General features: G+C 61.9%; 52 protein-coding genes (1 of these 52 running past the window's edge). 30 read left to right on the top strand and 22 right to left on the bottom strand.

Annotation, left to right across the window (positions count from 1 at the left end):
• Both U4Y90_RS31405 and U4Y90_RS31400 read left to right on the top strand, forming a co-directional pair.
• On the top strand, nt 1-32 hold the end of the coding sequence (locus U4Y90_RS31405; protein WP_321800557.1) for an electron transfer flavoprotein subunit beta/FixA family protein. The gene continues 718 nt to the left of window position 1, outside the view; the window shows 32 of its 750 coding nt (coding positions 719-750); the start codon falls outside the window, past its left edge; it ends in the stop codon at nt 30-32.
• A gap of 20 nt (nt 33-52) precedes the next feature.
• Entirely contained in the window at nt 53-1,003 is a 951-nt protein-coding gene (locus U4Y90_RS31400; protein WP_415749434.1) for an electron transfer flavoprotein subunit alpha/FixB family protein, read from the top strand.
• A 317-nt stretch (nt 1,004-1,320) separates the two neighbouring features.
• Here the strand turns inward: U4Y90_RS31400 and U4Y90_RS31395 are convergent, their stop codons facing one another.
• Nucleotides 1,321-1,797 (bottom strand): Lrp/AsnC family transcriptional regulator, encoded by a 477-nt coding sequence (locus tag U4Y90_RS31395; protein ID WP_321800553.1) that lies wholly within the window; start codon nt 1,795-1,797, stop codon nt 1,321-1,323.
• A 140-nt stretch (nt 1,798-1,937) separates the two neighbouring features.
• Here U4Y90_RS31395 and U4Y90_RS31390 point away from each other — a divergent pair, with 140 nt between their 5' ends.
• From U4Y90_RS31390 to U4Y90_RS31365, 6 genes are all read left to right on the top strand, one after another.
• Nucleotides 1,938-5,471, top strand: a complete 3,534-nt coding sequence (locus U4Y90_RS31390; RefSeq protein ID WP_321800551.1) for an indolepyruvate ferredoxin oxidoreductase family protein — start codon at nt 1,938-1,940, stop codon at nt 5,469-5,471.
• A gap of 14 nt (nt 5,472-5,485) precedes the next feature.
• A complete protein-coding gene (locus U4Y90_RS31385) occupies nt 5,486-6,250 on the top strand; it encodes a 3-hydroxyacyl-CoA dehydrogenase (protein ID WP_321800549.1) in 765 nt (254 codons plus the stop codon).
• A 25-nt stretch (nt 6,251-6,275) separates the two neighbouring features.
• Nucleotides 6,276-7,463 carry an acetyl-CoA C-acyltransferase gene (locus U4Y90_RS31380; protein WP_321800547.1) on the top strand — a complete coding sequence of 396 codons (1,188 nt, stop codon included), beginning with the start codon at nt 6,276-6,278 and terminating at the stop codon, nt 7,461-7,463.
• 13 nt (nt 7,464-7,476) lie between these two features.
• A complete protein-coding gene (locus U4Y90_RS31375; protein WP_321800545.1) occupies nt 7,477-8,610 on the top strand; it encodes an acyl-CoA dehydrogenase family protein in 1,134 nt (377 codons plus the stop codon).
• A gap of 99 nt (nt 8,611-8,709) precedes the next feature.
• A complete protein-coding gene (locus tag U4Y90_RS31370) occupies nt 8,710-9,486 on the top strand; it encodes an enoyl-CoA hydratase (RefSeq protein WP_321800543.1) in 777 nt (258 codons plus the stop codon).
• Nucleotides 9,487-10,198: 712 nt separating this feature from the next.
• On the top strand, nt 10,199-10,513 hold the full coding sequence (locus U4Y90_RS31365; RefSeq protein ID WP_321800542.1) for a hypothetical protein: 315 nt from the start codon (nt 10,199-10,201) through the stop codon (nt 10,511-10,513).
• Nucleotides 10,514-11,200: 687 nt separating this feature from the next.
• On the opposite strand, the gene U4Y90_RS31355 is transcribed toward U4Y90_RS31365, so the two are convergent.
• The 4 genes from U4Y90_RS31355 to U4Y90_RS31340 all read right to left on the bottom strand — a co-directional run bounded on the left by U4Y90_RS31355 (nt 11,201) and on the right by U4Y90_RS31340 (nt 15,720).
• Nucleotides 11,201-12,121 (bottom strand): alpha/beta hydrolase, encoded by a 921-nt coding sequence (locus tag U4Y90_RS31355; RefSeq protein WP_321800573.1) that lies wholly within the window; start codon nt 12,119-12,121, stop codon nt 11,201-11,203.
• A gap of 43 nt (nt 12,122-12,164) precedes the next feature.
• On the bottom strand, nt 12,165-13,625 hold the full coding sequence (locus U4Y90_RS31350; RefSeq protein ID WP_321800541.1) for an aldehyde dehydrogenase: 1,461 nt from the start codon (nt 13,623-13,625) through the stop codon (nt 12,165-12,167).
• Between the two features lie 14 nt (nt 13,626-13,639).
• Nucleotides 13,640-14,686 carry a zinc-binding dehydrogenase gene (locus tag U4Y90_RS31345; RefSeq protein WP_321800572.1) on the bottom strand — a complete coding sequence of 349 codons (1,047 nt, stop codon included), beginning with the start codon at nt 14,684-14,686 and terminating at the stop codon, nt 13,640-13,642.
• A 68-nt stretch (nt 14,687-14,754) separates the two neighbouring features.
• Nucleotides 14,755-15,720, bottom strand: a complete 966-nt coding sequence (locus U4Y90_RS31340; protein WP_321800540.1) for an SDR family NAD(P)-dependent oxidoreductase — start codon at nt 15,718-15,720, stop codon at nt 14,755-14,757.
• Between the two features lie 81 nt (nt 15,721-15,801).
• Between U4Y90_RS31340 and U4Y90_RS31335 the strand changes: the two genes are divergently transcribed.
• The 3 genes from U4Y90_RS31335 (at nt 15,802) to U4Y90_RS31325 (ending at nt 19,801) form a co-directional block, all read left to right on the top strand.
• Nucleotides 15,802-17,055 carry a CoA transferase gene (locus tag U4Y90_RS31335; RefSeq protein ID WP_321800538.1) on the top strand — a complete coding sequence of 418 codons (1,254 nt, stop codon included), beginning with the start codon at nt 15,802-15,804 and terminating at the stop codon, nt 17,053-17,055.
• Nucleotides 17,056-17,127: 72 nt separating this feature from the next.
• Nucleotides 17,128-18,054: a LysR family transcriptional regulator gene (locus tag U4Y90_RS31330; protein ID WP_061178340.1), complete on the top strand. Its 927-nt coding sequence runs from the start codon at nt 17,128-17,130 to the stop codon at nt 18,052-18,054.
• 469 nt (nt 18,055-18,523) lie between these two features.
• The gene (locus U4Y90_RS31325; RefSeq protein WP_244206816.1) at nt 18,524-19,801 is read left to right on the top strand and encodes an MFS transporter; all 1,278 of its coding nucleotides are present in this window, start codon (nt 18,524-18,526) and stop codon (nt 19,799-19,801) included.
• 218 nt (nt 19,802-20,019) lie between these two features.
• Here U4Y90_RS31325 and U4Y90_RS31320 read toward each other — a convergent pair whose 3' ends face one another.
• The gene (locus U4Y90_RS31320; protein ID WP_321800536.1) at nt 20,020-20,901 is read right to left on the bottom strand and encodes an alpha/beta hydrolase; all 882 of its coding nucleotides are present in this window, start codon (nt 20,899-20,901) and stop codon (nt 20,020-20,022) included.
• Between the two features lie 297 nt (nt 20,902-21,198).
• Here U4Y90_RS31320 and U4Y90_RS31315 point away from each other — a divergent pair, with 297 nt between their 5' ends.
• On the top strand, nt 21,199-22,155 hold the full coding sequence (locus U4Y90_RS31315; RefSeq protein WP_321800534.1) for a LysR family transcriptional regulator: 957 nt from the start codon (nt 21,199-21,201) through the stop codon (nt 22,153-22,155).
• A gap of 38 nt (nt 22,156-22,193) precedes the next feature.
• Here the strand turns inward: U4Y90_RS31315 and U4Y90_RS31310 are convergent, their stop codons facing one another.
• The gene (locus tag U4Y90_RS31310; protein ID WP_321800532.1) at nt 22,194-23,348 is read right to left on the bottom strand and encodes a porin; all 1,155 of its coding nucleotides are present in this window, start codon (nt 23,346-23,348) and stop codon (nt 22,194-22,196) included.
• A 630-nt stretch (nt 23,349-23,978) separates the two neighbouring features.
• Between U4Y90_RS31310 and U4Y90_RS31305 the strand changes: the two genes are divergently transcribed.
• On the top strand, nt 23,979-24,347 hold the full coding sequence (locus U4Y90_RS31305; RefSeq protein ID WP_061178343.1) for a BON domain-containing protein: 369 nt from the start codon (nt 23,979-23,981) through the stop codon (nt 24,345-24,347).
• A 38-nt stretch (nt 24,348-24,385) separates the two neighbouring features.
• On the opposite strand, the gene U4Y90_RS31300 is transcribed toward U4Y90_RS31305, so the two are convergent.
• From U4Y90_RS31300 to U4Y90_RS31280, 5 genes are all read right to left on the bottom strand, one after another.
• A complete protein-coding gene (locus U4Y90_RS31300; RefSeq protein ID WP_321800531.1) occupies nt 24,386-25,195 on the bottom strand; it encodes an enoyl-CoA hydratase/isomerase family protein in 810 nt (269 codons plus the stop codon).
• A gap of 187 nt (nt 25,196-25,382) precedes the next feature.
• Nucleotides 25,383-25,634, bottom strand: a complete 252-nt coding sequence (locus U4Y90_RS31295; RefSeq protein ID WP_321800530.1) for a hypothetical protein — start codon at nt 25,632-25,634, stop codon at nt 25,383-25,385.
• 226 nt (nt 25,635-25,860) lie between these two features.
• The gene (locus tag U4Y90_RS31290; RefSeq protein WP_321800528.1) at nt 25,861-26,787 is read right to left on the bottom strand and encodes an alpha/beta hydrolase; all 927 of its coding nucleotides are present in this window, start codon (nt 26,785-26,787) and stop codon (nt 25,861-25,863) included.
• 174 nt (nt 26,788-26,961) lie between these two features.
• Nucleotides 26,962-27,894: an electron transfer flavoprotein subunit alpha/FixB family protein gene (locus tag U4Y90_RS31285; RefSeq protein ID WP_321800526.1), complete on the bottom strand. Its 933-nt coding sequence runs from the start codon at nt 27,892-27,894 to the stop codon at nt 26,962-26,964.
• Nucleotides 27,895-27,910: 16 nt separating this feature from the next.
• Nucleotides 27,911-28,660: an electron transfer flavoprotein subunit beta/FixA family protein gene (locus tag U4Y90_RS31280; RefSeq protein WP_321800524.1), complete on the bottom strand. Its 750-nt coding sequence runs from the start codon at nt 28,658-28,660 to the stop codon at nt 27,911-27,913.
• A gap of 254 nt (nt 28,661-28,914) precedes the next feature.
• Between U4Y90_RS31280 and U4Y90_RS31275 the strand changes: the two genes are divergently transcribed.
• From U4Y90_RS31275 to U4Y90_RS31240, 8 genes are all read left to right on the top strand, one after another.
• Nucleotides 28,915-30,069, top strand: a complete 1,155-nt coding sequence (locus tag U4Y90_RS31275; protein ID WP_321800522.1) for a CaiB/BaiF CoA-transferase family protein — start codon at nt 28,915-28,917, stop codon at nt 30,067-30,069.
• Between the two features lie 153 nt (nt 30,070-30,222).
• Nucleotides 30,223-31,365, top strand: coding sequence for an acyl-CoA dehydrogenase family protein (locus tag U4Y90_RS31270; protein ID WP_321800520.1), 1,143 nt, complete (start codon nt 30,223-30,225; stop codon nt 31,363-31,365).
• 82 nt (nt 31,366-31,447) lie between these two features.
• Complete coding sequence (locus tag U4Y90_RS31265; protein ID WP_321800518.1) at nt 31,448-31,945, top strand: MaoC/PaaZ C-terminal domain-containing protein; 498 nt, start codon at nt 31,448-31,450, stop codon at nt 31,943-31,945.
• Between the two features lie 11 nt (nt 31,946-31,956).
• On the top strand, nt 31,957-33,168 hold the full coding sequence (locus U4Y90_RS31260; RefSeq protein WP_321800516.1) for a thiolase family protein: 1,212 nt from the start codon (nt 31,957-31,959) through the stop codon (nt 33,166-33,168).
• A 19-nt stretch (nt 33,169-33,187) separates the two neighbouring features.
• Complete coding sequence (locus tag U4Y90_RS31255; RefSeq protein ID WP_321800515.1) at nt 33,188-33,616, top strand: Zn-ribbon domain-containing OB-fold protein; 429 nt, start codon at nt 33,188-33,190, stop codon at nt 33,614-33,616.
• A gap of 78 nt (nt 33,617-33,694) precedes the next feature.
• Nucleotides 33,695-34,936 (top strand): CoA transferase, encoded by a 1,242-nt coding sequence (locus tag U4Y90_RS31250; RefSeq protein ID WP_321800513.1) that lies wholly within the window; start codon nt 33,695-33,697, stop codon nt 34,934-34,936.
• 1 nt (nt 34,937) lies between these two features.
• The gene (locus U4Y90_RS31245) at nt 34,938-36,086 is read left to right on the top strand and encodes a CoA transferase (RefSeq protein WP_321800511.1); all 1,149 of its coding nucleotides are present in this window, start codon (nt 34,938-34,940) and stop codon (nt 36,084-36,086) included.
• Between the two features lie 107 nt (nt 36,087-36,193).
• Complete coding sequence (locus U4Y90_RS31240; RefSeq protein ID WP_321800509.1) at nt 36,194-37,123, top strand: LysR family transcriptional regulator; 930 nt, start codon at nt 36,194-36,196, stop codon at nt 37,121-37,123.
• 44 nt (nt 37,124-37,167) lie between these two features.
• Here U4Y90_RS31240 and U4Y90_RS31235 read toward each other — a convergent pair whose 3' ends face one another.
• From U4Y90_RS31235 to U4Y90_RS31215, 5 genes are all read right to left on the bottom strand, one after another.
• On the bottom strand, nt 37,168-38,349 hold the full coding sequence (locus U4Y90_RS31235; protein ID WP_321800507.1) for a CoA transferase: 1,182 nt from the start codon (nt 38,347-38,349) through the stop codon (nt 37,168-37,170).
• A 91-nt stretch (nt 38,350-38,440) separates the two neighbouring features.
• Complete coding sequence (locus tag U4Y90_RS31230; protein WP_321800505.1) at nt 38,441-40,405, bottom strand: AMP-binding protein; 1,965 nt, start codon at nt 40,403-40,405, stop codon at nt 38,441-38,443.
• A gap of 16 nt (nt 40,406-40,421) precedes the next feature.
• A complete protein-coding gene (locus tag U4Y90_RS31225; RefSeq protein WP_321800503.1) occupies nt 40,422-41,627 on the bottom strand; it encodes an acetyl-CoA C-acetyltransferase in 1,206 nt (401 codons plus the stop codon).
• 93 nt (nt 41,628-41,720) lie between these two features.
• Nucleotides 41,721-42,470 carry a 3-oxoacyl-ACP reductase FabG gene (locus tag U4Y90_RS31220; protein ID WP_321800501.1) on the bottom strand — a complete coding sequence of 250 codons (750 nt, stop codon included), beginning with the start codon at nt 42,468-42,470 and terminating at the stop codon, nt 41,721-41,723.
• Nucleotides 42,471-42,494: 24 nt separating this feature from the next.
• Entirely contained in the window at nt 42,495-43,370 is an 876-nt protein-coding gene (locus U4Y90_RS31215) for a MaoC family dehydratase (protein WP_321800500.1), read from the bottom strand.
• A 241-nt stretch (nt 43,371-43,611) separates the two neighbouring features.
• On the opposite strand from U4Y90_RS31215, the gene U4Y90_RS31210 reads away from it, so the two are divergent.
• From U4Y90_RS31210 to U4Y90_RS31195, 4 genes are all read left to right on the top strand, one after another.
• Nucleotides 43,612-44,763: an acyl-CoA dehydrogenase family protein gene (locus U4Y90_RS31210; RefSeq protein WP_321800571.1), complete on the top strand. Its 1,152-nt coding sequence runs from the start codon at nt 43,612-43,614 to the stop codon at nt 44,761-44,763.
• Nucleotides 44,764-44,782: 19 nt separating this feature from the next.
• On the top strand, nt 44,783-44,986 hold the full coding sequence (locus U4Y90_RS31205; RefSeq protein WP_061178362.1) for a hypothetical protein: 204 nt from the start codon (nt 44,783-44,785) through the stop codon (nt 44,984-44,986).
• A 184-nt stretch (nt 44,987-45,170) separates the two neighbouring features.
• Nucleotides 45,171-46,040, top strand: a complete 870-nt coding sequence (locus U4Y90_RS31200; protein ID WP_321800495.1) for an IclR family transcriptional regulator — start codon at nt 45,171-45,173, stop codon at nt 46,038-46,040.
• A 7-nt stretch (nt 46,041-46,047) separates the two neighbouring features.
• The gene (locus U4Y90_RS31195) at nt 46,048-46,836 is read left to right on the top strand and encodes an IclR family transcriptional regulator (RefSeq protein ID WP_321800493.1); all 789 of its coding nucleotides are present in this window, start codon (nt 46,048-46,050) and stop codon (nt 46,834-46,836) included.
• Between the two features lie 42 nt (nt 46,837-46,878).
• On the opposite strand, the gene U4Y90_RS31190 is transcribed toward U4Y90_RS31195, so the two are convergent.
• Nucleotides 46,879-48,069: an acetyl-CoA hydrolase/transferase family protein gene (locus tag U4Y90_RS31190; RefSeq protein ID WP_321800570.1), complete on the bottom strand. Its 1,191-nt coding sequence runs from the start codon at nt 48,067-48,069 to the stop codon at nt 46,879-46,881.
• Nucleotides 48,070-48,247: 178 nt separating this feature from the next.
• Nucleotides 48,248-48,823: a DUF2889 domain-containing protein gene (locus tag U4Y90_RS31185; RefSeq protein WP_321800491.1), complete on the bottom strand. Its 576-nt coding sequence runs from the start codon at nt 48,821-48,823 to the stop codon at nt 48,248-48,250.
• A 447-nt stretch (nt 48,824-49,270) separates the two neighbouring features.
• On the opposite strand from U4Y90_RS31185, the gene U4Y90_RS31180 reads away from it, so the two are divergent.
• Entirely contained in the window at nt 49,271-49,678 is a 408-nt protein-coding gene (locus U4Y90_RS31180; protein ID WP_321800489.1) for a YybH family protein, read from the top strand.
• Between the two features lie 38 nt (nt 49,679-49,716).
• Here the strand turns inward: U4Y90_RS31180 and U4Y90_RS31175 are convergent, their stop codons facing one another.
• Nucleotides 49,717-50,712, bottom strand: a complete 996-nt coding sequence (locus U4Y90_RS31175) for a LysR family transcriptional regulator (RefSeq protein ID WP_321800487.1) — start codon at nt 50,710-50,712, stop codon at nt 49,717-49,719.
• A 137-nt stretch (nt 50,713-50,849) separates the two neighbouring features.
• Here U4Y90_RS31175 and U4Y90_RS31170 point away from each other — a divergent pair, with 137 nt between their 5' ends.
• The 4 genes from U4Y90_RS31170 to U4Y90_RS31155 all read left to right on the top strand — a co-directional run bounded on the left by U4Y90_RS31170 (nt 50,850) and on the right by U4Y90_RS31155 (nt 54,668).
• Nucleotides 50,850-51,767 carry an alpha/beta hydrolase gene (locus tag U4Y90_RS31170; protein WP_321800485.1) on the top strand — a complete coding sequence of 306 codons (918 nt, stop codon included), beginning with the start codon at nt 50,850-50,852 and terminating at the stop codon, nt 51,765-51,767.
• A gap of 70 nt (nt 51,768-51,837) precedes the next feature.
• On the top strand, nt 51,838-52,776 hold the full coding sequence (locus U4Y90_RS31165) for an alpha/beta hydrolase (RefSeq protein WP_321800483.1): 939 nt from the start codon (nt 51,838-51,840) through the stop codon (nt 52,774-52,776).
• A 78-nt stretch (nt 52,777-52,854) separates the two neighbouring features.
• The gene (locus U4Y90_RS31160; protein WP_321800481.1) at nt 52,855-53,493 is read left to right on the top strand and encodes an SDR family oxidoreductase; all 639 of its coding nucleotides are present in this window, start codon (nt 52,855-52,857) and stop codon (nt 53,491-53,493) included.
• 17 nt (nt 53,494-53,510) lie between these two features.
• Nucleotides 53,511-54,668 (top strand): NADH-dependent flavin oxidoreductase, encoded by a 1,158-nt coding sequence (locus U4Y90_RS31155; RefSeq protein WP_321800479.1) that lies wholly within the window; start codon nt 53,511-53,513, stop codon nt 54,666-54,668.
• A gap of 37 nt (nt 54,669-54,705) precedes the next feature.
• Here the strand turns inward: U4Y90_RS31155 and U4Y90_RS31150 are convergent, their stop codons facing one another.
• Both U4Y90_RS31150 and U4Y90_RS31145 read right to left on the bottom strand, forming a co-directional pair.
• Nucleotides 54,706-56,403 carry a GMC family oxidoreductase gene (locus tag U4Y90_RS31150; RefSeq protein WP_321800478.1) on the bottom strand — a complete coding sequence of 566 codons (1,698 nt, stop codon included), beginning with the start codon at nt 56,401-56,403 and terminating at the stop codon, nt 54,706-54,708.
• 70 nt (nt 56,404-56,473) lie between these two features.
• Nucleotides 56,474-57,308: aldehyde dehydrogenase family protein (locus U4Y90_RS31145; RefSeq protein WP_321800476.1), on the bottom strand; the 835-nt coding region annotated here is incomplete at its 5' end.

Here is a 57,308-nt window from a genome sequence, read left to right as displayed (position 1 = left end):
AGAAGCTGACGAACGAAGCAAAAGTGCTGTGACGAGCGTAACGGAGACGGTGATGAACCTAGTAATCGCAGAACACGACAACGCAAGCATTAAGGCGGCTACGCTTAATACCATTGCCGCCGCAGAGAGAATTGGTGGTGATATTCACATTCTTATCGCGGGGGCCAACGCTCGGGCAGCGGCCGAGCAGGCAGCTTCGATTCCTCTGGTGTCTAAGGTGTTGCTGGCGGACGCACCTCATCTCGAAGGCCAGCTTGCAGAGAATGTCGAGGCAACAATCTTGGCCATCGCGAACGGCTACTCGCACATCTTCGCCCCAGCTACCGCGTCCGGAAAGAACGTGTCCCCTCGCGTGGCGGCGAAATTAGATGTCGGGCAGATTAGCGACATCATCGGTATAGTAAGTGCGGATACCTTCGAACGACCGATTTACGCGGGCAACGCCGTCGCAACCGTTCAGTCGTCTGACACCGTGAAGGTCATCACGGTTCGCGCCACGGCGTTTCCTGCAGTGCAGGCCGAAGGTGGCAGCGCGCCCATCGAGGTCCTTGCTGCCGTCCCGGATACTGGGCTTTCGCAACTTGTCAGCCGAGCCGTAACTAAGCTGGAACGACCTGAGTTGACCAGTGCGGAAATTATCGTGTCGGGCGGCCGCGGACTTGGGAGCGGAGAGAAATACACAGAGATACTTGAACCGCTCGCGAACACGCTCGGTGCAGCACTCGGGGCATCGCGCGCAGCCGTTGATGCGGGGTTCGTTCCGAATGACTATCAGGTGGGGCAGACGGGGAAGATTGTTGCCCCTGAACTCTATATCGCCGTCGGAATCTCCGGTGCCATTCAACATCTTGCAGGGATGAAAGACTCGAAGGTCATTGTCGCAATTAACAAAGACCCGGAAGCGCCGATTTTTGGGGTCGCAGACTATGGTCTTGTTGGCGACCTCTTCGCGCTGGTGCCGGAATTGCAGGCACGATTGGATAAGGGTGATGTGAGTATTTAGAAGCAAGCGCCGTGATGCTCGGTCAAGATTCTGTTCGCAGCGAAGCCGCGCGACAGGCCAACGCGGATGACGCATCACTATGGCGATGGTTTTGTGCGCTTTACGATGAAGGTCGCATCAGATGGTGCAGGTCGAGCCAGGGATGGCTTGTGAGCGTGGACCACAAGCACGTTGCGACCCATCTCGATTTTGATGCTGCCATTCGAGCAGCATGCGTGCGAGTGTCGTCTGGCACTCGGAAGACATCGAAGTCATTACACCAGGACGGCGCTTGAACCAGTCGACCAAGCTAACGAGTCCGAGCCTGGTCGACTTTTCTATGACTCATCCCGAGTTCGCACAGGGAGCGTCGTTTTGTAGTGAACTCGACGCAGCGCAATTGACGTGTTGATGTCCCGCACGCCAGCGATTTTTGCGAGCTTCTCCATGACAAATCGTTCGAGGCCGGCTATGTCGGGAGCAACGACTCGCAGCATGTAGTCAAACGCGCCGGTCATAAGGTAGCACTCCATCACCTCCTCAAAATTCGCTATCTCCTGCTCAAAGCTCTTGAGCAAGGGAGCGCTCTTCTTGTCTACAGCAACCGAAACGTATGCGCTGACAGGAAACCCCGCCTTGTCTTGGTCTAGCAACGTCACATGCCTGCTGATAATGCCGCTTTCTTCGAGTATTCGAATGCGCCGATAGAACGGAGACAGCGACATGCCGAGTGACTCAGCGAGGTCCGCTGCTTTGATGTGAGCATCGTCCTGGAGGGCTTGGAGGATTCGAACATCAACACGGTCGAGCTTCATTGACCAGCATCCTTTAAGCAGCAGATACGCGTGGGAAAGATTGCTAATTTTCGGGGTATTTGAAGGTCAGGTTAGCACACTTCGCCTCACCCAAATACCTAGAATCAAGTGGTACGCAGAACATATTCGGAGACACCCCAATGAACATGCGAGAGCCCGATGTTGAGCGCGCCATCGATGGCGATTACCGGTTAGAGGACCGCTACCTTCGTGAGAAAGGTCCTGTATTTTTGACTGGCACGCAGGCCCTCGTGCGAATCCTCTTCGAGCAGGCACGGTGCGACAAACGCTCGGGCGTCAACTCTGCCGGTCTCGTCTCAGGCTATCGCGGCTCGCCTCTCGGCGGGCTCGACCAGGAGCTCTGGCGCCAGCGCAAGCTCTTGAAAGAAGCGGACATCCGTTTCGAACCCGGCCTCAACGAAGACCTTGGCGCAACGATGCTCTGGGGCGCACAGCAAATCGATGCGTTTCCTGGAAAGCGAGTGGATGGCGTTTTCTCGATGTGGTACGGGAAGGGTCCGGGTGTTGACCGTACGGGCGACGTCTTCAGAAATGCGAACATTCTTGGCACGTCACCGCGTGGTGGGGTGCTGGCAATCGCTGGCGACGACCACGCCGCACAGTCTTCGATGTTTCCGCATCAGACGGACCATATTTTCGAAGGTGCGATGATGCCAATCATCTTCCCTTCGTCAGTCGAAGAGTACGTGAGCTTCGGCCTGGCGGGCTATGCGATGTCCCGTTTCTCTGGTCTCTGGGTGGCCTATAAGGCGATTACTGAAACCGTCGAAAGTGGACGCTCAATGGTAGTTGGCCCGAGCGACGTAGCGAGCTCTGGCTTTTTCACGCCTTCGGACATCGAGATTCCAGACGGTCGTGGATTCAACTACGACGCGAAACTGCGCTGGCCATCCGAACGCAGCGAGCTCGAACGACGCGTCATCGAAGAGCGACTCCCCGCCGCGCTCGCGTTCGCGCGCGCCAATCCATTTGACCGAACCGTTGTTCGACCCACCAATGCTCGGGTCGGAATTATCACGGTGGGCAAAGCGCATGGCGATGTTATCTCGGCTCTGAACAAGCTCGGGCTCGACGCAGATGAGCTTGAGCGCCTGGGCATCGGCGTCTACAAAATCGGCATGACTTGGCCGCTCGAGAGCGCTGGAATCCAGAAGTTCGCGCGTGGCATGTCGGCGGTCATGGTTGTCGAAGAAAAGCGCTCGTTTGTTGAACGTCAAATCAAGGAGGCACTTTTTAATCTGAAAGCGTCCGACCGGCCCGATGTGTACGGCAAGACGCTTGGCGACGGCAGTGTTCTCGTGCCGCCGACGATGGAGGTCTCTCCCGGTCAAATAGCCGAGAGCATCAAGAAGTTCCTGTCGTTCACTAATGTAACGATTGAAGCCGCGCCTGCTTCGGTTGCCGCTCGCCCCACGAGGAAGTCGATTCCTATCCTCACCAGTGGCGAAGCGGACATCCTGACCCGCAAGCCTTTCTTCTGCGCGGGATGTCCTCACAACTCGTCGACGAAGCTCCCGGATGGCTCATTCGCCGCCGCGGGTATCGGCTGCCATATCATGGCTTTGGGAACCGTCGATTCGACGGCCACGTTCTGCCAGATGGGCGGCGAAGGCATTCAGTGGGTCGGCATGTCGACCTTCACCGAGATGCCACATATGTTCGTGAATCTTGGCGACGGAACGTATCAACATTCTGGCAGCCTCGCCATCCGGCAAGCCGTGGCGGCCAAAGCGAACGTCACCTACAAGATTCTCTTCAATGACGCGGTCGCGATGACGGGCGGTCAACCGACCGAGGGCGGACTGACGGTGCGTCGTGTCGTCGAACAGGTTCAAGGCGAAGGTGTTTCCAGCGTCACTATCGTTACCGACGACACGAGCAAGTACGACTCGAACTCCGTGCCGGGTACGGCAAAGGTGGTGCACCGCGACCAACTGGATGCGCTGCAGCGGACTTTGCGCGAGCAGAAAGGTGTTTCCGTTATCGTCTATGAGCAAACGTGCGCAGCGGAGAAACGCCGGCGCCGTAAGCGTGGGAGCATGCCGACACCGCCGGCACGTGTGGTCATCAATTCTTCCGTTTGCGAGGGCTGCGGCGATTGCTCCGTGCAATCGAACTGCATCGCAATTGAACCGCTGGACACCGATGTTGGCCGCAAGCGCGCGGTCAATCAGTCGACTTGCAATAAGGATACGACCTGCGTTAAGGGCTTCTGCCCCAGCTTTGTGACGGTCAAAGGACTTCAGCCTCGCAAGCCGGACCAGAAGAAGATTGAGGCCGTGGAGAAGGTGCTTCAGGCGAAGCTTTTGCAGCCGTCGCCTGTGCTCGCTGAAATCAAGCGCCATGCGCGCATTGTCGTCACGGGCATCGGGGGTACGGGTGTGGTGACCATCGGCGCGATTCTTGCCATGGCCGCTCACCTGGAAGGTCGCGGAGCGTCCACGCTCGACTTCACTGGGTTGGCGCAGAAGAACGGCGCTGTGCTCAGTCACGTCCAGATTGCGAGCAGTCGTGCGGAGATTGCTACCTCACGTATCGAGACGCAAAGCGCGAACGTCCTCCTTGCGTGCGACGCCGTCGTCGCGGCCTCGAAAGATGCGCTGTCGCGGCTTGTGTACAACTCGACCCATGCAGTTGTGAACACTCACATCACACCGACCGCCGACTTCGTGAAGAACGGCGACTTGGCGTTGAGCGAGGCGGCCTATCGCAAGGCAATCGAGGCATCGGTGGGTGACGCGTCGTCTTCCTTCTGGAACTGCAACACCGCGGCTGAGACCATCTTCGGCGATTCCATCGCCTCAAACATGATGATGGTTGGGTTCGCGTTCCAGCGCGGTTTGATTCCTCTGTCGGAAGCCGCTATCGTGCGCGCCATCGAATTGAACGGCGCCGCGGTGGCGATGAATAAGCGCGCGTTCCTCTGGGGCCGCCTGATTGCGCAAGACGCAAAGAACGTGGACTGCCTGACCGGAAGCCTTTCGTCGACGGAACAACTCTTCGAAGTCGAGAAGTTCGCGCACGCTCGCATGGACGATTTGACTGCGTATCAGAACATTGCGTACGCACGCCGGTACAAGGCACTCGTCGACCGGGTGAAGGAACAGGAAAGCCGCGTGAGCGGCTCGGCGGGACCGCTGACAGAAGCCGTAGCCCGAAGCTACTTCAAGGTGCTTGCATACAAGGACGAATACGAAGTCGCCCGCCTGCACACTGACGGCAGCTTCCAAAAGCAACTCGCGGAGAACTTCGAAGGGACGGGCAAGTTCACGTTCCACATGGCCCCGCCCGTCATCTCGAGCTACGACAAGGAATCCGGTCGTCGCAAAAAGGTTGCCCTGCGTGGATGGTGGCTCAAGCCGATGCTGAGCGTGATGAAGCACGGCAAGGTGCTGAGAGGCAGTGTTCTGGACCCGTTCGCTCGCCAGAGTGACCGCCAGATGGAACGCGCGCTTATTCGCGAGTTTGAAGATGACGTGCAGTTGGTTCTTGCGAACCTCTCGGAAGCCAATCAGAAGACCGCAGTCGAGTTGGTGACGCTCGCGATGTCGATTCGTGGGTTTGGCGTTATCAAGGAGAACAACTACCGCGCAGTCCAGCAGAAGCGTCGTAGTTTCAGAACTCAGTTGTCGAACGGCCTCTGCCGAGCGTGAGATAGGAGACTTTAATGCTCATTGAAAACAGCGTAATCATCGTGACCGGTGGTGGCTCTGGCCTTGGCGCCGCTACTGCTCGAAAATTGGTCGAGCGCGGCGCTTACGTCGTCCTCGCCGACGTCAACGAGAAGGCGGGAGAAGACACGGCTAAATCGCTCGGCGAGCGCGCCCGATTCGTTCGTACCGACGTGACTAGCGAAGGGAGCGTGGCTGAAGCAGTCGGTCTGGCAAGCCAGATTGGCCCGCTCCGCGGGCTGATTAGCTGCGCGGGCGTGGCGCCTGCTGAAAAGGTGATTGGTCGTGAAGGCCCTCACCGTCTGGCCTCCTTTTCTCAGACGGTCAGCATCAACCTCATCGGCGCATTCAACGCGATGCGGCTTTGCGCGGAAGCGATGTCGAAAAACGAGCCGGATGCGACGGGTGAGCGGGGAGTCATCATCAACACTGCGTCGGTCGCAGCGTTCGATGGGCAGGTCGGTCAAGCTGCCTATGCTGCATCGAAAGGTGCCGTTGTGGCCATGACCCTTCCTATCGCCCGTGAGCTGTCGCGCTTCGGTATCCGAGTGATGACCGTTGCCCCCGGAATTATGGAAACGCCAATGCTTCTCGGCATGCCGCCTGAGGTCCAAGAGTCGCTCGGCAAGATGGTTCCCTTCCCGTCGCGCTTGGGCAAGCCCGAAGAATTCGCGCTGCTGGCGGAACACATTCTGACGAATACCTACCTGAACGGCGAAGTTATCCGGCTCGACGGAGCCATTCGAATGGCCGCCCGATAAACATAGCCAAGGGAGAGAGACCCTCATGAGTAACGACCCCATTGTCATCGTATCTGCCGCCCGCACTCCGATGGGCGGCTTCCAGGGTGAGCTGGCCTCGGTGACAGCGCCGCAAGTTGGCGGCCACGCTGTGAAAGCCGCCATTGAGCGCAGTGGCATTGCCGCAGACGCCATCGACGAAATCGTACTGGGCTGCGTTCTGCCGGCTGGTTTGGGTCAGGCGCCTGCCCGCCAGGCGGCCATCGAAGCAGGCCTGCCTCTGTCGGTCCATACGTCGACAGTCAGCAAAGTGTGCGGTTCCGGCATGAAAGCGGTGATGAACGCATACGACACCCTTCGCGCCGGTAGCGCAGATGTCGTGGTCGCTGGCGGGATGGAGTCAATGAGCAACGCGCCTTTCCTTCTGCCGAAGGCGAGAGCTGGACTTCGGATGGGACACGGTCAGATTATTGACCATATGTTCTTCGACGGTCTCGAAGATGCGTACTTCGACCGTGGTCGCCTGATGGGCACGTTTGCTGAGGATTGTGCGGAACGTTTTAATCTCACCCGCGGCGACCAAGATGCCTTCGCCATTGGTTCGACCACAAAGGCTCAAGCAGCCATCCAGTCGGGTGCTTTCGATTGGGAGGTGGCGCCAATCTCGGTCGCGGTCAAGGGCGGCGACGTTCAGATTTCGAAGGACGAGCAACCTTCGAAAGCGCGATCTGACAAAGTGCCGACGCTCAAGCCCGCCTTCCGAAAAGACGGCACGGTGACCGCGGCGAACAGTAGCTCCATTTCCGACGGTGCAGCGGCGCTCGTCATGATGCGGCAGTCCACGGCAGAGCGTCTGGGCGCGAAGCCGATTGCAGTGGTTTCCGGACACGCGACTTTTGCCGATGAGCCGCGCTGGTTCACCACTGCGCCGATTGGCGCGATTCGACGCCTGCTTGCCAAGACAAACTGGGCGGCCGATGATGTTGACTTGTGGGAAATCAACGAAGCATTCGCAGTCGTAGTGATGGCCTGCACGAAGGAGCTCGCGCTGGACCCGACGAAGGTCAACATCCATGGGGGAGCGTGTGCACTGGGGCACCCGATTGGAGCGTCTGGAGCGCGAATCCTCGTTACGTTGCTCGGTGCCCTGCGCAAAACCGGTGGCAAGCGCGGCATCGCCAGCCTGTGTATCGGCGGCGGCGAAGCCACCGCGGTCGCAATCGAAATGGTCTGACGCGGAGCCGAACATGATTCTCACGCAAGAACACGAGATGGTTCGTGACTCCATCCGGACCTTCGCATCAGAACGGCTTGCTCCGCATGCTGCGGAGTGGGACAAAAGCCATATCTTTCCCGCCGACGCATTGCGAGAACTCGGCGAACTGGGTGCTCTCGGAATGGTGGTAGAGGAAAAATGGGGCGGCGCCGGGATGGACTACATGAGCCTGGTGCTCGCAATCGAAGAAATTGCTGCGGGCGATGGCGCAACGTCCACCATCGTAAGCGTCCAGAATTCCCTCGTTTGTGGAATCACGTCGAAGTACGGATCTGATTCTCAGAAGGAAGAGTGGCTGAAGCCTTTGGCGAAAGGGCAAAAGCTTGGCTGCTTCTGTTTGACCGAGCCGCACACGGGCTCGGACGCATCGGCTCTCAAAGCAACCGCTCGACGAGACGGTGACGAATGGATTCTGAACGGAGTGAAGCAGTTCATCACCACCGGCAAATATGCAGATGTGGCGCTTGTCTTTGCCGTGACTGATAAGGCTGCGGGCAAGAAAGGCATTTCCTGCTTCCTTGTACCGACGAGAACGCCGGGTTACATCGTCGCCCGACTCGAAGACAAGAGGGGCCAACACGCGTCCGACACCGCTCAAATTATCTTCGAGAACTGCCGCATTCCCGCCTCAGCCATGATGGGGAAGGAAGGCGACGGTTACAAGATTGCGCTCTCAAACCTCGAGGCCGGCCGCATCGGGATTGCTGCGCAATCGGTTGGAATGGCGCGAGCTGCGTTCGAAGCCGCAGTGCGGTACGCGAAGGAACGCGAGACTTTCGGAAAACTGCTGGTGGAGCATCAGGCGGTCAACTTCCGTCTGGCCGACATGGCCACACAACTGGACGCAGCCCGTCTGATGGTGTGGCGCGCGGCAACGCTCAAGGATGCCGGCAAACCGTGCCTGACCGAGGCCTCCATGGCAAAGATGTTCGCGTCCGAAATGGCCGAGAAAGTGTGCTCGGATGCCATCCAAGTTCACGGTGGCTGTGGCTATATTTCCGATTTTCCGGTCGAGCGAATCTACCGTGATGTACGTGTCTGCCAGATTTACGAAGGTGCGAACGACATTCAACGTTTGGTCATCGGACGGGCCATTTCTCAATAGTGGGTGCCCCCTGATGGACGGCCCGTGAAGACAAGGCAGCAACCTCACGGACGCCCTCGCTACGCGAAAGTCTCCGACTGATCCAACTGACGAAAACCCATGATTGATGTTTCAGAACAGCACGGCGGAACGGTGGTATTGCTCACCCTTAACCGGCCGCCAGCGAACGCATTCACCCCAGAGGGTCTTGAGACGCTTCGCGAAACCTTCCGCCAAATTGACGAAAACAAGCGGATTCGGGCAGTCGTAATCACCGGACACGGACGGAAGTTCTTCAGCGCCGGTGCTGACTTGAACACGTTCGCATCGGGCGACCGAGAGGTGGCGCGGCATGCTGCTGCCAAATTCGGAGCCGCTTTTGAAGCCATTCAAAACTCGAGAGTTGTGGTCATCGCCGCCATCAACGGATACGCGATGGGTGGCGGTCTCGAATGCGCATTGTCTGCCGACATTCGTGTCATTGAGAAGCAAGCCCGGGTGGCATTGCCCGAAGCAGCGGTCGGCCTTTTGCCGTCAGGTTGCGGAACGCAAACGCTTCCATGGCTCATCGGCGAGGGTTGGGCCAAGCGGATGATTCTTACAGCCGAACAGGTGGATGCCGATACCGCCCGGCGGATTGGACTGGTCGAGGAAGTGGTCGAGAAAGGTGCCGCGGTAGGGGCCGCGCTTCAGATGGCGTTACGCGTAACTAAGTTGAGCCCCCAAGCGGTAGCTGTCAGCAAGTCGTTGATTCATCTTGCACGACAAGGTGTTCCCCGCCACGCAGCCCTGGCGCTCGAACGCGAGCGGTTCGTTGAACTTTTTCAACATCAAAATCAGTGCGAAGGCGTCAATGCGTTTCTTGAAAAGCGCGAACCCCAGTGGTCAGCAGACTGATTTCCCCAGCCTACGATATCGAAGCCTCCCACCATCGGAGCTGCCGAAGTGGATGCGAAGAAGCTGCCGTGGGGTCAATCCGGTGCCTGGCAGAATTCGAAAGTAGATCGTGAATTACACTTTGGCGGATAATTCGAGCTAGTGGACGGCAACGGGTATCCTGCGCATTTGCTTCTTAAAATGCAGCCAGATATTGCCGGCCGCTCTGTTTCACAGGCGTGACCGCCAGTCCGTCCAGTACGGACAAGCAAGCTGCGGTGCGCCTTGCCATACGTTACAAATTCTGAGTGCGCCGGGAGACCGGCGAGGCGTAGGTGGTGCAAGTCCATTGCGATGAAGGAATAGCGAACCACATCGGCCCCGAGCCGTGCAGAGGTCATCGCATGAATGCCCCAACTGCTCCGTTATCTGCCCTTGGACTGCTGACAACGCGAACGTCGCCAATGGGTCGGCTTCTGCCGGAGCAGCCAGACTAGACGACGCGCCTGATCGACGGCCTCCCAAAATTGTGTCGGACAGAACGGGGCCCACCTGTTCCGCCGGTCGACATGCGCCGCTCCGCTCGCTGAGTGGCCCGGATTTTCGGTCCAGAGTATGCTGGCAAGATATTTTTCAAACCGGTTCTGATATGGTACTGATTCGCAGCGAGCGCAAGCTCCGCCACCCAGTGCATTGGCAACACGACGTCGTACGATGGGCCCACCAAGACGATTTGATCATCGCTCTCGTGCCGTCGCGGAATGACTTCGATGTTGCGTTCGAACTTGTCCGCGTAAAGCTGGAAGAGTTCCGGCGTCAGGAACTCGCAACCAGCGGCAGATTGGTTTTGGATACTGCCGGTGCTTGGATATGGCCGGACAGCCGAGTCATTGATTTCGATAGATACACGCGCCAATACAACCTCGCTCGGCTACGCATCGCCTTAGCCCTGGCTGACGGCGAGAGTCTAGAAGCCGCTGGTAATCGTCAGTTCGCCGAGCATAGCGAGGTGCTCGCCTGGGCTCAACGAGCATTGCTTGACAGATAGCACGCGCAGAAGCGGGCGAAGGGTCCTGCATTGCGAGCGAAAACCACGGTCAAAGTGAGAGGTCGCTCAGTCCTCGACCGTTGCCGTGACAACGATGAATTATTACGTCTCTAACGAATCGAGATCGAGGCGGCGTTCTTCGTCGTTGCTCCAAAGCAGAGGAGGTTGGGACCCTGAAGCGGACGGCACGACGCGTTCGCCTCAGTCAAGTAGCCGGCGAAAAGACAGGCATTAAAATTATGGGAGTTATCTAAATAGAGGGCTGATCGAGCCAGACTGATGGCCGCACATTGCACGATAGGGTGGCTAGGGAGGTGAAGGGCTCGACCGTGTTCCCCTGATCGGCGGCGCTGACAGATAACGACCGAATGACCGGACCACGTTCCGAATGGTGCAATGTTGGCATGAGAACGCAATCCCTTCGCTTCGTGTTGGCTCATATCGTGGCCAACAGGCTCCGATTGCAAAGGTCGCCGCAGCAGGTTGCTGGGTGGCTCAAACACGTCCGGCTGGGCAACGACAATCACCACGTGTCGCATGAGACCATCTATCACAGTCGTTTCATTCTGGCGGGGGGGCGTTGCGCAAAGGAGCTGACCTCCGAGAAGCGTATTTATTCGCTCCACTAAAGCATCGCCATGCTGTCCGGGCTACCTGGCGTACGCTGAACCCGGACAGCAAGGACCCTCACACGTACTCTTTATAAAACGGGATCAGTTTGGCAAGAGCCTGGGCGACCGGCTCCGGTTTGTCGTACAGATCGTAATGCGACCAACCTTCGACGACGACAAGCTCCTTTTTCTTCGACGCTGCACGGCCAATAATTTCGCAGCCGTCTCGATACGCCCCAAAGGCACCCACCTTGTCCCCGACCACGACCATCAGCGGCTGTGTAAGCAGTACTTCCGCCAGGTGGAACGCGTCCCAGCCGACCGCTGCGGCCTGGTGCGAGAACAACGAACGATTTAGACCGTTCGGTTTCTGTCCGCGAGGCGTGCGATAGTACTCGGTCGCGCCCGTTACGTCAGTCTCCGTGATTCCGCGTTTCTTCGCCTCCTCGGGGGACGGCGGGAGAAGATCATCGACGCGCAATGAAGTACCGCGTGCTTCGGCCGTGCGCTGCTTCGCCATTGCTTCCAGCGCACCGATGGGATCGTAGCCGCTGAATCCCTCACGCATAAGTCTGCCATAGTTGGCGCCTGTAACGGTTCCCACTGCCTTGATGCGACGCTCGGTCATCGCCGCGTTGATCGCGTAGCCGCCACCGCCGCAGATGCCGAGCACGCCGATGCGATCTTCGTCGACATAGGGTAGCGTCACCAGATAGTCCGCGACATGGCGGAAATCCTCCACGCGCAGCGTCGGATCTTCAATGAAGCGGGGCACGCCTCCACTTGCACCCTGGAAGCTGGCGTCGAAAGCGACGACGACGAAACCTTCCTTGGCCAACGCCTCACCGTAGACGTTGCCGGACGTCTGCTCCTTGCAGCTACCGATCGGGTGAGCACTGATGATTGCAGGATACTTCCCGGCTTCGTTGAAGCCCGGAGGAAAATGAACGTCGGCCGCAATATCCCAGTACGGTGTTTTGATGCTAACGGTCTTCATATGACTTACCTCGATGGACATAGCTACGTTCACCTTGCAGGCGTCAGGCCAACACGATCGTCTTGGATTCCATGAAAGCCATCAAGCCCTCGATGCCGCCCTCTCGCCCGATTCCAGACTGTTTGAAGCCCCCGAAGCCGATTGAAAAATCGGTGCGGGGACCGTTATGTCCGACCGTGCCGGATCGGAGTTGCCTGGCCGCTCGCATCGCTCGCTCTCGATCGTTGGTGAAGACGGCCGCGTTAAGACCAAATGGCGTGTCATTGGCGACACGGATTGCGTCTGCTTCGTCGTTGACCGGAATAACGCTGAGCACCGGGCCGAAGATTTCTTCCTGAGCTATCGCCGACCGATTGTCGACGTTGCCGAACACGGTCGGTTCGAAGAAGAATCCACGTTTGATATGCGGCGGTCTTCTGCCTCCCGTCGCAAGCAAGGCGCCTTCTGCTACGCCCTTGGCGACAAATCGCTCGACCGTATCGCGCTGGCGAGCGCTTGCGAGCGGGCCCGACGTCGTTTCTACCTCGAACGGGTCGCCCAGCACGATTTTTCCCGCGACGTCGGACAGCGCCTGGACCATCAAGTCGTGTTTGTCGCGCGGCACGATCACACGGGTAAGGCTGTGACAGATCTGCCCGGTGTTATAGCCGAAATACGACTCTCCCAGCGTCCGGGCAGCGGTCTCGATATCGTAATCGTCGAGGACGATTGCGGGCGATTTGCCGCCAAGCTCGAGCGTGACACGCGCCACGCGATCGCCGGCAATGGACGCGATCCTCCGCCCGGCGGCAGTCGAGCCGGTGAACGTGATCTTGTCGACGCCGTGATGACGAACGAGTTCTTCGGAAACGTCGCGATCCGCCGTTACGACGTTGATCACGCCGGGGGGAAGGCCGATTTCCTCGCAAATCTCCGCGAACATATAGGCAGAGCATGGTGCTTCCAGAGGTGACTTGATGACAACCGTGCAACCCGCGAGCAGGGCGGGTGCTGTCTTGTAGGCCATCAGTCCGGCAGGGCCGTTCCAGGGGATGATTTCAGCGACGACGCCGACGGGTTCGAATACGCGGTATGCCTGGTTTCCCGTGACCGCGCGATGTTCCTCCTCGAACGCGAACGTCGATGCCATTGCCGCATACTGACGGAACGCGCCGCTGATGAACAAGCCGATACGCGGCTGAGCGACTTTGTACACGATGCCTGTTTCGGTCGACCATACGCGCGCGAAATCATCGTTGCGCTCTTCAAGACGCTGCGCGAACCGTTCGAGATACGCCGCGCGTTCCTGCGGACTCAGGCGCGGCCATGGTCCCGTGTCGAAGGCCTCACGAGCCGCGGCCACGGCGCGCTGCATATCCGCTGACGAAGCCTTGGCCACCGTTGCAACCACTTCCTCCGTCGAGCAGTCGAGCACTTCGAACGTTTCTTCGGTCGACGGTGCAACCCATTCACCGCCGATGAAAAGGCGCCGCGGATGCTTCAGTTGAATTGTTCTTGCTGACATTGATACCTCTTTCGTCAGAATAGGAAGACGCCTTTGCCACCCGTCTGATTGTTGAAGTTTGCGTAGGCTTCACTCGCTTGCTCGAGCTTCCACTCGTGGGTGAAAAGCCGATCCACTTCCACGCCGTGATGCGCGATAAAGCGAGCACACTCCCGCATGGCAATTTCGGAAAAGGTGAAGGATCCCACCAGCATCCTTTGCTTGCCGATGAGATCTTTCATGACGTCGAGGGTGACATTTCCGCCCACGGCGACGAGAGCAATACGCCCCCAAACCTGCGTGCTGCGCACCGCCTGACTCCTCGCTGATTCGACGCCCGCGCACTCCACGGCGCACGAGACACCCTTACCACCAGTGAGCTTGAGAATTTCATCGACCGGGTCCACCCTGCTTGCATCGATCGCGTGCGCGACGCCGAACCCCTTCGAGCGTTCGACGCGTTGCGGGTTGATGTCGATACCGAACACCTCGACGCCCATTGCGGCCGCGAGCTGCGCCGTCGAGAGTCCTACAGGACCCAGGCCGTAGACTGCGAGCGAATCGCGTGCGCTGATATTCAGGCGCAAGAGGGCACCATATGCCGTACCGGTGCCGCAGGCTACGGCGGCGCCGCCTTTGAACGAGACGTCCGCAGTCAAATGCACCAGCGACGAGACGGGCACCTTCATGAAATCCGCGTGCCCACCGTGGCTCGATACGCCATAAATACGTGCACCGTGCTCGCAGAGCTGAGTCCAGCCGGTTCTGCAGTGATCGCAGCAGCTACAGCCTGCGTAGTGAAAAACCATCACACGATCGCCGACCTTGAATGACCTCCGGTCGACGTCCGGTCCGACAGCCGCTATGACACCGCAGGGTTCATGTCCGCCGATAACCCTGTCGGACTCGGCGCGATCCGCAAGTCCGAGCATGGCGAGCGAATGCTTCATCCCATCCCGGTAGTAATGCAAGTCTGTGCCGCACATTCCTGAAGCCTTCATTTCGATGATGGCCTCTCCCGTGCCGGGAACGGGATCGTCGAAGTCACCGACTTCGACCCTGCAATCGCCTTGAAAAATCATGCCGCGCACTGAAGTCTCCAGTTCGTCACATCCGTCTTCGCGGATGGTTTCACGCTCTTGCGAGCGGATCAATGAATGGTGAGGCCGCCGGTCGGACTGAGCGTTGCGCCCGTGAGATAAGCCGATTCGTCGGAAGCGAGAAACGCCACCACGCGACCGATATCTGTCGGCGCCGCGACGCCGAGCGGACAACCGGCGACGATCTTTTCGTATTGTTTGCGGTGATGTTCCGATACCTTGCTTGCCTCACCGAACACGGCCTCCCAGGAGGGACTGTCGCGCACGACCGTGACGCAAACGCAGTTGACGCGTATCCGGTCGCGAGCGAGTTCTCTGGCAATCACCTTGCTTGCGCGGATCAGTCCCCCCGCGAATGTCGACACGGCGGTTTGCCCCGGTGTCGGCACGCGGCCGCCTTCGGAGGTCAGGAAGATGACGCTGCCTCCTCCGCGAGGGCGCATGAAGGGCAGTGCCGCCTGAACCGGTAACAGCTTCGCGCTCGTATTCTCAGCGACGACGGCTGCCACGCGCGCCAGATCGATTTCGGCGAATGGACCGCGCACTTGCGGCGAGCGGGCCTCGTCGTCGTTGCCGCCCGCATTCGCAACGACGATGTCGATGCCGCCATATCTGCGCGCGGTCTCTTCAGCGAGTGCTGTCATATCGGCTTTTGATCGCACGTCGCCTGCGATGAAATCGGCGGTGGCGCCGCTTTGCCGCAATTCCGCGAGGACAGCGTCGGCTTTTGCAACGCTGCGCCCGCTGATCACCACGGTGGCTCCGGCCGCCGCGAGCTGCAACGCGACGCCCTTGCCGATGCCGCCGGTGCCGCCGGTGACGACGGCCACCTTCCCTTCCAGATTGCTCATTGCTGTGCGCCTTCGATGGTTTAACAAGTCGGCTCGCGCGAGCCCGAAATCAATCCTAGTCGCGCGGCTCATCCAAAGCGATTGCCGTTTTTCGAACCTGTGCTTGATGTTCCGTGAATCGGTCCGTCGACGAATGCATTCGTATCTTTGCAACGCCGCTTTCACGAACCGTCAATCGTCACTACAGATCGCCGGGGATAGCATTCGAGACAGGTCGAAGAGCACAGACAAAGCAAGGAGACAGATATGGAAGCAGCCGTTCAATCCGAGCGCGCCACGCAAGCGACAGCAGCCGACCGTCCGCTGTCGGGCATTCGCGTTCTGACCGTCGAAAACTTCATCGCCGCGCCGTTCGCGTCGATGTGGCTCGCCGATGCCGGTGCCGAAGTCGTCAAGATCGAAACGCCCGACGGCGGAGACTTTGCACGCAGCACCAGCCCGACGAAGCCCGGCGTCGACGGCAGGCCGAGCGGCTTGTCGTTCCTGCGCGCTAACCGCAACAAGAAGAGCGTAACCCTCGATCTCAAGCATCCCGAAGGCAAGCAGGTGTTCAAGTCGCTTGCGGCCGAGGCTGACGTGGTGCTGGAAAACCTGCGGCCGAACGTGATGGACCGCCTCGGCCTCGGTTATGCGGAACTCAGCCGCATCAATCCACGGCTCATCTACGCCGCCATCTCCGGTTTCGGGCACGCCGATAATCAACCGAGCCCATACGGCGACTTGCCGGCATTCGATATCGTCGGCCAGGCGATGAGCGGCCTCATGTATCGCCCTGAACGCAGCGGAGATCGCCCCGTCTATCTCGGCTTTTCGCTCGCGGATATTCAATGTGGCAATCTCGCGCTGCATGGAATCATGCTGGCGCTGCTTCATCGGGCACGCAGCGGCCGTGGCAAGAAGATCGATATCTCGATGGTCGACGCATCGCTCGTCCTCAACGAAATCTCGGTCACCATGTATTCGGCGACGAAACAGGTCGCGCCGCCGGGCGTACACGCGGTCACCGCACCCTTCGGCACGTATCGGGTGGCGGACGGCTATATCGTCATAGCGGTGATCGGTGAGCACATCTGGAAACGCTTCTGCGAGGTCATCGGCCGGCCCGAACTCGTCGGCGAGGCCTGCTTCGAAAGTGGCACATCCCGGCGGCAGAACATGAACGCGCTGAATGCGCATATCGACGCATGGCTCGACGGCAAGTGCCGCGACGAAGCCCTGGGCCTGCTTCGCGCGGGCGGCGTGCCATGCTCGACGGTGAACGACGTCCCCGATCTTTTCGCCTGCCCGCACGTCGCCGCGCGCAACATGCTGATGCAACTCGACGATCCCGTGTGGGGCACCATTCACGTCACGGGCAACCCGATCAAGATGTCCGACGTGCCCGAGCCGGAAAGCAACTTGCCGCCGCTGCTCGGCGAGCACAGCGAGGGCGTCTTACGCGACTGGCTAGGCATGAACGAAGCGCAGATCGGAGCGCTGCGCGAACGGCATGCGATCTGAACGTGTCCGGCTCCATGCCGATTGACGACCGATTAGGGCGGGCATAGGCTCTGAACTATTCAGGGAGCCGCCATGACCGGACTGAGCGTCCACACACTGACCCGACGCGTCGATTTGTTCACGTTGCGCCTGTTTCTCTCGGTCGTCGAGGAGCAGCAGATGCGGCGCGCCGCTCAGCGCGAGAACATTACCCCGCCCGCCGCAACGCGGCGCATCCAGGAGCTCGAGGAAGTCGCGGGCATCGCGCTGTTCGAGCGCATGCCGGGCGGCATGACGCCCAGCCCGGCGGGTGAAGTACTCGCGCGTCACGTGCGTCTCATGTTCGCCAATTTCGATGTCATGCGACGGGAGATCGCCGAATTCACCGAAGGTGTTCGCGGGCAGGTCGGCATCAGTTCGACGAGCACGATCATCGTTCATTTTCTGGCGAGAGAGATAGCCGATTTCCGGCGCGACTTTCCGCTCGTGGATATCGATCTGCACGAGGATGCCAACGTCAATGTCGTCGGCGCCGTGCTGTCGGGCAAGGCCGATCTCGCGATGTTCTATGCGACGAACGACGTTCACCACGAGGGTCTCGATATCGTCGAATACCGCACGGACCGGCTCGCCGCGATCGTGCCACGCAAACATCCGCTCGGCGAGCGCGCCAGCGTAACCACGGGCGATCTGCTCGACGAAGACCTGATCGGCATCTCGCCGACTACGTCGATGATGACCCAGTTGCGCCAGGCGGCGGCCGCGCTTGGCCGAGACCTGCGCCTGAAGTACACGGTGACGACCATCGAAGCGGCGCGCAGTCTCGTCAGGGCCGGGCTCGGCGTAACGATCCAGCCGGAGAGCATGCTGCCGAAGGAAGAACTCGCCGCGCTGACGATAGTGGCGCTGGACGAACCGTGGGCGAAGCGGCAACTGTGCATCGGTTCGAAGCGCGGCGTGTCGCTGACGCCCGCGGCGAGGGCGCTCATCGCGCAACTCACGGCTTCGGCCGGGGAGTGAGCGCACAGCCTCGGACTGTAGCCCGCACCGCACTTCGAACTCGCGATTTCTTCGGCCGGATCATGTCCGTGCATCCCTTCGACAACGGCCTTGGGCTCGTGGCGCAATCATTCGCCGATCGTACGGGCCGCGCGGCGCGTGCGAGCCGCATCACTGTGTGAACGCCGACTGTCATCGCCCCTCCTGATTGCGTGCGCAATCGTATAGAACAACCACCTTAGGCGCGCAATCCCGGTCGAGCAATTGCAATGATTCGAATTGGCGATTCGAATCATTCGAATCGACAGGCCGTGGCGGAATTCGGGAATATCGAAGAGGCGATTCGAAAACCATCACTAGGTTGGCCGATTTCGCCTGCCTATATTGAAGCGGCTCATTCGAAGCGTCCGCCATCAGGCATCCAAATAAACAGACAGGAGACGATGTGAACCCTTCTTCACCCCCGACACGAAGCAGCCTATTCGTGGTCATGCTGTGTTTTTTGACGATCGCGGTCGACGGCTACGATCTCATTGTCTACGGCGCGACCATCCCGCGTTTATTGGAAGAACCCGGCTGGAACCTGAGTCCCGCGAGCGCGGGGATGATCGGCAGCTGGACCCTCGCCGGACTGATGGTGGGCCTGCTCGGCGCGGGTCCGCTGTCGGATCGCATCGGGCGTCGCAAGCTCATGATGGCAGGCGTGTTGTGGTTCTCGCTCGGCTCGCTGCTCTGCGCGATCGCGCATTCGCCGCAGGCGCTCGGCATCGCGCGTTTCGTCACCGGGATCGGGCTCGGCGGCGTGGTGCCGTCGTCGGTGGCACTCACTATCGAATACGCACCGCGCAGCCGTCGCCAGCTCTACAGCGCGATCGCGCTCACGGGCTATCCGGTCGGCGGCGTGCTATGCGCGCTGCTCGCCATCGCGACGCTGCAAAGTCAAGGCTGGCGTCTGCTGTACGGCTACGGCGCGTTGTATGTGTTGATCTTGCCGGTCATGTGGTTCTTCCTTCCTGAATCCGTGAGCTATTTGCTGGACCGCGGTCGCACCGATGAAGCGCGTACGCTCGCGGCACGCTACGCAATCGATCTCGATGAAGTTGCGCGCGATGAAGAGGAGCATCGTCGAACACGCGTTGCGGCTGCGGGTGCGCGAGGGTACAGGCTGCTGACATCGCCCGAATTCCGGTCGGCGCTGCTTCTGTTCGCGCTGGTGTGCTTCTGCGGGCAACTCGTCGTCTATGGCCTCAACGCGTGGTTGCCGCAGTTGATGCGCAAGTCCGGTTATGCGCTCGGCTCGTCGCTGCAGTTTCTGCTGGTGATGCAGTGCGGCGCCGTGTTGGGGAACCTGACAGGATCGTGGCTCGCGGACCGGCTGGGACCGAAGCGCGTACTCGTGCCGTTCTTTCTGATCGGCGCGGTCTCGTTGCTCGTGCTGAGCCAGAAGCCGGATTACGTGTGGCTCACGCTCGCGGTATTCGGCGCGGGCCTCGGTTCGATCGGCTCGGTGACGCTCGGCTACGGTTATATCGGCGCATACTTTCCGGCATCGTGCCGTGGCTCTGCGATCGGCGCCGCGCAAGGTATCGGGCGCATCGGCTCGATTCTCGGACCGATGATCGGCGGATGGGTGCTCGGCTCGAACCTCGATCATCACTGGAACTTCTACGCGTTCGCGATTCCCGCCGTGATCGCCGCAGTGGTCGTGACGTTGATTCCGAGGGCCGCGCCATGCGAAGTCGAGTATGTGCAGGCAAAGAGCACATGACAGCGGTGAGCGATAGGTGAAATGCACGCGCGATGATTGATGCACGCTCGCCGAGGGGAGGGGGAGTGTGCATCGCGCCGGTACTTCGCTGGTCGAAGTGCCGGCTTATTCGCATCTGCGTGCGCGTGAGTCGCGCGCAATTCGCAGAGTAGGGCTTATGCACGGTTAAATCTCCGGCTTGCGACGCAATCCAGAATGGCGAGGCAAGTAAGGCGCCGTCACGCGCAGTCGTAGAGACGCCGGGTACGCGGCCGTTCAGCTTGTGCAATCTTCACGATGTATCGCATCGCCTCTTCACCATATATGTCGTTGCCTTCCCAAGCGCTTCCGTGTCCGGCGTCCCGCAAGTTCACATACTCGGCATGTGGGCACAACCTCAGAAACTCCGCGACGCCCGTGTCGCTCACCACATCGGAGTGTTCGCCACGCATCAGCATCGTAGGCAACGTGAGCTTGCGCGCGGACGCGCACAGCCGTTGACGGCGGCGACCCATATCGCGTGGCCATGCAACGAAATGCGGATCCCAGCGCCAGCGATGGCTACTCTCGTCCCTCGGCCGCAAACAAAGCGCGGTCGGCGAGTGGATGGCATCGTCGCGTGGTTCGAAGCGACTGGACCCGCGCCGCAGCGATGACTGGATTCGGGCCACGCCCGCGGGTTCCGTTTGCGGCGCAATGTTGACGAGAATGAGGGCACGCGCGTCCACATAGCCTTCTCCGACCGCGAGCAGGCTGGTCGCACCGCCCGTCGCTGCGCCGACGAGCACGGGACGCAGCATGCCCAACGACGACGCGATGCTTTCCAGATCGCGCACCATGGCAAGCTGGCTGTAGTTTGCGTCCGGCGGCCAACCAGAGTCTCCGTGACCGCGGGCATCGAATGAGACGGCGAAGAAGCCTGCCTCGCCGAGCATCATGCCCGTCCGGCGCCATGAGTGGCGTGTCTGTCCCGCGCCATGCAGCAGAATCACAGGAATGCCGCTGGGGTCGCCCCACGAGTCGCCAGCCAGAAGAACGCCGTCTGCGCTTCTCAACCGATGCATGGGTCGGGAATCGTTTATCGGAAGCGTGCGTGCGTGGACTGAGGACATCATTTTCATCTGCTTGCTCTTGACCTTGTTTCGAGGGCGTAGACCGAATTTCTTTAGGTCTCGCATATGCCCAATCTCAAGGCGAAGCGTGCCCGTGTCAACCGCTTGATGCATATTGTTCCGTATATCGAATTGACCGCGACAATTCCTCAGCATGGCCAAGAACGCTTCGAGAGGGGATCGACGATTGGCTTGAACGGTGCTTTCCGCTAACATCAGGCTCTCTCGATTCTTCCGCAAGCGGCGCTCATCACCGCTTCATGTTCGCGGACCGACTTCTTTTCGACACTCAACACAGAACCCAAGATGGACAGGCTCCAAGCGATGCGCACATTCGTCCGGGTGGCGGAAGAGGGCAGCTTCACCGTCGCAGCAGAGCGCATGGGCATCGCCACGGCGGTCGCGTCGCGCGCCGTATCCAGCCTGGAAGCGCACTTGCGCACGCGGCTCTTCAATCGCAGCACGCGGCGTGTCGCGCTAACGGAAGCCGGACAGCGCTATCTGCAACGCTGCCAGCACATTCTCGGCTACATCGAGGAAACGGAGGCAGAAGCGGCAGACGCCCAGGCGCGACCTTCCGGGCGCTTGCGCGTGCATGCCACGACGGGCTTCGGGCAGGCCTACATGGTGCCGGGCGTTATCCGCTATCAGGAGCAATATCCTTCAGTCACGGTCGATCTGACGCTCTCGCAGCATGTGCCCGACATCCTCGACGAAGGTTACGACGTCACGCTCCAGGTGAGCCCCGCCGAACTGCCCGATTCAGGGCTGGTTTCGCTGCGGCTCGGCACGGTGCACAGCGTGCTGTGCGCCGCTCCCGAATATCTGCGCGATCACGGCACGCCGCAATGCGTCGAGGATCTCGCGACACATCCTTGCTTGCAGATCGTCACGCATGTCTTCCCCCGAGACTGCTGGCATCTGGACGGACCCAACGGTCGCGAAACGCTCGCGCTCAAGCCGACGACGTTTCAGGTGAATATTGCCGAAGCGCTTGCAGGCGCATTGCGAGAGGGAATCGGCATCGGAGCCCTGCCGATGTCGTCAGCCGTGCCCGCGCTCGCGAGCGGGGCACTCGTGCGCGTGCTGTCGGAGTACCAGTTGCAGCAGTTGACGGTATACGCGCTATACGCCTCGCGCGAGTATCTCGACGCGAAAATCAGGACCTTCGTCGACTTTCTCAAAGACTACATTCCGATGTCGCTCGCCGCCGGCGACGCCGCGCTGAGCGTACAGAAAAAAGCGGCCCGCAAGGGCCGCTAGTCAACTAGGCGCACGTGCGCCGACACATTCAGGCATACTCAGAACTTGTGCCGCATCGCGATCCGCACGAGCACCTGGTTCTTGGTCGTCGATGCATCCGGCGCGGCCGTCCCGCCCGTACCGAAAGTGTCCGGAGCGAGCGATGCAACGGGCGCATCGCCGACCGCGCGCTGCCACGCGCCGAGCAGGTAGACGTCGGTGCGCTTGCTGAGGAAGTAGTCGGCGATCAACTGGACCTGGTGATACTTCGGGCTCGCATCGGTCGAATGCAGCTTGCCGTCGGTGAAACTATAGATGCCGGCGAGCGAGAGGGCCGGCGTGAGGAAGTAGTTGGCATTGACTTCGTAGTTATCGAAGCTGAGCCGGTCGGTCGCCGAATCGAATTTCGAGTGGCTGTAGACGAATGCCACTCTGCCGCCATTGAACGAATACGCGCCGCCCCCGGCTATCACGTCTTCCCTGGTCACGGCCGAGGGCAGCCCGCTGGTTCCCAGGGCGGAGGTGCGCGTTACGTTGATGTAGTCGCCGGAAATCGCGCCCACCGTGTTGCTGTTGGGCGAATTCAGGTGCAGGTAACCCACGGCGAGATTGACCGACGAAACAGCATACGATGCCCCGAGGCTCCAGACACGATTGCTCGCGAAACCGGAGTTCGCGGCGCCGGTATTGGCACTGTTGCTAAAGCCGTACAGGCCGCCGAACTTGAGGCCGCGAAAATCGGGACTCGCGTACTTCACCGAATTGTTGATGCGAAAGTCGTTGTCGAGATTGTCATTGTCGAACGGGTGCGCGAGGCCGGTATAGGGAATGCCGCTTAGCGCCTGGACGTAGTCGACGACGGAGTCGTACTGCCGTCCGAGGGTGAGGCTGCCGAACCTGGCGTGACTCACGCCGACCCATGCCTGCCGGCCGAACTCGCGACCGCCCTGCTGGAGCGAGCCTGTGGCGAGCGCAAAGCCGTTCTCCAGCTGGAAGATGGCTTTCAGTCCGCCCCCCAGATCTTCGACGCCCTTCAAGCCCCATCGGTTGCCCTGGAGCACGCCGGTCGTCATCGTGAAATTGGACTTTCCGCCGTCGTTGTTGATGTAGTTGAAGCCCGCATCGAGCAGGCCGTATAACGTCACGCTGCTTTGCGCGTGGGCCATGCCCGCGCAGGAACTGAGTGCCGCAACGATTAAAATTCGCTTCTTCATCGACCAGTCTCCATGTTATGTCGGTAAGGAATGTATTCCAAACTCGTGACGCTTTCGAATTGCTCAGGCATCCGGAAGTTGCGCGCGTGTGCTGTTCTCGTGAATACACACGTCACGTCTTTTTTGCACACAATGAAGCTCGTGGTCATCGCCCGTCAACGCAGACCCGCAAAACATTCCGTACTTCGAGACGCCGAAGTTGTCTTCGAACCCTGTGAGGAGAAATTCGGCACGAAACCGCAGCGACAACTTGAATCTGGCCGTTGAAATACATGAAGAGAAGAGGGGGATACGTCCTCGAAGCCACGCTGCTTCGCGGCAATTGGATGGTAAGGCCGCGAGCGGCGGCCCAGCCTGCCTGATCGGGCCAACGGACATAGACGTCTGGCGTATTTCCGAAGAACGGAACAGAAAGCCGCAGTCCGTTGACCCGCGGCGCGGCGCGTCTATGATCAAACACTGCTCGCTGCGGAATGGATCGCTTCCCGGCGAGCTTTTTTTGCGTCGTCGAAATAGCGTTACACGCCATTACCAGCATGAGGAAGGCGGCTATTCGAAGCGACACATAACACCATCCAATGGCTCTTCTTCCCGGAAGTAGCGCAGCATCTCGACAGGAGGAAACACTCTATGAAGGCAACTCAGGCATTCAAGCTGGCTGTCAGTGTCATGTTAATCGGCGCGTCGCTTCAGGCGTACGGTCAGGATGCCTCCGCACCCGTCGGAGGCGCGAGCGAGACGGCTCGCACCGCTGCGCAGCAGAACAAGGCTGCAAGAGCCGCCAACCGGGCGCTCTCCCGTAGGGTGCGCGCCGCGCTCGCAAAGGACAAGAATATCGATGTCGCCAACGTTACCGTGCGCGCGAAAGAGGGTGCAGTGACGCTGCAGGGTACGGTGCCGGATTCATCACAAATCGACCGCGCTACCGGGGTTGCGCAGAGGGTAGCCGGCGTCACCTCGCTTAAGAACGCGCTCACGGTTCGCCCTGCGGGAAGTTGAGCGAGCGCGGTTGACACCGCGCATCGCCGTGCCGCTGCCTACTGGGGTAACCGGGCTGAAGGAAAGTCCGGCTGTCGCTTGCCGCGCATTGCTGTCACGCCTTCTTTTACGTCTCCGCTGAGGAAGCACAACATCTCCATGGCGAGCGAGTTGTCGAAAATGGGTCCCGCCATGCGCATCCAGTTGTTGAGCGACTTCTTGGTCGCGCGGATCGCGGTCTGGCTACCGCGCGCCAGATTGGCCGCGATGGCGAGCGATTTGGTCAGCACGTTGGAACGCGGCGCACAGAAGGAGACGAGGCCGATACGTTCGGCCTCTTTGCCGTCGACGAAGTCCGCCGTCATCAGGTAGTACTTGGCCTTGGCCATGCCGCAGAGCAGCGGCCATATGATGGCGCCGTGATCGCCCGCCGACACGCCCAGACGCGCGTGGCCGTCGGTCAGGCGTGCGTCTTCCGCCATCACGCTGACGTCCGCGAGCAGCGCGACGACAAGCCCCGCTCCCACGGCTGTTCCGTTGATGGCGGAGATGATGGGCTTATCGCAGGCCAGCATGTTGTAGACGAGGTCGGAGGCTTCCTTCATCACACGCATGGTTGCTTCTTGACTGGTCGACATCTCTTCGACCACGGATAGATCTCCGCCCGCAGAAAAGGCTCGATCGCCCGCACCCGTTACCACGATCGCCTTGACCGTTGGATCATCGTTGGCCACGCCCCAAACCTGCGTGAGTTCCCAGTGCATTCTGTTATTGGTCGCGTTCATGACCTCCGGACGGTTCAGTGTGATGAGCAATACGCCGTCAGCCTGGCGCTCGAACAGAAGGAACTGAAAGTCTTCGTATCGCATGTGTGATTCCAGAGTTGAGTTGAACGATGACGACGTACATTGAACTCGCCAACATCGAAGGCTGCAATGCATGTGGCGCGGTCGTTCCGTACTTTGACCATCCTGCGAAATCGGTCTGCTCAAACCGGGGACGGCCCCTTGGAACACCGCAGATGCTGCCGCCGCGCTCATTAGCTCCGTCGCTTGCTCAATCAAACATACGTTCGCGAGATGAACGTTCGTGATGCTCATTCACCTGGCGAGTTGTGCAGTCAAAGTACGGAACGGGTTGATCGGCGCCGTTGACACTAGGTTGCGGCGGGTCGCACGATGAATGCAATGACAAACGCATTTGCAGCGGGTGGCCGAAGCGGGAGATGGTGATGGACGTGACGAGAAAGACCTTGCGCGACGTAATCGAGAGTTGGCTGACACCGAACGGCGCGATCCCTTTTCGCATTCACTTTCTGCGGCGTGCGGCATGCAGACGATGCGTGAGGATCGATGCCCGGGCGGCGAAGGGCGACGTCGCGATCTGCTTCTTCCAGCACGAAGACGGCGCGTGGCATGTATTCCCGCCGCTGCCGCGTCACGCGACGATGCGCATCGCCTAGCCGTCGCCGATGCATGTGCTCGGGTTAGTTCGAAACGCGTTAGTCAGACAGCAGCGCACGTCGACGCAGCGATCACGCGACGAGGCCGCGGAGCCGTTCACAGATGAAGCCGAGCGCGCGGCGGCTGCCGGGAAGCACGCCGATCATCATCAGAAAGCCATGCATCTGCCCCTGTGCACGAAGATGATGAACTGGCACGCCTGCCTGTTCGAGGCGCCGAGCATACGCTTCACCCTCGTCGCGCAGTACGTCGTGTTCCGCGGTGACGATGATCGCCTCCGGCAATGTGGAGAGATCGGCTTCACGCAATGGCGATGCGAGACTCGCATGTCGGGCCGTGTCGGTTGGCGCATAGTGCGTCCAATACCACATCATCACCTCGCGATTGGTCAGAAGCTGATTCTCCGGTGCGACGTACGACGGTCGATCGAAAGTGCAGTCGGTCACTGGATAGACGAGCAGCTGACCTTTGAGTCGCACCGTGCGTTCGTGACGGGCGAGCAGCGTCACCGCGATCGCGAGATTCGCGCCCGCGCTGTCGCCGCCCACGAGCACCGGCAATTCGACGCCGAGCAACGCGATCCGTTGCGCGGCGAGCCACTGCGTCGCTTGCCATGCATTGTGTACCGGCCCCGGGAACGCGTGCTCCGGCGCCTTCCGGTATTCGACAAGCGCAACGGCGACACCCGCTCCCGCAGCGATCTCCCGGCAGAGCGGCGTGAATTCGTCGACTCCACCGACGACCCAGCCGCCGCCATGGAAGTACACGACCAGTGCTTGCGGTCTTTCGTCCGGCACGAAGAGGCGCGCACGGAGTATGCCGCCGTCGACGGGGATATCAAGTGGAACGATGGCGTGTACCTCGGCGCCGGCGGACAGGATCGTAGTGATTTGCGCAAATGCGGCGCGCGCCTCTTCGGGCGTCATCTGATGACGTGGCTTCGATGCTACCGCGGCGAGCTTGTCCATGAACGCGAGGGTTTCGAGGTCCAGGCTCATGACTCAAAGCGCCTGACGGCGTGACGAAGCGCGGTATTGCGGGAGCCGGCCGGCGGGCGGTGCGATGCGGGCTTCGGGTGCATCGGGTGCCTCTCTGGTTTTATCGTGCGTTACGTACACGTCACGCACACGTTACGCACGGTTGCTCGTCCGTCCGCGCTTGCGCGGGTGGCTCTACAGTTCGCTTGCGAGTTCCGGCACGAGCGCGAAGAGATCGCCGACGACACCGTAATCGGCCACGCTGAAGATCGGCGCTTCCGCATCCTTGTTGATCGCGACGATCACCTTCGAATCCTTCATACCCGCCAGATGCTGGATCGCGCCGGAGATGCCGACCGCGATATAGAGCTGCGGTGCGACGATCTTGCCGGTCTGGCCGACCTGATAATCGTTCGGCACGTAGCCCGCATCGACTGCTGCGCGCGATGCGCCCAGCGCTGCGCCCAGCTTGTCCGCCAGCGGCTCCAGCACCTTCGTGTAATTTTCGCCGCTGCCCAGGCCGCGACCGCCCGACACGATGATGCTCGCGCTCGTGAGTTCCGGGCGATCCAGTTTCGTCACTTCACGGCTGACGAACTGCGACTTGCCCGCGTCCGCCGCTGCGTTGATTTTCTCGACCGATGCGCTGCCGCCTTCGGCCGCAACCGGATCGAACCCCGTCGCGCGCACCGTGATGACCTTGATCGGATCGCTCGACTGAACCGTTGCTATCGCGTTGCCCGCGTAGATCGGACGCTCGAAGGTATCGGCACTGTCGACTTTCGTGATGTCGGAGATCTGTGCGACGTCCAGCATCGCCGCGATGCGCGGCGCGACGTTCTTGCCATACGCAGTGGCCGGCGCGAGGACGTGCGAATAATCCTTCGCGATGTTCAGCACGGTCGCCTCGACGTTTTCCGCCAGCCCCGCTTCGAGCTGGGGCGCGTCGGCCAGCAGCACTCTGGAAACGCCTGCGATTTTCGCCGCCGCGTCCGCCGCGCCTTGGGCGTCGTGGCCCGCGACGAGCACGTGAATGTCGCCGCCGATCTTCGCTGCTGCCGCAACCGTATTCAGCGTCGCGGCCTTGAGCGACGCGTTGTCGTGTTCCGCGATTACGAGAATCGTCATGTCTTTCTGCTCCCTCTCACAGTACCTTGGCTTCGGTCTTCAGCTTTTCGACCAGTGTCTTCACATCCGGCACCTTCACGCCGGCCGCCCGCTTCGCTGGTTCGGCAACTTTCAGTGTCTTGATCCGCGGCGCGACATCTACGCCGAGGTCTTCGGGCTTCACGGTTTCCAGCGGCTTCTTTTTCGCCTTCATGATGTTCGGCAGCGTCACGTAGCGCGGCTCATTCAGGCGCAGGTCGGTCGTGACGACGGCCGGCAGCTTCAGCGAAAGCGTTTCCGTGCCGCCGTCCACTTCGCGCGAGACAGTTGCGAGGCCGTCGGCGATTGTTATCTTCGATGCGAACGTCGCTTGCGGGAAGCCGGCCAGCGCAGCCAGCATCTGCCCGGTCTGGTTCGAGTCGTCGTCGATGGCCTGCTTGCCGAGGATCACCAACTGCGGCTGCTCCTTGTCGACCAGCGCTTTGAGCACCTTTGCGACGCCCAGCGGCTCGACGCCGTCGTTCGACTGCACGAGGATCGCGCGATCCGCGCCGATCGCCAGCGCCGTGCGCAGCGTTTCCTGCGCCTGCGCGACGCCGACCGACACGGCGATCACTTCTGTCGCGACACCTGCTTCCTTCAGCCGGACCGCTGCTTCCATGGCGATTTCATCGAACGGGTTCATCGACATCTTCACGCTCGCGATGTCGACGCCCGACTGATCTGATTTGACGCCGACCTTCACGTTCGCGTCCACGACACGCTTGACGGGGACCAGTACCTTCACTTTGCATCTCCTTTCCATTCAACATTGACGCGAAGGCCGCGTGTGCGGCCATTGCATTGGCATGGTGTTCACAGTGGCGGTTCGATCGGCTTGGCGTCAATACCGCTCGCACGATGGTTCCGTACTTCGGAAGGCCGCGGAATAGTCCCACCAGCGGTTTCGACTGGGGCGAAATGCCGGTTCGATAAATCGAAATTGGACTGCTTGCCTGACACGCGTAAGCTTGAACGGAGGCTTCCATGGAGACACTCGCGATGCATAACGCTAAAGGGCCGCTTGCAGGAATCAGGATCGTGGAACTAGGTGGTGTAGGGCCTGTGCCGTTCTGCTGCATGCTGTTGTCGGATCTTGGGGCCGATGTCATTCGTATCGACCGGCCGCCCGGCTATGACGGCGGTCAGCCCGGCGATCCCCGCTTGAACCTGCTGAATCGCGGCCGACGCAGCGCCGCACTCGATCTGAAGAAAAAGGAAGCGGCCGAGGCGATCCTCAAGCTCGCCGGTCAGGCCGACGCGTTGATCGAGGGCTTTCGCCCGGGCGTCGCGGAGAAGCTGGGACTCGGACCCGACGCTTGCCTTGCGGCGAACCCCGCGCTCGTCTACGGCCGCATGACCGGCTGGGGGCAGTATGGGCCGCTTGCGCAGGCGCCGGGCCACGACATCAACTACATCTCGCTGAGCGGCGTGCTGCACTCGGTCGGCGTGGCTGGCGGACCGCCCGTGATTCCCCTCAATCTGGCGGGCGATTTCGGCGGCGGCTCGCTGTATCTCGCGCTCGGCGTGGTATCGGCGATTCTCGAGAGCAAGCGCTCGGGGAAGGGGCAGGTCGTGGACGCCGCGATGGTCGATGGCTCCGCTTCGCTGATGACGCTCTTCTACGGAATGTTCGCGAGCGGGTACTGGAAGGACGAGCGCGGCAGCAATCGTCTGGACTCCGGTGCGCCCTGGTACAACGTGTACGAGACTGCCGACGGCCGCTGGCTCAGCATCGGCTCGAACGAAGCGCGTTTCTGGCGCAATACGCTGGCGATGCTGGGCTTGCGCGAGGAAGAGATGCCTGACCAGCACGATCGTTCCCGCTGGCCGGAGATGCATGCGAAGTTCGCCGCGATTTTCCGAACGCGTACCCGCGACGAATGGTGCGCGCTCGCCGAGGGCCGCGATGTCTGCATCGCGCCGGTCATGTCGCTGGCGGAAGCGCCGGACCATCCGCATTTGCGCGCACGACAGACGTTCGTCGAACGCGACGGCGTCGTCCAGCCCGCGCCCGCGCCACGCTTCAGCAGAACGCCCGGCGAGATCCAGTCGGCGCCTGCGCTGCCCGGCGAGCATACCGACGAGGTGCTCGGCGACTGGGGATTTACCGCCATCGAACTCGAAAGGCTGCGCGAGGCCGGCGCGATCGCGTGACGTCGCCGCGGCCGTATGGGCCGTAGCCGATTTCGATATGTCGAATCGTCACTTCAGAAACGGTCAGTTGGTTTGCGGCGCGTGAAGTCATAAGCTCGTTCCACGATGAACATGCGGCTGCTTCAGCAGACGTCAACACATGGAGCGAAGACAATGGCTAACTTTCTCGACGACTCGCAAACGATGTGGCTCGAAACCGTGAACAAGTTCATGGACAACGAGATCACGGTCGAATACGTGCGCAAATGCGACACGAACCGCGACTACCCGTACGAAGCGTATGAAAAAATCGCGCAGCAAGGTTGGCTCGGCATCCTGATTCCGGAAACCGAAGGCGGTTCGGGCGGCGACATCTTCGACTATTCGCTGATGGCCGAAGGGCTCGGCAAGTTCGGCTTCGACTTCGCGTGCTCGGTGCTGGTGCCGACGTTCACCGCGATGAACATCATCAAATTCGGCACGCCGGCGCAGAAGAAGCAATACGTGCAGCCATTCATCGACGGCAAGATCCGCTTCTCGGTGTCCATCTCCGAACCCGATGCAGGCTCCGACGCCGCGAACACGAAGACGCGCGCACGTCGCGACAGCAACGGCGACTGGGTCGTCAGCGGCCAGAAGCTCTGGTGCAGCGGCGCCGCCGCGAAGAACACCGTGATCGCGATGCTGGTGCGAACGAGCACGGATGACAAGCACAAGGGCCTGTCGGTGCTGCTCATTCCGAACGACACGCCGGGCATGGTGATCAACAAGCTGCCGACGTTGTCGCGTCACGCGACGGGCACGACCGAGATCTTCCTCGACGAAGTGCGCGTGCCGGCCGATGCGCTGCTGGGCGAGGAAGGGCAGGGCTGGAAAATCATCACCGAACACCTCGAACTCGAACGTTGTGCGGTGGCCGCGGCTTATACGGGCAATGCACAGCAGGCCGTCACGACGGCCACGCGTTACGCACACGATCGTATTCAGTTCGAGCACCAACTGTACGACTTCCAGGTGATTCGCCACATGCTCGCCGACTGCCAGACCAAGGTCGACGCCGCGCGCCTGCTGTGCTATCGCGCCGCGCGGATGGCAGCCGATCATGTGCCGTGCAGCCGCGAAGTGTCGATGGCGAAGCTGTACGGCTCGGAAACGCTGAAGGAAAGCGCGCTGGCTGGCATGCAGATTCTCGGAGGCTACGCGAATCTGCCGGAAGCGGACATGGAGCGTTACCTGCGCGAGAGCATCCAGTCGACGATCGGCGGCGGCACGTCGCAGATCCAGCGCACGATCATCGCGAAGTCGATGCGCCAGTAACCTTTTTCCATCTGTCGCCGGCGCGGCGCGCTTGACGCCGCCGCGCCGCATTCGACCATTCAACTGATCAGGAGACCCCGCCATGAGCGGCATCAACAACAGCGTCAACATTCCCCTCGACGAACTGGAAGTCGGCATGAAGTTCCGCTCGCCCGGCCGCACCGTGACCGAAAGCGACGTCGTGATGTTCTGCATGTTCACGGGCAACTGGATCGAGATCCACTCGAACAAGGAATATGCGGAGAAAACGCGCTGGGGCGAGCGCATCGTGCAGGGCATGCTGACGTTTTCGCTGATCTCCGGCCTCCTGCAATTCGGCCCCGCGATCCAGGCAAATTATGGCGTCGACAAGATGCGCTTCCTGAATCCGGTGAAGATCGGCGACACGGTCTACGCGAGCGCCGAGGTCATCGCCAAGAAGGAAAAGGACGACAAGTTCGGCGTCGGTACGATGCTGATCCAGGCGTACAACCAGCGCGGCGAAGTCGTGCAGCGCAGCGAATGGAGTCTGTTGATGCTGCGCAAGCGCGCGGACCTCGATGCGCTGATCGCCGAAGCGCAACCCGAGTTCAAGGTCTGAGGAGCGCAGCCATGACTCCTCGTCCAGTTGCGGCGATCGTCGGCATGGGCGATGCCTATGCATCGCGCGCGAATCGCAAGGATCCGCTGCAGTTGGCCGCCGAGGCAACGCTCGACGCGCTTGCGGAAGCGGGCATCCGCAAGGATCAGGTCGATGCGGTGTTCACGGGACGTTCGCCATGGGCCGACAAGCGTTCGCAGTGGAGCAACATCTTCATCTCGCACATGCAGATGCCGGTGACGATCACAAGCGAGGTGACGATGCATGGCGCGGGCCTGACGTCCACGCTTGCCATCGCTTCGCAGATGATCGCGGCGGGGCGCGCGGAATACGTGCTGTGCCTGCAGAGCGACGCGACCGAGTTGTTCGTCGACGCGGTCGCGATGGGCGCGGAAGCCGATGCCGATCCGCAGTTCGAGATTCCGTACGGCCCGACGATTCCCGCGCTCTACGCGCAGGCCGCGCAGCGCTACTTTCACGAGTTCGGCATCACTGAAAGCGATCTCGCCGACGTCGCGATCGCGAACCAGCGCTGGGGGCGCCATCATCCGCACGCGGCGAAGGCGAAGTTCGGCGAGATCGATCGTGCGACGGTGCTGTCGTCCCCCTATGTCGCGACGCCGCTGCGCCGCTGGATGTGTTCGACGTGGGGCGGCGGCACGGGTGGCGCGTTCGTCGTGACGTCGCCGGAGAATGCGCGCCATGCACGCGATCCCGTGTACCTGCTCGGGTACGGATCGGCGACGACGCACGAATACCTGACCGACCGGATGAACATGCGCCATTGCCGCTACGAAAGCCTCGGCGCCTTCCCGAACCTGACCACCACGGCCACGGCCGAAGCGGCGCGGCAGGCCTATGCGATGTCGGGGCTGGCGCCCTCCGATATCGACATGGCGCAGATCTCGGTGAATTTCGCGCACATGGGGCCGATCGTGATGGAGGACCTGGGGTTCGCGAAGAAAGGGCACGGCATCGACCTCTATCGCGAAGGACGAACCGGAGTCGACGGCGACCTGCCGACCGACACGAACGGCGGCTGGCTGTCGTTCGGGCAACCCGGTATCTCGTGCAACATGGACAGCATGATCGAGGCCGTCCGGCAACTGCGCGGGAAGGCACTGGGGCTTGCGCCCTCGCGCCGTCCCGAGACCGTGCTGGTGCAGGGCGCGGGCGGGATGCTGGCCGCCGGCGCGGTGGTGCTGCTGTCTACCGCAACGTGATACCCGATCGAGAACTTCCATGACCGAAACGCACTCGCCGCATTTGCCACATTCCTGGCCGCAGCCGTACCGGCTGCTCGATGCGCAACCCTACTGGGATGCGCTGGCAGAAGAAAAGCTGACGTTCCAGCGCTGCACCTCATGCAGCGAAGCCGTGTGGCCGGCTCACTCGTTCTGCACGCACTGCGGTGCGAAGTCGCTCGACTGGATCGAGTCGTCCGGCCGCGGCGAGATCTATTCTCACAGCACGGTTCTACGTGGGCCGACACCCGTGTGGGCCGAGATCGCGCCGTACACGGTCGGCTTCATCCGGATGGACGAAGGCTACTACCTCTTCGCGCAGATAGACGAAGCACCCGAAGCGATCCGGATCGGGCAGCGCGTCGAAGTCCGGTTCGTGCAGCGTGGCGCACAGAAGCTGCCTGTGTTCGTACTAGCGTCATCCTGACGTCATCCTGAAGGCCGTTCATTCACGGAGGAGACATCGTGAATAAGCTGAACCACCACCTCGTCGATGGAGGCTGACATGGTCGGACCACTGGACGGTGTGCGCATACTCGACCTGACGTCGAATTTTATGGGCCCGTATGCATCGCTGTTGCTGGCGGACATGGGCGCTGACGTGTGCAAGATCGAATCGCGCGACGGCGACACCACGCGCAACATCGGACCCAGCCGCAATCCCGGCATGGGGCCGATCTTCCTGCATCTGAATCGCAACAAGCGCAGCCTCGTGCTGGACCTGAAGCATCCGGACGGCATCGCCGCGCTCAAGCGCATGGCGCAAGCGGCCGACGTGCTGCTCTACAGCATGCGTCCGCATACGATGGCGAGGCTCGGCGTCGGCTACGAGGATGTGCGCAAGCTCAACCCCCGCATCATCTACTGCGGCGCATTCGGCTTCGGGCAAAACGGCCCCTATGCGACGCGCCCGGCCTACGACGATCTGATTCAGGCTGCGGTCGGCATGCCGGTGCTGCAGAGCCGCAAGAGCGGGCCGCCGGCCTATGTCGCGACGGCAGTCGCTGATCGTGTCGTAGGCATGGCGACCAGCAATGCAGTCGCCATGGCGCTGTACCGGCGCGAGAAGACCGGCATCGGCCAGCAGGTATTCGTGCCGATGATGGAAACCTTCGCGCATTTCGTGCTCGGCGATCACCTGTACGGACACACATTCGTGCCGCCCATCGGCGACTGGGGCTATGCGCGGATGATGAATCCGGATCGCCGTCCGTATCGCACGCGCGATGGCTACATCGGCGTGAACGTGTACGCGGACCATCACTGGAAGCGCTTCTTCGTGCTGTCCGGGCATCCGGAGATGGCCGAAGATCCGCGCTTCAACAACATCGGCGGACGCACCGAGCATATCGCGCAGTTGTACGCGTTTCTCGCAGACGTCTTCGAGACGCGGACCACGGCCGAATGGGTGAGCACGCTGACCGAAGCCGACATTCCGGTGATCGAGATGAATACGCCCGAGACGGTCATCGACGATCCGCACATGAAAGCGGTCGGCTTCTTCGCGGAGCAGGATCACCCGTCCGAAGGGCGGATCCGCACGCTCGGCATTGCGCAGGAATGGAGCGAGAGTGTGCCGGAACTTCGCCATCCGGCGCCACGGCTCGGCGAACACTCGGTGGCGCTGCTGACGGAGTATGGCTTCAGCCGTGCTGAAATCGACGGGATGCTGCGCTCCGGCGGCGTCCATGCGCCCGAGACGGATACCGTGCCGCAATCTCGAAACGTACTGGATCAGGAGAATTGACATGTTGCGCGATCTGCCGCTGTCGGGTGTCGTGGTGGTCGAACTGAGCGACAGCGCGTCGGCGCCGTTCGCCGGAAGGATCCTGGCGGCGCTGGGTGCCGAGGTGTGGAAGGTCGAGCGCCCTACGGGCGATTCGGCACGCGGCTGGGGGCCGAGCGAGTGGAAGGGCAGCGGTGCCGCCTACCACGGCCTGAATCGCGGCAAGCGCGCGGTCTCGATCGATATCAAGGATCGCGAGCAACTCGCGACGCTGCATCGGCTGATCGCGGAGCATGCGGACGTGTTCCTCCACAACCTGCGGCCGGGCTCGAGCGCGCAATACGGGCTCGACGCCGATAGCCTGCGCGTAACCAAGCCGGAACTCGTCTACTGCGAGATCGGTGCATTCGGCCATCTCGGGCCGATGAACACGCTGCCCGGCTACGATCCGCTGATGCAGGCGTTTTCGGGGATCATGAGCATCACCGGCGAGGACGGGCAGGCGCCGGTTCGCGCCGGCGTGTCGATCGTCGATTTCGGCTCGGGCTTGTGGGCGGCAATCGGGATCCTGTCGGCGTTGTATCGCCGTCAGGTCAAGCATTGCGGCGCGACCGTCAACGGATCGCTGCTGGAAACAGCGCTGGCATGGATGACGGTCAATATCGCGAACTACAGCGCCGATGGCGATATGGGCGGCCGGCACGGCTCCGGCGTCGCGTTCATCGTGCCGCATCGCGCGTACTCGGCGAGCGACGGCCATCTGATCATCAGCGCCGCGAACGATGCGCTGTTCGCGAAGCTGTGCGCGGCGCTGGATCACCCCGAGTGGGCGCTCGACGACCGGTTCGCGACCAATGCGGGGCGGCTGAAGAACCGGACGGCGATCGATCGCCTGATCGGCGAGCGCCTGGCGACCAATTCCCGCGCGACCTGGCAGGCGAAGCTCCAGGCGGCCGGGATACCCGTGGCGCCGATCCAGACGACGGCGGAAGTGCTCGAGCATGCGCAGACGCATGCGCTCGGAATTATCGAAAAACCGGCGGACGACGAGATCGGACTGGTCGGGCTGCCGCTGTCATTCGACGGCAAGCGCGCGCCGCCTTTGCATGCGGCACGGGACATCGGTGCCGATAACCCATTGCTCGAAACGTTGCTCGATTCGAGCCGCTAGGCTGTCGCCGGTCGCATCTCGTAAGATAATCCCGATACGGATCCCGCGCGGCGCGCTATGTCGGCCGCAGGGTCCGACAACGTCACGAAGACGTGCATGAGGGAGACATGAGTACTTTCAATCGCCTGCATCTGATCCGGCAGGTCGATCTGCTCACCTTGAAGCTGTTCTTGTCGGCGGTCGAGGAACAGCAGATCGGGCTGGCGGCGATTCGCGAAAACGTGGCCGCATCGACGGCGACCAAGCGCATTCAGGATCTCGAGGACGTTGCGGGAATCAAACTGCTCGAACGCGGCCCGAAGGGGGTTGTGCCGAGTCCCGCGGGCGAGGTCCTCGTCCGTTATATCCGCCGGATTTTCGATAACCTCGACGGCATGCGCGCGGAGATCGCAACGTTCACCGACGGCATGCGCGGCGAGCTGACGATCGCGTCGGCGCGATCGATCATCGTGCCGTTTCTCGCGCGTGAAGTAGGCGACTTCCAGCGCGAGTATCCACTCGTGGATCTCGTGATCAGCGAATTGGAGAATGCCGAAGTCGTGCAGGCGGTCGCGCGCGGCGAGGCCGATGTCGGCGTATTCGCGGCTGCGCACAAGCTCGATCTCGGCGGTGTCGACGTGACGCCGTACCGGGAGGATCGCCTGATTGCCGTCGTTCCGCAGGGACACCCCCTCGCCGGACGCGCGAGCGTCACGATCGAGGATCTGCTGGAGGAAAATCTGATCGTGGTTGGCGCGATGCTCGGCGCGATCCAGGCGGCTGCGGGTCGGCTCGGCAGAGCGTTTCAGCCGCGATACGGCGTCCGTAGCGCAGGCGTGGCCGTCAGTCTGGTGCAGGCCGGGCTCGGTGTGACGGTGCAGCCGGAATGCCTGGTGAGTCATGAACTGTTCAGCCGTGTTGCCGTGCTGGACCTGACGGAGCCGTGGGCCGTTCGGCGCGTGCAGATCGCGACGGCACGCGGTCGTGAGTTGAATCCGATCGCACGCGCGCTGATCGAGCAACTGCTCGATCAGCCTGGAGACACGCGGGCCGAGTGAGGGATCGTCGACACGCGCCGGCCACCGGCATGACATGCGGCCGGTCAGACGATCTTGCGCGATCGCAAATCGGCGACACTCTGCGCATCGAGGCCGAGCCCCGCCAGAATCTCGTCGGTATGCTCGCCCGTCAGCGGCGGCCGCGTATGGATTTCCGGCGGCGTGCGTGAAAGCGAAACGGGCGTGGCGAAGATCGGCACCTTCTTCGGTGCGCCGGGGTAATCCATCCAGTGGATCACATCGGCGGCCTTGATGGTGTCGTCTTCCAGCACCTGACGCGGCGAGTTGACCGGGCTGGCCGGAATGCGCGCCGCTTCCAGCGCGCTCAGCGCCTCGGCCTGGGTCTTGTCCGCGCACCATCGGCTCATGAGATCGCTCAGGATCTCGCCGTTTTCGCCACGCAGCGTATCGTCGGCAAAACGCGGATCGTCGAGCAGTTCCGGCTGGCCAACCAGCTGAGTCCAGCGCTTGAACATCGGCCGGCCGATGACCTGGGTGATGAACCATCCGTCCCTGGCTTTGAAGATGTCGGAAGGTGCATAACCCGACGCGCGATTCGCCGTGGCCTGGCGGTCCAGGCCGAGCAATGCTTCCTCGATCAGCGCGCCGCTCGCCATGTTCAGGCCCGTGCACAGCAGCGAAGCGGTGACTTCCTGACCCATGCCGCTGCGCTGACGCTCGTAGAGCGCCAGCATGACACCGAGTGCGCAGGAAAACGCCGTGGCGAAGTCCACCACGGGCACCATGGCCTTTTGCGGCCGGTCAGGCGTGCCCGCGATGTACACGGCGCCGCTCAGCGCCTGGCCGACGCCATCGAAGCCCACGCGGTCGCGCACGGCCTCGCTGTTGCCGAACGCGTTGGAGGCGACGAGGATGATGTCGCGCTTGACCTCGCACAGGCTTGCGTAATCCAGACCCAGGCTCTTGAGCGTGCGTGGCGGCATGTTGGCGATCACCACGTCGGCATCGGCCACCAGCTTGCGCACGATATCGCGCCCCTCGGGACTGTCGAGGTCGAGCGTCATGGAGCGCTTGTTGCGGTTGACCTGCAGGAACAGCGCGCCTTCGCCCTGTTCGGTCACGGGCACGATGAAGCGGTCTTCGCCGCCGCCGACACGGTCGATGCGGATCACGTCGGCGCCGTAGTCGGCCAGCAGCGCCGAACAGAACGGCCCGGCGATGAAGCGTCCGAAATCGAGGACCTTGATGCCTTCGAGTACTTTCATGTGTGGTTCACGTTTCGTTGAATGTCCCGGCAGGTGAGCGTTGCCCGGGCTCGCGCGGCCAGCGTCGGCCCGGGTTCCGACACTGCACGAATCAGCCTGCGTTCGCCGCCGTGCGAACTTCTTCGAGCGCGGCCGGATTGTCCAGCGACGACAGATCGCCCGGCGGCAGCCCGCAATACACGCTGCGAATCACGCGCCTCATGATCTTGGAGCTGCGTGTCTTCGGCAGTTGAGCGACGACATGCACGTGGCCGGGGCGGAACGGCCGGCCCAGGCGCTTGTCGACATGGCCCGAGACGATCGCCTCCAGATCGACCTCGGCGACGCCCGAGCCGGGCTTCGGCACGACGAAGACGACGAGCTTCTGGCCCTTGTCGGCATCGGCCACGCCGATTGCGGCGGCTTCGGATACGTCGGACAGTTCCAGCACGACTTCTTCCACTTCGGCCGGTCCCAGGCGCTTGCCGGCGACCTTGAGCGTGTCATCGGAGCGTCCCATCATGAAGTAGTTGCCCTCGGGCGTGCGCAGTGCAAGATCGCCATGCACCCAGATGCCGGGAATGGTCTGCCAGTACGTTTCCAGATAGCGCTCGTCGTCGCGCCAGAACGATTGCGTCATGCCGACGAAGGGTGCCCGGATCGCCAGTTCGCCGACCACGCCCGTCACGCTCTGGCCATCGGCATTGACGACGTCCGCGGCGACGCCGGGCGACACCGTGTTGAAGCCGCTCGGTGGAATCGGACGTATCGGCACGCTCGCGAGCAAGGCGCCGGAAGCCTCGGTGCCGCCCGTGTAGTTGATGACGGGCGCCGTGCCGTCGCCGAAGCGCTGCAGGAACCAGTTGAAGTGCTCGGGCGCGATGCCTTCGCCTGCCGTGATCAGCAGGCGGATGGTCGAACGGTCGCCCTTCAGAGCCAGCTCTTCGTGGCTGGCCATCCCGCGAATCAGCGTGGGGGCCGAACCGAAGTGCGTGACCCGGTGGCGTTCGACTACGCGCGACATGCGCGACCAGTCGGGATAATCGGGCGCGCCGTCATAGCACACCAGCGTCGCACCGCGCAGCAGCGCGCAGCCGAGCACCAGCGTGCCCGCGATCCAGCCCATGTCGGCAGGCCAGCAGTAGACATCGCCGGGATGCACGTCGAAGTGAATCAGCGAATCGTGCGCGATCTTGATGGGGAAGCTGCCGTGCGTGTGCACCACGCCCTTCGGCTTGCCGGTGGTGCCGGATGTGTAGATCACCATGAACGGCGTGTCGGGCGTGACGGTAACCGGATCCGTGCCTTGCCCCTTTGCCGTAGTCGCGGTTTCCTGCCAGTCGAGGTCACGCGCATCCTGCGCGGTTTCGCCCTCGGCGCGTTTCCAGATCACGTGTTCGAGCAGCGGCAACTGGCGCCATGCATCACGCAGCGCATCTTCCACGTTCACGCGCTTGGTGCGGCGCGCAAAACCCGTGGACGCGATCACGATGCGTGCTTCGGCCGCCGACAGGCGCGCGACGATCGCGTCGACGCCGAAGCCGCTGAACAGCGGCACGACCAGCGCGCCGAGATGCACGATGGCCAGCAGCGAGACGGTCGCTTCGATGCCGTTTTCCATCAGCAGGCCGACGCGGTCGCCCTCTTTGACGCCATGCAGCGCGAGGCCCGCCGCGAAATCGCGCACGCGCTGCTCCAGTTCCGCGTAGGTCAGTGTGCTCACGCTGCCGTCTTCGCGTTCGGCCACCACGGCGTTTTGCCCAGATGTCGCAGGATGGCGGGCCCATGCATAGATCGTGTTGACCCAGTTGAGCCTGCCGCCGGGAAACCAGCTCGGAAACTGCGGGCCGCGCGAGAGGTCGGCATAGCCGGTCGGCGGCACATCCCATGCGATTGCGCATTCGCGCATCACGGTTTGCCAATAGCGCTCGGGCTCCGAAATAGACACGCGCATCAGTTCGTCATATGAAGGCACGTCCAGCGCGCGCATCAGCTTGACGATGCCGGCGTTCTGCAGTTCGCGCTCGCCCGGCTGCCAGATGTGGCTGGATGAGTGGCCGGCTTCGAAGTTGCTCATGATCGGTCTCCTGCCTTCAGGCGCGTTCGAAAATCATCGCGATGCCCTGGCCGCCGCCGATGCACATCGTCTCCAGTCCATAACGGGCCTGACGGCGCTGCATCTCGTGCAGCAGCGTGCTCATGATGCGTACGCCCGTGGCGCCCACCGGATGGCCCAGCGAGATGCCCGAGCCGTTCACGTTGAGCTTTTCTTCCAGCGCTTCCATGGAGCTGCCCCATCCCTTGACGCAGGCGAGCGCCTGACACGCGAAGGCCTCGTTGAGCTCGACCAGGTCCATCTGGTCGAACGTCAGACCGGTGCGCGCAAGTACTTTCTGTACGGCGGGTACGGGACCGATACCCATGCGCGCCGGGTCGCAGCCCGCGGCGGCCCAGCCGACCAGCCAGCCCATCGGCGTGAGACCCAGCTCGTCGAGCTTGTCCTCGGCCACGATCAGGCAGGCAGCGGCGGCGTCGTTCTGCTGGCAGGCGTTGCCCGCGGTGACGACACCTTCCTTCATGATGCTGCGCAGCTTGGCGAGGCTCTCCGGCGTCGTCTCGCCACGCACGCCTTCATCCTGCTTCACGATCTGCGCATCGCCCTTGCGCTGCGGCACCGCGACGGGAACGATCTCCGCATCGAAATGCCCGGCTTGCTGCGCGGCGGCCGCACGCCGATGGCTGCGCGCGGCGAAGCGGTCGGATGCCTCGCGCGTGATGTCGTACTCGCGCGCCAGCGTTTCGGCGGTCTCGATCATGCCGCTGATGCGGCCGAAACGGCTCTCCGGTTGCGAACGTTCGCGGCCGCGGTCCAGACGGTCGTGCATCTTCACCGTGCCGGCGCGCTTGCCCCAGCGCATGTCGGTAGTGTAGTACTCGACTTGGCTCATGCTTTCCACGCCGCCCGCCATCACCACGTCGGCCGCGCCGGTCTGTACCATCATCGCCGCCGTGGCGAGCGCCTGCACGCCGCCGCCGCAGCGCCGGTCCAGCTGCATGCCGGCCACCTCGATGGGAAAGCCCGCCTGCAGCGCCACCCAGCGTCCGGTGCATGGCGTCTCGCCGCTGGCATAGCTTTGCGCGAACACGACGTCGTCGATGCGGGCGGGATCGAGTCCGGTACGGTCCACGATGGCGCGCGCGACGCTGGCGCCGAGTTCCTCGACGGGAACGCCCTTCAACGCTCCGCCGAACGCGCCCACGGGGGAGCGCAGCGGGGAGACGATGGCTGCTCGTTTCATTTCGAATGCCTCTTAAATGTCATCAATGTTCCGCCGCCATCGCTCGCCTGTCATGCGCTGGCAGCTATCGTTTCTTGATCTTGCGTCGCGCGATCAGCCGTAGCGTCCGCCCGTCACATGCAGCACTTCACCGCTGATGAAGCCCGCGCGCTCGCTGGCGAGGAAGGCCACCGCGTCCGCGATGTCGTCCGGGCGTCCGGCGCGCTTGATCGGCTGGGCGGACACGGCGCGCTCCTTGATCGTTTCGTAGGTCGGCAGCGCCTGCACCATTTCCGTATCCATGAAGCCTGGCGCGACGCAGTTCGAAGTGATGCCGTAGCGGCCTTCCTCCATCGACAGCGCTTTGGCCATGCCGATCAGGCCTGCCTTGGCAGCGGAATAGTTCGCTTGCGTGGGGTTGCCCAGGTGCGCGCGCGAGCTGATGTTGATCAGCCGGCCCCAGCCCTGGTCGATGAAATGCGGCATGACGGCCCGGGCGGCCAGAAAGGCACCCTTGAGCATCACGTTCATCACGAAGTCCCAGTCGTCGGCGCTCATCTTCACCAGGTACTTGTCGCGCGGCGCGCCGGCGTTGTTCACGAGAATGTGCACGCCACCGAAATGGGCGACGGTTTCATCGACAAGACGCTGGACATCGGCTTCGCGCGTGATGTCACCCACGATGCAGTGCGCGGCCAGTCCTTCGTTTTCCAGCCCCTTAGCGGTGGCTTGCGCCAGTTCGGCGTTGATGTCGGTGATGACGACCTTCGCGCCCTCTTGTGCGAGACGCCGCGCCGTGGCGGCGCCCAGCCCGCGCGCCGAGCCGGTGACGATGGCGACCTTGCCGGTTAAACCGAGATCCATGTGCTTCTCCTAAGAACAAATTGGTCAGCGCAGGTCGACCCGCGCATGATTCAAAACCACTACGTCGCGCTCGATGGCGATTACGCGCAGCGACACCGTGTTGCCCCGCACCCACATCTCGGTACGCAGCGTGTCGCCCGGCCACGCCGGCGCCGTGAAGCGCACGCGCATGCCCGCGAAGCGCGCGTCGTCGTAATCGAGCACGGTGCGCAGCACCGCGTGCGCCGCTACGCCCATCAGGGCCATGCCGTGCAGAATGGGACGGGGAAAGCCGGCCGCGGCGGCGACGGTGGGGTCGGCATGCAGCGGATTCAGGTCGCCGCTCAGGCGGTAGATCAGCGCAAGCTGCTCGGGTGTCGCGAGATCGCATACATGATCGGGCGCGCCGTCGGGCATCGCATGGGGCGCGGGCGGCGCATCGGCGCTGCCGCCTGCGCCGAAGCCACCGTCTGCGCGCAACAGGCTCAGTTGCACGACGGTCGCCAGCGCGCGGCCCGTTTGCGCTTCGGTGATCTCGCGCGTCTGCTGCAAAAATGCGCCCTTGCTGGGACCTTTGTCCCACAGCCCGGTAATGCGCGTCGTGCCGTTAATGCGCCCCATGGCCGGCAAAGGTGCGTGGATCCTGATCTCCTGCTCGGCATGCAGGATTTTTTGCCAGGTGATGCCCGTATCCGGTTCGCGTGCCCAGAAGCCGGGGTAGGCAAGCACGTTCGCCATCGTCGGAAACGCACGCAGCGACTGACGGTCGCTGCCCTCGTAGACATACCGCAATTGCCTTGCGTCGAGCGGATCGGCCCCGATGCCCAGACCGAGGGCATAGATCTGGGTATCGCGCAGCGAGTAAGCGTGCTCGATGGGGGGGAAGTGACGGTTCAACAAGTGATCGGCTCGGAGCGGCATGGCGAACGTGATGTCGTTTGATTCGAGTTTCTACGATGAGTCCGGTCCGCTCGCCGGTCAACGGAACCGCGACCATTGTTCCGTACCTTGGCAGACGTCCTGCCAGCATCGAAGTCGACGCCAGTGCCAGTCTTATGGACGCGATTTCATTTTCCGGAACATATTCGCCAATAAGGTTGTTCCGGGTGGACCGCCCGGCGCAGCATCCTGTTGTCCTCCTCTATTTTTTAAGCGTACCGACATGATTCGCGATCAAGAAACGCTCAACGGCCTGCTCGACTCTATCGCCCGATTCGTGCGCGAGCGCCTCGTGCCCAACGAGGAACTGGTGGCCGACACCGACGAGATTCCCGAGGATATCGTCGCCGACATGAAGGCGATGGGCCTGTTCGGTCTCACCATTCCCGAGCGCTTCGGCGGCCTGGAACTGACGATGGAAGAGGAAGTGCTCGCGGTGTTCGAGCTGTGCCGCGCTTCACCGGTATTCCGCTCGCTGCTGGGGACCACCGTGGGAATCGGTTCGCAGGGCATTCTGTTCGACGGTACGCCCGAGCAACAGGAGAAATATCTGCCGCGCCTCGCAACCGGCGAGCTGATCGCCTCCTTTGCGCTGACCGAGCCGGAAGCCGGCTCCGACGCGGCCTCGCTTCGCACGACCGCCATCAGGGACGGCGACGACTACGTGGTCAACGGCACCAAGCGCTTCATCACGAACGCGCCCCATGCGGGCATCTTCACGCTCATGGCGCGAACCAATCCGGAGGACAAGGGCTCAGGCGGCATTTCGGCTTTCATCGTCGATGCAAAGAGGCCCGGCATCAGCTTCGGCAAACGCGACAAGAAGATGGGACAGAAGGGCGCGCATACCTGCGACGTGATCTTCGAAGACGTGCGCGTGCCGGCCGCCAACCTGATCGGCGGGAAGGAAGGGCAAGGCTTCAAGACGGCGATGAAGGTTCTGGACAAGGGCCGCATTCACATCGCCGCCGTGTGTGTGGCCGTGGCCGAACGCATGTTGTCGATGGCATTGTCGTACGCGGTGGAGCGCACGCAGTTCGGCAAACCTATCGCCGATTTCCAGCTCGTGCAGGCCATGCTGGCCGACAGCAAGGCCGAAGTCTACGCGGCCCGCTGCATGGTGGTCGACGCCGCGCGCCGCCGCGACGACAAGCTGCCGGTGAGCACCGAGGCGTCCTGCGCCAAGCTGTTCGCGTCCGAGATGTGCGGCCGCGTGGCTGACCGCGCCGTGCAGATTTTCGGCGGCGCAGGCTATATGGCCGAGTATGGCATCGAGCGCTTCTACCGCGATGTGCGCCTGTTCCGCATCTATGAAGGCACGACCCAGATTCAGCAACTGGTCATCGCACGGGCCATGATTCGTGACGCTAATTAAGGATGAGGCAGAAGACGCAATGACGAATTTCAGCAAGCGTTGTGACACATCGCGCAGCGGCGAGCAGCGTGCCGTGGATGAACAGGCGATCGACGCCGGAGAGTCATCGGTCGGAGTGCATTCGAGCGTTGTACGGAGCGATAACGTGAACTGGGCATGGACGGGAACCACTGGCCATTACGACTGGATGGATCACGCGCCGCTCTTTCATCACCGCGACTGAGTTCCAGAGTACGGAACGCGACGACGCTTTGTTTTGACTCGTTTGCGCCTCGCCCGTGTAATGCAAGGCATCGGATGGACGCATGTTGCGCCGTTCCCTTCGATGCGTGGCGTTCCGCCGCGACCCAAGCGTCCGCGCATTTTCATGGCCGCTCAGAAGCCAGATCGAGACAATGGAGCTATCGATGTCGTTGCAGGCAAATCGGACAGCGCTGCGTTCGTCAGTTCATGAAGATGCGAATCGGTACGATGCGCCAATCGGAGGCCGCGAGAGTGCGGACGGCGCGCGCGCGTCGTCGGGCATGGTCGTGCCGCTGGCGCGAAGTCTCGCGATACTGGCGGCGTTTCCACCGCACGAAGCCTGGCTCGGCAACCAGGAGCTCGTGATCGAAACGGGCATTCCGGCACCGACGATTTCGCGGATCGCGCGCTCTCTCGTGACACTCGGGTACCTGCATTATTCCCCGGAGCGCCGCAAGTATCGACTCGCCGCGCCCGTGCTGTCGCTGGGTTATGCGGCGACGGCCCATTCCAACGTGCAACTGCTTGCACGACTCGAAATGCAGGCATTCGCGACGCAAAGCGAAACTTACGTGATGCTCGGCTCGCGGGACCGTCTCGACGTGATCGTGCTGGGAACGTGTGTGAACAAACCGGCATCGGTCGATCTCAAGCTGTATGCTGGTACGCGCCTGCGCATCGCATCGTCGCCGATGGGCTGGGCCTTGCTTGCAGCAGTGCCGGAACTAGAACGCTTCTATCTGCTCGGGAACATCGAACGCAAGGCGGGACGCGACTGGGCCGGCCTGCGTCGCCGTATCAGCCAGGGCATCTCGCAGGTGCATAACGTCGGCTATTGCATGTCGATCGGCGAATGGGAGCCGGACCTCACGATTCTCGCCGTGCCACTGGTGGTTCAGGACCAGACGCCGCTCGTACTTGCCTGCATCGGGCACAGCGCCCGGCTGGGGCGTGCGCGGGTCGAACGGGAACTCGGGCCACGGCTGGTTGCGGCCGCGCAGCGCTTGCAGGAGCAGGCAGGCGTCATCGACTGAAGCGAACATGGACAAGACCGACATGCACAAAGGCGTGACGCTGACCGTCGAACGCGGACTCGAGGTGCTCCACGCGTTTCGCGCGAACCGCGCTCCGTTGTCGAACGCGGAACTGGTGCGTCGCACAGGTCTGCCGAAAGCTACCGTATCCCGGTTGACGACGACACTGATCTCGATCGGTTATCTGCGCCGCGTGGGCGGCGGGCGCCAGTTCGAACTGAGTGCCGGCCCACTGAGCATTGGTCACGCCTATCTGGAAGCGAATGTCGTACCGCGGCTGGTCGCGCCCGTCATGCAGCAGCTTGCCGACAAGCTGAATCTGTCGGTCGCGCTGGCGGTGCCGCATCGACTCGACATGGTGTATATCGCGTGGCGAGCAAGTGCCAACATTGCCACGCTGAGGCTCGGCGTCGGTTCGCTCCTGCCGATGGCATCGACTGCCGTGGGGCGCGCCTACTTGTATGCACTGCCCGACGCGGTGCGCGAACCTTTGATTTCGGAGCTGCTCGATGCGGCCGGAGACGATGCGGAAACGGTGCGCGCGAACCTCGATGCCGCATTCAGCGATCTGAAGGAAACGGGTGTATGCATGTCGGTAGGCGAGTATCAGCGCAACGCGTTTGGCATTGCCTTGCCAATCGTGGTTGGCCGAACCCGCACGCTGATGGCGCTTAACTGTGGAGCGGTGGAACTGGAGCCGGACATGACGGCGATCCGTCGGCGTGTGGCGCCTGCATTGAAGGCCGCGGCGTTGACGGTGTCCGGTATCCTGAGCGACGTCGACTGCGAGCCTTGACGGGCCGCGCGTCGCATCGCATCGCGCTAGCCTTGCGACCGCTCAACTGCGTGCATGAGATTCGCGGGCCAGCCGTTCGCGATGATCCGGATGCGCGAGCGCGATGAGCTTCGGAATGCGCTCGGCGATCGAGAGGCCGCGCAGATCGGCAATCCCATATTCGGTGACGATCACGCACGCGTCGCTGCGCGGCACCGTCACGGGCCCTGTTACGCGCGTCACGATGCGGCTGTGCCGCCCGGCGATCGACGGCAGCGCGACCACGGGCACGCCTCCACGGCTGATCTGCGCCGCGCGCAGAAAATCGCCGACCCCACCCACCGCACCGACATAGGTGCCACCGACGGCCTCGGCGTTGACCTGGCCCGTGAGATCGACCTCCACCGCCGAATTGATCGCGACGAAGCGATTGATCCGGCGCAGCACGTACGGATCATGCGTGTATTCCGTGCCGCGCAGCTGGACCGCAGGATTGCGGTGCGCAAAACGGCGCGTGCGCTCCGAGCCCATGATGACGCCTCCGATGGTGATCCCCGCATCGATCGTCTTCCTCGCATTCGTCACGACACCCGCCTCGCACAACGCCGCGACGCCGTCTCCGATGCTGCCGGTGTGCACGCCGAGATCCCGCCTGTCGTGGAGTTGCGCCATCACCGCGTCCGGGATCGAGCCGATTCCCGTCTGCAGCGTCGCTCCGTCTTCTACCAGCGAAGCGACATTCCGTCCGATCATCTGCTCCACAGGTCCGGCCTCTGCCGCACGTGTCTCCGGGAACGAGGCGTCCGACGCCACCAGCAGGTCGATGTCACCGTGTCGGAGATAAGGGCCGCCGTAGGTCCACGGCACGTCGGGGTGCACTTCCGCGACGATCGCGCGTGCGTGCCTGACTGCTTCGACCAGATACTCGCGCGCGAGCCCGAGGCTGTATCGGCCGTGTTCGTCCGGAGGCGATACCTGCAGCAGCACGACATCGATCCGCAGCCGGGCGCTGCGAATCAGCTCCGGAAGCTGGGAGTAATGCACCGGAAGAATGTCGAGCACCCCTTCACGCGCGAGACTGCGATTGGTTCCGCTGCCGCAGTAGGCGAGGAAATCGAAGGCGTCGGCATGCTCGGGTCCGAGTACTTCGGTCAAACCGATGCCGAGGAAGATGCGGATTCGCTTCAACTGTTTGCGCTGAGCGACCAGCGCGCGCATGAGCGTCACCGGCTCCGCATGCGACTGACCCCACATCACGGTATCGCCTGGCCGAATGAGCGCGCAGAGGTCGCGGCAGTCGCCCGGCCGGCAGTCAGGGTTCGCGGCACGCGCGATCACGGTGTTGGTGTGGTTCATGCGTGGAGGAAGTGAGTTTCGATGTTGGGTGATCCGGAGCACGAAGGGCTGCGTACCGGCCCGCATTGCGATCCCGCTACATCTTCTTCAGCGTGTGATACTCGGGCCATAGTGCCTTGACGAGTTCGCGCGACGCGCCGTACGCATGACAGCTATCGATCTTGCGCGGCTTGCCCTGTTCGTCACGCTCACTGAACCTGGATGGCCGTTCGGTAACCATGGTCTGATAGGCGGCGCTCGCAAGTGGCCCGAGCAGTTCCTTCAGGTGCGTGCACGTATCGCCGGATGGCAGACGCTTGCGCACCTCGGTGTTCCAGCCTGGTCCGATGCGCAAGCCGACCAAAGTCTGCAGCGTGTCGCCGCCGCCCTGGCACGGCGCATACGGATGAGACTGGATGAACGTATGGACCTCGCGAATGATCATGTCCTTGTCGAACGTCAGCGTAACGCCGAGATCGTGAATGGGCGTTTGAGCGGGTACCAGACGCGCCCCGCCGGGCGGCGTGAAGTCGTGCGTCTTGCGATCCACGAGACGCGCGCTGACCTCGAACAGGCCATCGTTGCGTCGATAGCCGCGCATCTCGATCTGTCGTAGATGCAGTTCTTCGCGCGTGACGACCGGTTCGGCAGCGGAATCATCGTTGCAGGCCATGCTTCTACTCCAGTCGTGAGAACGCGCTTTATCTGTGGCGCAAACTGAAAATCGACCGTCGCCAGAAGCGCACGGTCGCGGCCTCGGCTGGCCGTTGCCAGTTTGACTCTCGAATTCGCGAGCAGGCAATCACGCCGGCGCAGTTCTTCCGTACTTTGGAAACAACGAGATGTTATAGCCGCGACGCCAGTCCTTGCGCGGTCTCCTTGAGCGCCGGCACGACGACGTGCGGATTCCAAAGTACGGCACACCGCTGCCGCCGCGATTGCCCCGATGCCGCCTTCGCTCATCAAATAGAAGATTAAAAAAGCAGCCCTTTTCGGGAGGCGAGGAAATAACAGATTCCGGGTTGGAGGCGTTCGAGCCGGGTACGGCGCTCATTTGCAGCCCATATTGAATTACAGTTGAATCCGATGCTTGTTTGCTGACTACGATAGGTTTCAGGCGATGAAAGATTGGCTCGAACAAGATATCTTGAGTGATATTCAGACTCGATGGAACGTGGCTGCGCGACGATGGGATGCACACGCGTTGACCTCGATCTACGAGCAAGATGCGTTGTTTTTCGGTGGCAGGCAAGGACAGTCGGTCGGCGCGGACGAGATCCTCGCCTACTTCGAGTCGTATCGAGGCGTGATCGAATCGGCGTGTCTCACGTTTGCGGAACAAAGGTTCATTTGTCTGACGGGTGACTGTTTTCTGGCGCAGGGGTTCGGCGAGTTCGATTTCGTTTTGTGCGGCAACAAGGCGACTCGGTCGCGATTGCGTACCACGCTCGTCATCACGCGACGCGGCGACACGTGGCGCATCCGCCAACATCATTTTTCCAGCGAGCCGTTATCGCCGCCAATTTAGGCACGCTGAACGCGCGATGGCCTGACGATAGCGAGATTTCAGGTGCGATTCGAGCGCGAAGAGGCGAGCGAGCGTTGCCCGGACTTACGCGTCGTGTGATTTGAAGGCTCTTGTCCTGGTGCAGGCAGGAGTTCGCGCTTTTCAACGAGAAAATCCATGAGGACGCGCACCTTTGGAGGCATGCGCTCACGCGTCGGGACATAGAGATAGAAGCCTGCGAACGGCTTGCACCATTCGCGCAGTACGCGAATGAGCAAGCCGTCGGCCAGCTCGCGACGTACCGCAATATCGACGTGCTGAACGAGACCGGCACCCTGGAGGGCCGCGCGAATCATGCTGTCGTCGTCGTTTGTGATCAGCGTGCCTTGAGGTTCGACGACGAAGCTATGGCCCTTTGCTTCGGGCGAGCTGAACTCCCATCGGAAAATGGCGCCGCTGCTCGTATGCCGATACGCCACGCAATCATGTGTCGCGAGGTCCGCCGGCGTTGCGGGAACACCGTGGCGTTCGAAATATTGGGGCGAGGCTACCACCGCCATTTCAAGCATGGGCGAGATCGGCACAGCAACCACGTGCGCCGCGAGACTCTCGCCCATGCGGATACCCGCGTCGCATCCCTCCGCAATGATGTTCGAAAGTCCGTCGTCCATCACGAGTTCCAGTTTCAACTGAGGAAATCGCGAGAAGAACTCGGATAGATGCGGCTCCAGCAGATTGCGCGCGGCGATCCTCGACGTGTTCACGCGCAGAAGGCCAGAAGGCGCCGCGTTCGTTTCGCCGACGTCGCGCACGGCCTGCTCGATCGCGCCAAGCGCTGGACGCAGTTGATCAAAAAGCCGCTGGCCCTCTTCCGTGAGCGACATCTCACGTGTCGTGCGATAGATCAGCTTGACGCTCAACTGCTCTTCGAGCGCCTTCAGGCTTTGCGACAACGCCGCCCGCGAAACGCCCATCTCGGCAGCGGCCTTGGTGAAACTGCCGTGTTGGGCGATGTGGGCGAATGCGGCCAAGGAGGGGAGACGCGAAAAGTCCATCGATCCTATTGGTAAGCCTGGCTTACGACTGTGATTGGTTATCTGATCTTGTCACGCAGCAATGCAGGTTCTAACATTTTCCCCATCGAGAACGCAATGATTTTCCGGGCGCTCGCTCAACACAAGAGGTCAGGACCATGCAGAAAATCGGAATCACGAACCGGAACGGACAGGCCATCACGCTTGCGGCGGTCATCAATTTCCCGCAAGGATTCGATGAGGATAGAACGTATCCCGCTGTGGTCGTCGCTCATCCGGGCGGTGGCGTAAAGGAGCAGACCGCTGGGCTCTACGCGCGCAAGCTGGCGGGGCATGGCTTCGTCACGGTCGCTTTCGATGCGTCTTATCAAGGCGAAAGCACTGGGGAGCCGCGACAGTTGGAGAATCCCTATGTCCGAACGGAGGATATCAGCGCCGTCGTCGACTATTTGACCACGCTGCCGTATATCGCCAAGGACAAGATCGGTGCGATGGGCATTTGCGCCGGCGGTGGCTATACGGCCAACGCCGCGATCAACGATCGCCGCATCAAGGCAGTAGGGACGGTGAGCGCGGTGAATATCGGCTCGATGTTCCGCAATGGCTGGGAAAACACCGTCAAGGATGCCGACGCTATCCCGATGCTCGAACTTGGCGCCGATGCGCGCACGGCCGACGCCGGCAAGGCAGAACACGCCGCGCTCCCGCTCGCGCCGATGCGCAAGGAAGATGCGCCGAACAAGGAGCTTGAAGAGGCGTGGGAGTACTACCACACGCGGCGTTGCGAACACCCGAACGCGCCGGGCTTCATGACGGCGCGCAGCCTCACGCAGATCATCACGTATGACGCCTACAACAAGGCCGAAGCGTTCCTCACGCAGCCGCTGCAGATCGTGGCCGGGAGCGTGGCCGGAAGCAAATGGATGAGCGACGACCTGTTTGCGCGTGCGGCCAGCAAGGACAAGCATTTGCACGTGGTCGAGGGCGCCAATCACATGTCGCTGTATGACGGGGAAAAGTTTGTCGACGAGGCCGTTTCGGTGCTAGCGCCATTCTTCCAGCGTACGTTGAAGTAAGCGGCGAAGCGATCTCGGCAAGGTCCGGTTCGCCCGAGCGTGCGAACCACTACGAAAAGGAACTCATATCATGGCCTCAGGCAGCAACATTCGAAGCGTCACCTATCGCAATCTGGGATGGGACTCTGCGGCGGACATCCACCTGCCGCCCAACTTCGACGAGACGAAGAAGTATCCCGCCATCGTGAGCACGCATCCTATCGGCAGTTGCAAGGAGCAGACCTCCGGCAATGTGTACGGCGCGGCGCTCGCCAAGGAAGGTTTCGTCGTCATCGCCTTCGACGCGAGCTTTCAGGGCGCGAGTGGCGGCGAGCCGCGCTTCATCGAAGATCCATCGATTCGGGTCTCCGATATCCGCTTCGCCATCGACTATCTGGTCACGCTGCCTTATGTCGACGCCGACCGTATCGGTGCGATCGGCGTGTGCGGCGGCGGCGCTTACACGATACACGCGGCGATGACCGACCATCGGATCAAGGCTGTGACATCGATTACCGGGGTCAACTTCGGCAGACTGATTCGCGAAGGCTTCAGCAACTTTGAACCGGTCGCGGCGCTGGAAGCCATGGGCAAACAGCGCACGGCGGAAGCACGAGGCGCACAGCGCAACGTGATCAATTACCTTCCCGCGTCGGTGGAGGAGGGCAAGAAAGCGGGGATAAAGGATATCGACGTACTGGAGGCCACCGACTACTACAAGACCGCACGCGGCCAGCAACCACACGGCGCCACGAGCGGACTGTTCTCGTTCAACAGCGCCGCGATGGGGTGGGATGCGTTCCTGCATGCCGAAGTCCTTCTCACCCAGCCGCTGATGGTCGTCATCGGTGACAAGCCCGGTGGTTTCGGCGCATATCGTGACGGTTGGGAGATCTACGGCCGCGCGGCGTCGAAGGACAAACAGATCGTGGTTGCTGAAGGCTGGTCGCACTACGATCTCTACGACCGCTCAGAACCGGTGGCCCTGGCGCTCGCCAAGGTCGTGCCGTTCTTCACGGAACGCCTGTAAGGGCTATGGTGCCTGCTGATGTGTTGCCTGCATCGGCGGGTCCCTCGCGCATTTCCTATAACCGGCTCCAGGATGACCATGACGAGCGTATTGATTCTCGGCGCAAGCGGGCAAATCGCGAAGTGGGTAATCGAATCGCTCGCGGCGCGCAACGACACGAAGTTGACCTTGCTATTGCGCGATCCGAAAAAGATCTCCGGCAATGAGCCGGCGAACGCGAAACTTGCCATCGGTGACGTGCTGGACAAGGACTTTCTGAAGCAGATCATGCCCGGCCACGAGATCGTCTATGCGAACCTCACAGGAGAAGACCTCGACATGCAGGCGCGCGCCGTCATCTCGACGATGCGGGCGACCGGCGTCAAGCGGCTGATATTTGTCCTTTCATTGGGCATCTACGACGAAGTGCCGGGCAAGTTCGGCGAGTGGAACAACGCGGCCATCGGCGAAGCGCTTGCGCCTTTCAGGCACGCTGCCGATGCCATCGAGGCATCAGGGCTGGACTACACCCTTCTGCGCCCGGCATGGCTGACCGACGAGGACGAAGTCGACTACGAGTTGACCGAGCACCATGAACCCTTCAAGGGCACGGTGGTGTCACGCAAGAGCGTGGCCGACCTTGTCGTCAGGATCATGGCCTCGCCGTCGCTCCATGTCGGCGCAAACCTCGGCGTGAACAAGCCCGACACCGACGGCGACAAGCCGTATTTCATGTAAGTGGGAAATTCCTCCGAATGGCATCGACAACAGACCCGATTTTCCAGGCATTCTCCTTCTCCAACGGCATCACCCTTCGTAACCGCGTCGTGATGGCTCCAATGACGACGTGGTCATCCAACGCCGATGGCACCGTCTCTGATCAGGAACTGACCTATTATCGTGCACGAGCCGGCAGTGTCGGCATGGTTTTGACCGGGTGCACGCACGTGATGGAAAACGGCGTCGGCTTCACGCACGAGTTCGCCGCGCATCACGATCGATTCATCCCCGGATTGCGGAAGCTGGCTCAAGCCGCCAAAAGCGGCGGCGCGCCTGCGGTGCTGCAAATCTTCCACGCGGGCAACAAGGCCGTCCCGGGATTGATTCCAGATGGCGAACTTGTGAGCGCGAGCGCAACAAAGGCGCCTCAGGGTCCTTTCAACGACCGCGTGACGGAGAGCCGCGCCCTGACTCACGATGAGATTCTCGACGTGATCCAAGCGTTCGGACAGGCCACGCGGCGGGCGATCGAAGCCGGATTCGATGGCATCGAACTACATGGTGCGCATGGTTTTCTGATTCAGAATTTTTTCTCGCCTCTCTTCAATCAGCGCACCGACGATTGGGGCGGCTCGCTCGAAAGCAGAATGCGTTTCCCGCTTGCCGTGGTTCAGGAGGTCAGACGCGTGATCGAGGCTCATGCGGAGAGGCCGTTTCTCGTCGGTTACCGTATTTCTCCGGAAGAGGCCGGCGAAGGCGCATTGCATATCGACGATACGTTCGTGTTCATCGATCGTCTGATCGAGGCCGGCATCAATTATCTGCATGTCTCGCTCTATGACCTGCTGCGCAACAAGCCGCAGGATCATACGGGCGCGAAAACCACGATCGAGCACGTCATCGAGCGGGTCAGGCAACGTGTGCCGCTTATCGCGGCGGGCTCGATCAGCACCGCTGCGCAAGCTCGGCAGGCGCGCGCCCTGGGGCTGCCGCTGGTGGCCGTGGGGCGAGCTCTTGTCGCAAGACCCGATTGGGTCGAGCGCAGTGCGTCAGAGCATGGCACTGAAGTCGATATCTCACTGGATCTGTCACGGCATCCTGCCGAGCTCGAAATTCCCGACAAGCTCTGGGACATCATTTCGGTCACGACAGGCTGGTTTCGTTCACGCGACGCTTCGCTCGCGACGAGCTGACGAGTTCTTGTAGTCCTCGTCGCTCGCAGCCAGCCTGTCAGGACGTCATCTCCCACGCATGTGTCGTCCCAATCCGGTTCGCAGGATGTTCGACACCCCGACGCAACGGTTGCGCGACGTCCTTTAGGATCAGGTCGGACGCCTTCTCACCGATCATGATCACCGATGCGTTGGTCGGGCCGGAAATCGGCGCGGGCATGACCGATGCATCGGCTACGCGCAGGCCTTCGACGCCACGCACGCGCAGCCGTGCATCGACGACCGCATAGGGGTCGCTGTCCGGCCCCATCCGCGCGGTGCCGTTGTGGTGATACACGGTGCCGCCGCGTTGCCGCGCGAAGTCGAGGATCTCCTGGTCGGTGCGGATCTCGTTGCCAGGAAAGATCTCATTGACGTAATAGGGCGCGAAAGGCCGCGCCTGCAACACCGCGCGCGCCATCTTGACGACCGCGACCATCGCCTTCCGATCCGACTCGGTCGCCAGATAGTTCGGCTGGATCAAGGGATCGATGTCGATGCTGGTCGAGCGCGCCTTCACGTAACCGCGGCTTTCCGGACGCTGCTTGTGACCGCCGAGCGTCATGCCCGGATAGTGATCCAGAAGGCCCGGCAGACCTTCACGATAGCTGCCGGGCGTGAACGATACCTGAAGATCCGGCGTCGGCATCGACGGGTCCGAGCGGAAGAAGAAGCGCATCGGCACCGGCCCCATGCTGAGAATGCTGGGCCGGCCCGCGAAGTACTTCGTGATTTCCCATAGTAGCGGCAGTCCGCGCCCGCGCTCGTTGACCGTGGAGATGTCCCTGACCTGCGCGGCGACCCGCAGGTTGTAGTGATCGCAGAGGTTCGCGCCGACGCCCGGCAGATTCACTTCGACGTCCACGCCTATCGAACGCAGATGATCGGCGCAACCGATGCCGGAAATCTGCAGCAGGCGCGGCGTGTTCAGCGCACCGGACGAGACGATCACTTCACGCCGTGCGCGCACCTCGCGCTCCGGAGCGCCGCTCGCGCCCGCGCGATAGCGCACGCCGACGGCCCGGCGGTTCTCGAACAGCACGCGTATAGCGGGACTGTCCGTGCGCACATCGACGCGACCGGTCTTTACCGCGGGGCGCAGATATGCGCGGGCGGCGCTCATGCGGCGCATCGTGTGGCCGCGCGAATCGATCGTGAATTGCCACGGACCGACGCCGTCCTGAGCTTCGGCGTTGTGATCCTGCACGTACGGATAGCCGAGGCTCTTCGCCGCTTCGACGAAGAAGTCGCAAAGCGGGCTGGAGCGTACCGGATCGGTGACCGTCAACGGGCCGCTTCTGCCGCGATAGCGGTCATCGCCGTCACCGATGCGCGTTTCCGCCTTCTTGAAGTACGGGAGCACGTCGTTATAGCTCCAGCCCGGATTGCCGAGCCCGGCCCAGCCGTCGAAATCGGCGCGCTGGCCGCGGTTATAGACCATCCCGTTGATCGAACCGGAGCCGCCGAGCACGCGGCCCTGCGTGAGGCTGAGCGCGCGGTTGCCTGTCGCGGCGCTGGGCTCGCTCTTGAAATCCCAGATGAGATTCGGATTGAAGAGGTTCTTGATATAGCCGGCCGGAACGTGAATATAAGGGCTGCGGTCCTTGGGCCCGGCTTCCAGCACGCAAACGGAATGGCCCGCCTCGGACAGCCGCATGGCGAGCACGCAGCCGGCACTGCCCGCGCCGACAATCACGTAGTCGAAGGTATCACTCATGGTTGTGGCATCCGCGTTGATGGGCACGCGCGTTGATGGGCACGCGCGCCGACGGAGTCTCGCGCGTCCGTCAACTGCCCAGGTTGAAGTTGATGGTCTTGAGTTCGGTGAATGCTTCGATCGTCGACCAGCCGCCTTCACGGCCGACACCGGAGCGCCTGATGCCGCCCATCGGCGCATTGGGTACGCTCGCGTATCCATTCACGCCGATCGAGCCGCTGCGCATGGCGCGGGCGACGCGAAACGCCCGCTTCACGTTCGACGTGTACACGCAGCCTGCCAGGCCGTAATCGCTGTCGTTGGCAATGCGGATTGCTTCCTCTTCCGTGTCGAACGGAATCACGGAAAGCACCGGACCGAAAATTTCCTCGCGCGCGATCGTCATGTTGTTGCTTACTTTCGCGAAAAGCGCCGGATCGATCCAGTTTCCGTTCGCGAGTTCGCCTCCCGGCGTGCCGCCGCCGAACATCAGCTCCGCGCCTTCGCGTCTGCCGCTGTCGATATAGGCGAGAATCTTGTCCTTCTGCCGCTTCGAGATGATCGGTGCGGATGTCGTCGCCGGATCAAACGGATCACCGAAGCGCACGGTCTTCACCTGCTCGGCCGCATGATGCAGGAACTCGTCCATGATCGAGCGATGCACGACCGCGCGCGACGGTGTCGTGCATACCTGGCCGGAGAGGAAGGTCGAGCACAGGCCCATCAGCGTGGTGGCTGCGCCCGCGACGCTCTCCGCATCGGGAAAAACGAGCGCCGCGCTCTTGCCACCGAGTTCGAGCGACAGGCGCTTCATGGTCGATGCGCCCGCTATCGTGATTTTCTCGCCTGCGATCGGGCTGCCCGTGAACGTGACCTTGTCCACGTGCGGATGCGCCGATAACGCCGCGCCGGTTTCAGCGCCGCCC

This window comes from Caballeronia sp. J97 (genome assembly GCF_905220305.1).
GTDB lineage: Bacteria > Pseudomonadota > Gammaproteobacteria > Burkholderiales > Burkholderiaceae > Caballeronia.
Note: the sequence above shows the minus strand (reverse complement) of the source record. Positions and strands in the feature narration are given on the sequence as shown.

Bases quoted from the DNA above. Each gene is read 5' to 3' on its own strand.
- U4Y90_RS31260 (WP_321800516.1), top strand. From the start codon at position 31,957: ATGACTCCTCGTCCAGTTGCGGCGATCGTCGGCATGGGCGATGCCTAT.
- U4Y90_RS31215 (WP_321800500.1), bottom strand. From the start codon at position 43,370: ATGCCGCTCCGAGCCGATCACTTGTTGAACCGTCACTTCCCCCCCATC.
- U4Y90_RS31230 (WP_321800505.1), bottom strand. From the start codon at position 40,405: ATGAGCAACTTCGAAGCCGGCCACTCATCCAGCCACATCTGGCAGCCG.
- U4Y90_RS31300 (WP_321800531.1), bottom strand. From the start codon at position 25,195: ATGCGATACGAAGACTTTCAGTTCCTTCTGTTCGAGCGCCAGGCTGAC.
- U4Y90_RS31275 (WP_321800522.1), top strand. From the start codon at position 28,915: ATGCATAACGCTAAAGGGCCGCTTGCAGGAATCAGGATCGTGGAACTA.
- U4Y90_RS31240 (WP_321800509.1), top strand. From the start codon at position 36,194: ATGAGTACTTTCAATCGCCTGCATCTGATCCGGCAGGTCGATCTGCTC.
- U4Y90_RS31255 (WP_321800515.1), top strand. From the start codon at position 33,188: ATGACCGAAACGCACTCGCCGCATTTGCCACATTCCTGGCCGCAGCCG.
- U4Y90_RS31385 (WP_321800549.1), top strand. From the start codon at position 5,486: ATGCTCATTGAAAACAGCGTAATCATCGTGACCGGTGGTGGCTCTGGC.
- U4Y90_RS31175 (WP_321800487.1), bottom strand. From the start codon at position 50,712: ATGGACTTTTCGCGTCTCCCCTCCTTGGCCGCATTCGCCCACATCGCC.
- U4Y90_RS31325 (WP_244206816.1), top strand. From the start codon at position 18,524: ATGCTGTGTTTTTTGACGATCGCGGTCGACGGCTACGATCTCATTGTC.
- U4Y90_RS31380 (WP_321800547.1), top strand. From the start codon at position 6,276: ATGAGTAACGACCCCATTGTCATCGTATCTGCCGCCCGCACTCCGATG.
- U4Y90_RS31180 (WP_321800489.1), top strand. From the start codon at position 49,271: ATGAAAGATTGGCTCGAACAAGATATCTTGAGTGATATTCAGACTCGA.
- U4Y90_RS31290 (WP_321800528.1), bottom strand. From the start codon at position 26,787: ATGAGCCTGGACCTCGAAACCCTCGCGTTCATGGACAAGCTCGCCGCG.
- U4Y90_RS31270 (WP_321800520.1), top strand. From the start codon at position 30,223: ATGGCTAACTTTCTCGACGACTCGCAAACGATGTGGCTCGAAACCGTG.
- U4Y90_RS31225 (WP_321800503.1), bottom strand. From the start codon at position 41,627: ATGAAACGAGCAGCCATCGTCTCCCCGCTGCGCTCCCCCGTGGGCGCG.
- U4Y90_RS31210 (WP_321800571.1), top strand. From the start codon at position 43,612: ATGATTCGCGATCAAGAAACGCTCAACGGCCTGCTCGACTCTATCGCC.
- U4Y90_RS31155 (WP_321800479.1), top strand. From the start codon at position 53,511: ATGGCATCGACAACAGACCCGATTTTCCAGGCATTCTCCTTCTCCAAC.
- U4Y90_RS31345 (WP_321800572.1), bottom strand. From the start codon at position 14,686: ATGATTTTTCAAGGCGATTGCAGGGTCGAAGTCGGTGACTTCGACGAT.
- U4Y90_RS31375 (WP_321800545.1), top strand. From the start codon at position 7,477: ATGATTCTCACGCAAGAACACGAGATGGTTCGTGACTCCATCCGGACC.
- U4Y90_RS31310 (WP_321800532.1), bottom strand. From the start codon at position 23,348: ATGAAGAAGCGAATTTTAATCGTTGCGGCACTCAGTTCCTGCGCGGGC.
- U4Y90_RS31350 (WP_321800541.1), bottom strand. From the start codon at position 13,625: ATGTCAGCAAGAACAATTCAACTGAAGCATCCGCGGCGCCTTTTCATC.
- U4Y90_RS31205 (WP_061178362.1), top strand. From the start codon at position 44,783: ATGACGAATTTCAGCAAGCGTTGTGACACATCGCGCAGCGGCGAGCAG.
- U4Y90_RS31355 (WP_321800573.1), bottom strand. From the start codon at position 12,121: ATGAAGACCGTTAGCATCAAAACACCGTACTGGGATATTGCGGCCGAC.
- U4Y90_RS31285 (WP_321800526.1), bottom strand. From the start codon at position 27,894: ATGACGATTCTCGTAATCGCGGAACACGACAACGCGTCGCTCAAGGCC.
- U4Y90_RS31400 (WP_415749434.1), top strand. From the start codon at position 53: ATGAACCTAGTAATCGCAGAACACGACAACGCAAGCATTAAGGCGGCT.
- U4Y90_RS31245 (WP_321800511.1), top strand. From the start codon at position 34,938: ATGTTGCGCGATCTGCCGCTGTCGGGTGTCGTGGTGGTCGAACTGAGC.
- U4Y90_RS31250 (WP_321800513.1), top strand. From the start codon at position 33,695: ATGGTCGGACCACTGGACGGTGTGCGCATACTCGACCTGACGTCGAAT.
- U4Y90_RS31315 (WP_321800534.1), top strand. From the start codon at position 21,199: ATGGACAGGCTCCAAGCGATGCGCACATTCGTCCGGGTGGCGGAAGAG.
- U4Y90_RS31330 (WP_061178340.1), top strand. From the start codon at position 17,128: ATGACCGGACTGAGCGTCCACACACTGACCCGACGCGTCGATTTGTTC.
- U4Y90_RS31295 (WP_321800530.1), bottom strand. From the start codon at position 25,634: ATGCGAAAAGGGATCGCGCCGTTCGGTGTCAGCCAACTCTCGATTACG.
- U4Y90_RS31200 (WP_321800495.1), top strand. From the start codon at position 45,171: ATGTCGTTGCAGGCAAATCGGACAGCGCTGCGTTCGTCAGTTCATGAA.
- U4Y90_RS31185 (WP_321800491.1), bottom strand. From the start codon at position 48,823: ATGGCCTGCAACGATGATTCCGCTGCCGAACCGGTCGTCACGCGCGAA.
- U4Y90_RS31305 (WP_061178343.1), top strand. From the start codon at position 23,979: ATGAAGGCAACTCAGGCATTCAAGCTGGCTGTCAGTGTCATGTTAATC.
- U4Y90_RS31195 (WP_321800493.1), top strand. From the start codon at position 46,048: ATGGACAAGACCGACATGCACAAAGGCGTGACGCTGACCGTCGAACGC.
- U4Y90_RS31235 (WP_321800507.1), bottom strand. From the start codon at position 38,349: ATGAAAGTACTCGAAGGCATCAAGGTCCTCGATTTCGGACGCTTCATC.
- U4Y90_RS31150 (WP_321800478.1), bottom strand. From the start codon at position 56,403: ATGAGTGATACCTTCGACTACGTGATTGTCGGCGCGGGCAGTGCCGGC.
- U4Y90_RS31370 (WP_321800543.1), top strand. From the start codon at position 8,710: ATGATTGATGTTTCAGAACAGCACGGCGGAACGGTGGTATTGCTCACC.
- U4Y90_RS31390 (WP_321800551.1), top strand. From the start codon at position 1,938: ATGAACATGCGAGAGCCCGATGTTGAGCGCGCCATCGATGGCGATTAC.
- U4Y90_RS31395 (WP_321800553.1), bottom strand. From the start codon at position 1,797: ATGAAGCTCGACCGTGTTGATGTTCGAATCCTCCAAGCCCTCCAGGAC.
- U4Y90_RS31160 (WP_321800481.1), top strand. From the start codon at position 52,855: ATGACGAGCGTATTGATTCTCGGCGCAAGCGGGCAAATCGCGAAGTGG.
- U4Y90_RS31265 (WP_321800518.1), top strand. From the start codon at position 31,448: ATGAGCGGCATCAACAACAGCGTCAACATTCCCCTCGACGAACTGGAA.
- U4Y90_RS31220 (WP_321800501.1), bottom strand. From the start codon at position 42,470: ATGGATCTCGGTTTAACCGGCAAGGTCGCCATCGTCACCGGCTCGGCG.
- U4Y90_RS31335 (WP_321800538.1), top strand. From the start codon at position 15,802: ATGGAAGCAGCCGTTCAATCCGAGCGCGCCACGCAAGCGACAGCAGCC.
- U4Y90_RS31165 (WP_321800483.1), top strand. From the start codon at position 51,838: ATGGCCTCAGGCAGCAACATTCGAAGCGTCACCTATCGCAATCTGGGA.
- U4Y90_RS31320 (WP_321800536.1), bottom strand. From the start codon at position 20,901: ATGAAAATGATGTCCTCAGTCCACGCACGCACGCTTCCGATAAACGAT.
- U4Y90_RS31170 (WP_321800485.1), top strand. From the start codon at position 50,850: ATGCAGAAAATCGGAATCACGAACCGGAACGGACAGGCCATCACGCTT.
- U4Y90_RS31190 (WP_321800570.1), bottom strand. From the start codon at position 48,069: ATGTGGGGTCAGTCGCATGCGGAGCCGGTGACGCTCATGCGCGCGCTG.